A 56,937-nucleotide genomic window follows, 5' to 3' on the forward strand; every position below is an offset into this window, starting at 1 on the left:
GACGTTGGTGTTCATAGTGTTTCCCCCAAGAGAGGTGGCGCTGGGCATCGGCGTGGCGATGACGACCAGATGCTATCTGCGGCCGTTGGGGTGATGCGTTGAAAAAAATCCTAGATTTGATGCGCGGTTCACTGCAACCGGTAGCGCTGAACCGCGTCGCGGGTCAGGATGCCTGCATGTTCCCATCTCCCGAAGGAGCCGCCGCCGTGACCTCCCGTCCCTTCCTGCAGGTCAACGTCTTCAGTACCGACCCGCTGCTGGGCAATCCGTTGGCCGTGGTTCTGGATGCCGATGGCTTGACCGATGCACGCATGGCCGCCTTCGCGCGCTGGACCAACCTGAGCGAGACGACGTTTGTCTCCAAGCCGGACGACCCGCGGGCCGATTACCGGGTGCGGATCTTCACCACGCTGGGGGAATTGCCGTTCGCCGGGCATCCCACGCTGGGCAGCTGCCATGCGTGGCTGGCAAAGGGTGGCGTGCCGAAAGATGGGGAGATCGTGCAGCAGTGCGGGATTGGACTGGTGCGGATCCGCCACGATGCATCCGGGCTGGCGTTTGAAGCCCCGCCGTTGCAGCGCGACGGGCCGTTGGAGCCTGCGCTACGCGAACGGGTGAGAGCCGGGTTGGGGGTGGCCGTTGATGACCTGCTGGATGCGCAGTGGGTGGACAACGGGCCGCCGTGGCTTGCGTTGCGGTTACGCAGCCGCGCGGCCGTGTTGGCGTTACGGCCGGACTATGCGGCGTTGGATGGATTGATGGTGGGCGCGTTCGCCGCATGCGGCGAGGGCGACGCGGTGGATGCGGCATTTGAATCGCGCGCGTTCATTGCCGGGGAGGCCGCGCCAGAGGATCCGGTGACCGGGAGCCTCAATGCAGGCATCGCGCGGTGGTTGGTGCGCGAGGTTGGCGCGCCGGAGCGGTATGTGATCAGCCAAGGCACAGTGTTGGGCCGTGCCGGGCGCGTGCAGGTGGAACGGGTGGGGGATGCGTTGTGGATCGGGGGTGCGTGCGTGACGTGTATCGAGGGGTCGGTGAGGTTGTAGGCGGTCACTCGACCGCCACCACATTGTTGAGCTGGGTCACTTCGGCGCCGCCATCGGCCAGCATCACCCGCACCTTCAACCCGCTGCGGCTACCGGCCGGCAGCGGCAATGCCACCGTGGTGGTCTTCGGCACCAGGTCGGTGGGCGACGCCATCGCTGGAACCTGGATCCGTGCCAGCTCGCGCCCGCCCGCGTCTTCCAGCACCACCGTCCCCAACGGCGTGCCCACATGCCCCAGGCTGTGCACGGTCACATGCACCTGCCGTCCATCCACGCGCACATCACCGCGGCCTACCCCCAGATCCGGCCGCTGCTCCACCGGCGTGCCCGCCCGGATCAGCTCGAACTCCACCACCTGCGCCTGTCCCGGCGCGAACCGCAGCGGAATGGAGGCGCTGCGCTCCAGCGTCACCTCGCGCACATCGGCCCTGCCGTCGATCCGGTCATCCCCATCCCGGTCCACCCCACTGGTCATCCGCCAGGTCCCGGCGGTGACATTCCACGTGCTCATCTGCGCATCCACCGCGCGCTTGCCGGTGTTGTACGCAATCACCTTGAAGCGCTCGGTCGACGGCGCATGCACCAGCAGTGCGACCTGCTCGGCTGCATCGGGCTGGGCGAAACGCCAGCTTACCGTATGCCCTGGCCAGCTCTGGTTGCGCTTGAGCGCAATACCGCCCAGGCGTGCCCGCTGCAGGAACTCACTCGGTGCTTCCACCCGGTCCGACCACCAATGACCTTCGGTGTTCATGTACTCGCGCTGCGCCTTCGCCTGGATGCCATCGGCGTGCAGCGCTTCCAGGTATTTCTTGTCGCCGGTGGACTGCCACGCCATCAGGCTGGAGAACCCGGTGTTGCCTGCGTCAGCATCGGCCACCAGGGTCGGGTTCCAGGCGGCCGCTTTGCCCAGGACCTCGACGTAGTTCTCGCCCAGGTTGGCCAGCGCGCCTGGGCCGCCGCGCTCTACGCGGTAGTCCAGCGCCTTCAGGTATTTGTCGTCGCCGCTCCAGCGCCATGCCGCCCAGAACGTGTGCATCACATCGCCACCACCCGAGCCGTTGTTGAGCTCGCCGCCACGCACCTTGCCCGTGGCCCAGTTGATCTCGTTGGGCAGCGCCCAGCGACCCTTGTCGTCGGTGTAGGCGTGGGCCAGGTAGCTGTCGGCCAGCCCGGTGACCAGCTTGCGGCCGGTCGGGTCGGCGTTGTACTGGCCGATCAGGAACGCCGGGTGCAGCGCCGGGAACGAATACGGCTTCTGCCACTGCCAGTTCGGCTCGCGGTAGACCTTGTTGCCGCCGAACCAGTTGCTGGAGAACAGCAGGTGGCCCTGCGGGTTGGGCAGGATGATGCGCTCGTCGAACGCCTTCACCGTTTCCATCAGGCGCTCCACCGTGAGCGGGTCGCCCCAGTTGAGGTACAGCATGGCGCTGTTGGCGTTGATGCCTTCCTCGTAGGCGTGCAGCTCATCGGTTTCGATGGTGCTCAAGCCATTGGAGAACATGCCGTTGCGGTACACCGCATCGGACAGCGCGGTGAGCGAGCGGTTCAGTCGCTCCGGCTCCACGCCCATCAGGGCCAGCCCCGGCCACTGCTGGGTCAGGTCGGTGTCATCGGAAATGCCGCCGCCAAAGTCGCCGTAGGCGATCTGGCGGTTGTCGATCCACCAGTCCACGAAGCGGCGCACGTACTTCAGGTCTTCGGTCTGGCGGAACGCCCACAGCGGCACGCCCTTCGGCGCTTCGGGCTGGGTGAACGGCGGTTTGCCCTGGCTGTTGTAGCTGATGTAGTTCCAGTACAGCCGGCCCAGTTCGTGGTCGGGGTCGACCCGCAGCAGGTCGGTCAGGTCCGCGTACACGCGCGCATACAGGCGCTGGCGCTTGGAGGTGGTGTGCTCTTCGACCAGGAAGCCCCAGTTGTCGCGGGCCTGGTTGAAGCGGTCGGCCACGTGTTCTTTCTTCGCTTCCGCACGCGCCTTGTAGACCATGCGGATCTCCGCGCCATCCAGCGAGGCCGCGTTGAAGCCCGGCGCGCCCGAGGCGATGCTGATCCACAGGCTGTCGGCGGTGAGGATGCGGTCGCGCAGGTCCAGCCACAGCGTGCGCTTCTCGTTCGGCTTCACCGACACCGACACGTCGATCATGTCACGCGCCGGCCAGATCGGGTCCTTGATGCGGATGTTGAGCGGAATCAGCCCATCGCGCACGGCCGGCAGGTTCAGCGCTGGCAGGTCGATGGCCACACCGTCCAGCCCGTCGTACATGTTTTCCCAGCTGTGTGCCCAACTGCGGATCAGCGGCTGTGCTGCGGGGGCGTCGCCCACGCCCGAGGGCACCAGCACGTGCACGATCGGCAGCGGGTTGGCCGGCAGCGTCTCCGCGTTGCGGCGGCGTGAGCCCGCACCCTTGGGCAGCGCCATCACCGTGCTGCGCTCGGCGACCGGGTAGCGGCCATCGATGTACTCGCGCAGCGTAGTGATGTTGAGGTAATCGGGCAGCGCCTGGCTGTCCACCCGGTAGCGCTGCTTGACCGTGCCGTCGGGCTCGGCCGCATCGCTGACCTGGTAGGCCCAGATCTCCTGGATGGGGGTTTCCTGCGCGGTGTTGTGGAAATGCAGCACGCCGCCGGTCTGCGCCGGAATGTCGTCCACGCTGCGCACCACGCCCTGCGGGCGATGCAGCAGGGTCGTTGCAGCACCGTCGCCGTTGCTGTGGCTGAGCGAGCCGAACGCCGCACCGCGCACTTCGATGCGGTTGACGGTCGCGCCCGCCGGCAGGGTCAGGTCGAGCTGCTGCCCGCCTTCGACGTACGTGTTCCAGTCCGGCAGCTGGAAGTAATCATTGCGCCCGGGCAGGCGCGAACGGTTGTACACGCCGGGCCAGGTGGTCTCGGCGATACCGTCGGTCGCCTTCCACATCCACTGCTTGTGGTCTTTGGTGTCGGCGAACTCGATCTTGCGGAAGGTGGTGGTCGGGCTGGCCAACGCGGGCGGCGCGACGCTGTCCCAGCCGAAGCGGTGGTTCCAGGCGCGCATCGCGCCGGAATCGGCGACGGCGGTGGTCGGTGCCTTGTTCGCCGCCAAGGCGGCCATGCCGGCGGCGTCCAACAGCTGGTCGTACACCCGGATCTCGTCGATATCGCTGCCGCGCAGGAAGTTGTAGCGGCTCTGCACCTGGTACGGCGCCATCACGCGGCCGGCGAGGCCGAGCTGGTCCAGGGCGGCATCGTAGTCGGCGGTGGTCTCCTGCCGGGCGACCTCCTTGCCGTCCACATACAGTCGCACGCCGTGGTTCTCATCCCAGCCGAAGGCGATGTGCTGCCACTGCCGGGGTGACGGATTCTGGTCGAGCTTGAATGACACGCGGGTGCGCGCCAGGTTGGCATCGGTCACGAAGGCATCGAAGCCGTGGCCGTTCCAGTCGATGCGCAGCCAAGCCATGTCCCAGCTGCTGTGGTCGGCATAGCCGACCCGGAAGATCACGAACGGCGCTTCACCCACCGCGTAGCGGGGGCGCCAGTAAAAACCAAGGGTACCGCGTTGGGCCTGGATGTTGCCCGGGGCATTCCAGGACAGCACGCCATCGTCTTCCCACTGGATGGCCGAACCGTGTTCGCCATCGGGCACGCGTTTGACCTTGTCCTGGAAATTCGGAATGGCGTCGCCGTGTGCGGTGTCGGCGGTAAAGCCCCTGTCGGCCGACACATGGAAGAGCAGCTCTGGCGCCGTCTGCGCCGAAGCAGCACCGGCCATCATCATCAACGCCAGCGCGACGGCCCTTGGTAGCGACGTCCGTTGGCCGGCCCTCGCAATCCCATCATCAACACAAAGCAGCATGTGACCTTTCCTTTCCACAGCGAGACGCCACGGCCGCAATGCCAACGCAAGGCCGTCAGAAACTAGCAAAGGGGACGCGGTGCGGCATCTTGCGCCGCAACAGCGGCGTGGTTGCCCACGCCGCTGCTGGTTGCGATGGATCAGAACTTGTAGCGCGCGCCCAGCATGAACTGCCGGCCGGTTTCGGTGTACTGCAACGGCAGGCGACCGGTGGCCGGCGAGTACACCCACTCGTCGCTCGCTTCGTTGGTCAGGTTCATGCCTTCCAGGCTCAGCTCCAGCTTGTCGCTGATCGCGTAGCGGATCGAGGCGTCGATGAAGGTGGTGCCGGTCATGCCGTGGGTACCGTCCACGTTGAAGCCTGCTTCGGTGCCGGGCACCTGGGTCAGGTAATCGTCGCGGTTGGTGGCCGACACGCGGCCGGAGAACACCTTGCCTTCATAGAACAGCGTGGCGTTCCAGCTCGACTTGGACAGACCGGTGAGGTCGGCCTTCATCACCGGCTGGCCGCTGGAGTTGATGTACTGGATCTGCGATTCCACCCAGGTGTAGTTCAGCTGGATGCCCAGGTTGGACCAGTTGCCCGGCAGGAAGGTGAAAGGCTGGGTGTAGTTCGCTTCCAGGCCGTGCAGCTCGCCACCGGGGGTGTTGACCGGCTTGGTGTAGGTGAAATCATCGGCCGGCGAGGCACCGGTACCGATCAGCAGCTCGGCAGGCAGGCCGCTGGCGCTGTACGGCGCCACTTCACGGGTGGTCTGCACGAAGCTTTCGATGTCCTTGTAGAACAGGCCGATACCGGCCATGGCACCTTCGCTGAAGTACCACTCGAAGCCCAGGTCCACGTTGGTGGCGCGGATCGGGTCCAGGTTCGGGTTGCCGCTGGAGATCGTGCGCGCACCGCCGGCCACGGCCACCGTGGCACCCGGGGTCAGGCTGCCCAGGCCCGGGCGGCTCATCACCTTGGCCGCACCCAGGCGGATCAGGAAGTCCGGCGCCACTTCGGCCACCACGTTGAACGAGGGCAGGGTGTCGTCGTAGCTGCGGTCCACCGTGGTGGATACCGTGCCGGTGGCCAGCGTGGAAAGACCGGTGGAGCTCTGCTTGGTCTTTACATAGCGCACGCCGAAGTTGCCGGAGAACGGAATGCTGCCCAGGTCGGTGGAGAACTCGCCCATCAGGTAGCCGCCGCGGTCTTCCTCATCCACGCTGCGCACGTTGTTGGCGCGCGGCGCGACGGCGAAGATGCCGGAGTTGCTGTAGATGTCGAACTGGTCGGCAATGGCGTCCAGGTTCGGCACCACCCACTGGTCCGGCGTACCGGTGATGCCCTTCAGGCCGGCCTGCTGGGTCATGTCCACCGGCACGATCTTGGTGCCGTTGGGGAAGTTGGGCACGGCCAGTTCGCTGGCGCGGCGCAGTTCCACGGTGCTGAAGGTGTAGTTCTTGGCCAGGATGCCGCCCTTCAGGCGGAAACCGGGGCTGATGTTCCAGTTGAAATCGACCTGCCCGGTGTCGAAATCATTGTCCACGTACTGCGGACGCAGGCGGATTTCCGCCAGTTCCCAACCCGCCGGGTTGGTCGGGTCTATGCCGTAGTTCAGCTTCGGGAACCGGCTGTTGCCCCGGTAGTCGTAGCTGTAACCATCCACATCGTACTTGTCCATGATGATGGTGGTCTGGATCGGGTTCTCGTGCTTGGAGCGCGAGATGCCGACCTTGCCGGACAAGGTGAAGTCATCACCGAAACGGTGCTGGCCGTTCAAGGCGATCTGCTTGAACTCGGTGCTCCACTCGTCGTGACGGTTTTCGGTGCGGATGTCGACGTTGTCGAATTCACCGTACACCAGCGCGTTGTTTTCGATCACGCCGTCCTTGACGATCATGTTCGGCTTGCCGACCAGGCGCGGGGTGCCGCTGGTGCCGCGGCTGAAGGAAATGGCTTCGATGTAGTGCTCGTCGCGCTCGGCGTCGATCTTCGAGTACAGCGCATCCAGCGAGATTTCAGTGGCGTCGGTCGGCTTCCACTGCAGGGTGCCGGTCACTCCCAGGCGCTTCTGCTCGTGTTCCATCTGCACGTAGCGCGGGAAGCGCGGGTGGTAGACATTGGCCGAACGCGCGGCGGTGAACGGCGAAGACGCGCTGAAGTTGCCGTTGCTCGGGCCGTTGGCCCAGCGGCCGGTGTTGGAGCCTTCTTCCAGCGCCTGGCGCTCGGAATAGGCCACCGACAGCAGGCCGCCGAAGGTGCCGTCGGCCCAGGTGTTGGAGATCAGCGCGGCGACGCGCGGATCGGCCTTCTGCGCCATGGCGTTGTAGCTGGCCTGGCCGCTGGCGGCGAAGGTGTAGCCGTCATAGTCGAACGGGCGCGCGGTGCGCAGGTCGACCGTGGCGCCCAGCGAGCCTTCTTCCACGTCGGCCGACGCGGTCTTGCGCACGATCAGCTGCGAGAACAGGTCCGACGCGAACACGTTGAAGTCGAAGCCACGGCCGCGGTTGGTGCCGCCGCTCTGGTCGCCGGCGCCTACCGTGGTCAGCGCTTCCATGCCGTTGATGCGCACGCGGGTGAAATCCGGGCCCAGGCCGCGCACCGAGATGTTGCGGCCTTCGCCGGCCTCACGGGTGATGACCACGCCGGGCACGCGCTGCAGCGACTCGGCCAGGTTCAGGTCGGGGAACTTGCCGATATCCTCGGCCACGATGGCGTCGACCACGCCCGATTCGCTGCGCTTGATGTCCAGCGCCTTCTCGACGCTGGCACGGTAGCCGGTGACGGTGACGGTATCCAGGTCGGTGGCCGCGGTCGGGGCCGGATCCTGCGCCAGGGTGGTACCGCTCAGCGCCAGGCCGATGGACAGGGCGAGCAAGGTAACCGGTGTCTTTTTATGGATGTTTCGATATTGCATGTTTTCCCTCTCCCAAGGTGCTACATGAAACAGCTATCCGGCGACATGTCAGTGCAATGACACCGCTGGTCAGGGCGGACGTTAACAGTCCGTTGGGGATCGGGCATCTTGCACCGCAACAGACTTTCAATGTCCCGTAGACGCTTGCGGGACATAGGTTCCGACAAACCGGGCGGGTGGACGAAGGCCGCCGCACCGCTAGAATGACACCGCTAGCCATTACTGTCCGGGCCTTGACCCGCAGGTCATGCCCACCACGAAGGGATCCATCGCCATGAGTCGTGTTGTCTGTTTCGGGGAGTTGTTGCTGCGCATGAGCGCGCCGGGCCGTGAGCTGCTGCTGCAGACACCGCAGCTGGTCGTGCATGCCGGCGGGGCAGAGGCCAATGTGGGCGTGTCGCTGGCCCACTTCGGGCACGCCGTGCAGATGGTGAGCACGCTGCCGGCCAACCCGCTGGGCCAGTTCGTGGCCGGGGAACTGCGAAAGCATGGGGTGGACACCTCCACTGTGCAGGCCCGTCCCGGCCGCATGGGACTGTACTTCCTCACCACCGGGGCGGTGCAACGCGCCAGCGAGGTGGTCTACGACCGCGTGGATTCGGCATTCGCGCAGGGCACGGCGGCCGACTATGACTGGGATGCGCTGCTGCGCGACGCGCAGTGGCTGCACATGTCCGGGGTGAGCCCGGCGCTGAACCCGGCGATGGCCGAGGCCACCCTGGTGGCCGCGCGCGCGGCATGCGAGCGCGGGGTCAAGGTCTCCTTCGACGGCAACTTCCGCCCCTCGCTGTGGGCGCGCTGGGAAGGCGATGCACCGCGCATCCTGCGCGAGCTGTTCGGCTGCGCCACGGTGGCCTTCGCCGACTACCGCGACATCGGCGTGGTGCTGGGCGGGCAGTTCGAGCAGCCTGGGCTGGCCGACCGCGTGGATGCCGCCGCCGCGCAGGCGTTCGCCGCCTTTCCACGCCTGCAATGGATGGCATGCACGCAGCGCACGCCGGTCAGCGTGGATCACCACACGCTCGGCGCGATGCTGCTCGGCCGCGACGGCACCCGCGCGGTGGCGCCCACGCGTGAATTGATCGGCATCGTCGATCGCATCGGCGGCGGCGATGCATTCGCCGCCGGCATCCTGCATGGCATGATGCAGGGCTTCGAACCGGAGAAGATCGTGCGTTTCGGCCTGGCTGCGGCCAGCCTGAAGCATTCCATCCCCGGTGATTTCAACCCCGTCAGTGAAGCTGACGTACTGGCCCTGACGGGCGAGGAGCGATTCGATGTCCGGCGCTGATCCGCGCGTACGCGCAGTTCTGAAACTGGCCCCGGTGATTCCGGTGTATACCCCTGAAAGCGTCGACGAGGCGGTGCATGTCGCCCAGGCGCTGTTCAATGGCGGGCTGCCGGTGATCGAGGTGACCCTGCGTACCGCCATTGCGATGGACGCGATCCAGGCGATGGTGGAAGCCGTGCCCGATGCGGTGGTGGGTGCAGGTACCGTGCTGACCGCTACCCAGATGGAGCGGGTCAAGGCCGTAGGTGGCCGCTTTGCGGTGGCACCGGGTGCGACCGAACGGCTGTATGCCGCCGCGCGCGATACCGACCTGCCGTTCCTACCCGGCATCGCTACGTCTTCCGAGCTGATGCTGGGCCTGGAGCACGGGCTGGATACGTTCAAGTTCTTCCCGGCCGTGCAGGCCGGTGGCACGGCGATGCTGTCGGCCTGGAACGGCCCGTTCGGCGATGTGCGGTTCTGCCCGACCGGTGGAATCAGCGCGCAGACCGCGCGCGATTTCCTGCACCTGCCCAATGTGCTGTGCGTCGGTGGGTCGTGGTTGACCACGCGGGCGCTGCTGCAGGCGCGCGATTGGGCGGGGATTGAAGCCTTGGCGCGGGATTCTGCTGCGCTGGTGGGGTGAGGTTGCGGTCACGACCAACGGTCGTGACCTACCGGGGCGCGTGTCCGGGTCGGATGCGGGTCCATAATGGGCGCTATCCCGTTGCTGGTATGCGCCCATGTCTGCGTTGTCCACTGCCAAGTCCGTCGTACTCTCCGTGCTCTGCGTGGTGGTGGCGCTGTTCGTGCTCGGCATGGTGAGCGGTGCCGGGGGCTGGATCGCGCCCTGGCTGGGGTTGGGCGAGGGTCAGGTGCGGCTCGGGTGGGACCTGGGCTGGACGATCCTCGGTGGTATTGCCGCTACGGCATTCGCTGGGCGGTATGCGCCGATGTGGCCGTACGTGCATGGCGGGGTGGTGTGGGTGTTGATTGCCGCCGCGTCGGTGTTTGCCGCGTGGGATCTGGGCAGCGACTACCCGTTCTGGTTTGTGGTGACGTTGCTGGTGTCGTTGCCGGTGCAGGCGATTGGTATCTGGTTGGGGACGCGGTATCGGCCCAGGGAGGTCGCGGGCAGCCACGCAGGGCGTGGCTTCGCGCGGTAATCGGTCGCCCGATCACAGCGTCGGCAAGACCTGCTTGATCTGATCGATCCCTTCCCAGGGATCTTTCTTCAGCTTCTGCGCACGCTGCAGCGCCTTCGGCAGCGGGAATGCATCGGCGGCGGTGATACGCCCCAACTCTTCCCACCGCAGCGGCACTGCGACGCCGGCGGATGGCCGGGCACGCAGCGACCACGAACACACGCTGGTGGCGCCGCGCGCATTGCGCAGCCAATCGATGAAGATCACGCCGTTGCGCTTGGCCTTGCTCATCGTTGCCACGTAGCGATCCGGCGCGTGCTCGGCCATTGCCTGTGCGAACGACTCGCAGAAAGCCTTGGCTTGCGCCCAATCCGCTTTGGGCGTGAGCGGCACCACCACGTGCACGCCCTTGCCGCCGGACAGGCGCACAAAGCTCTCCAGTCCGATCTCCTGCAACCGGTCGCGCACATCGCGTGCTGCGGCCTTGATCGCCGCCCACGTCACGCCCTCACCGGGATCCAGGTCGAAAACCAGCCGATCTGGATGCTCGGGGTCGTCGACGCTGGCACCCCATGGGTGCAGCTCCAGGGTATTCATCTGGACCAGCTGCAGCAGGCCCTCGCTGTCTTCGATATAGAGGTAGTCCTCGCGGCCGCTCTTCTGCTCCAGCGGGATGGCTTCCACCGCGTCGCCCAGCCCGGTGCCGTGGTGCTTCTGGAAGAAGCACTGTTTGTCCACGCCATCGGGGCAGCGCAGCAGTGACAGCGGCCGGCGGGCGACCTCGGGCAGTATCCAGCGCGCCATCTGCCGGTAGTAGTCGGCGACGTCACCCTTGGTCAGTCTGGCCTTGGCGAAGACCACGCGTTCGGGGTGCGAGATGTTCACGCCGTCAGCTTCCTGATCGGGCGCTCTCGCTTTTGCGGGGGCCTTCGTCGCTTTTGCGGCCTTCGCAGGTACCGCATTGGCTGTCGCGCCCAGGTCCCTGGCCGTCTTGTCCTCGCGCAGGCGCTTGAAGCTGGCCTGGCGCAGCAGCCCTTCCTTGGCCCAGCCGCGGAAGGCGACTTCGGCCACCAGCGTGGGCTTGACCCAATGCACGCTGCTGGCCTTGAACGGCACGTGCGAGGGCAGTTCCACGGCAGCCTTGTCGGTATCCAATGCCTTCAGCTGGCGGTGCATGGCAGCCAGCCTGGCATCATCGAAGCCGGTACCCACGCGGCCCACGTAACGCAGACCGTCCTTGTCGGGCGCAGCCATCAGCAGTGAGCCGAACCCACTGCGTGAGCCCTTCGGGTCGGTGTAGCCCACGACCAGGAACTCATCGGTGTTCTCGTGCTTCACCTTCACCCAGCTGGGCGAGCGCGCATTGACGTAGGGCGCATCCACCCGCTTGCTGATGATTCCTTCGAAGCCCGCCTTGCCGCTGGCGTCGAACACCGCCGGACCGTGATCGTGCACGTGGTCGCTGTAAGCCAGCGTGCCGGGCGTATCACCCAGCAGTTCCTTCAGCAGTGTCTTGCGGGCCAGCAGCGGCGCGCGGCTGATATCCACGCCGGCCACACCGGGCATGTCGAACACCACGTAGCGTAACGGCTGTTTGGCGGTGCCGTCGATGACCTTCTGCAGCCCGGTGAAATCGCTGCGGCCCTGCCCATCCAGCACCACCAGCTCGCCATCCAGGCGCAGGTCGGTGACCGGCAGCGCCTGAATGGCCTGCACCACTTCCGGGAAGTCTTCGGTCCAGTTCAAGCCGTTGCGCGAGCGCAGCGCCACCACGCCATCGCGGACATCGGCCAGCAGGCGGTAGCCGTCCCATTTGATCTCGTGCAGCCAGGTTTCGCCGTCGGGTGCAGTGTCGCGATGATCGGTGAGCTGGGGTTTGAAGTCGTGGGGATAGGGCTTGTCGCGTGCATGTTGCAGTGACAGCGCGCGCTTGGCCCAGCGCGCGTCTGCATTGCGGCGTACGGCCGGCTTGATGGTCCCTGTCGTCCTGGAAGAGCGGCTTGAGCTTGTCTTTGCAGTCGTTGTGGACTTGATGGTCTTTGCGGTCTTCGTAGACGTTTGCTTCGGTGGCACCGCTTCCTCCAGCAGCGCATCCGCATCTACATCGCGCGCCTCGTCGTCATCGCGCTTTATCAGCAGCCACTGATGCTGCTTTCCCTTCATGTTGGTGCGCACCAGCTTCCAGCCGCCCTTGAGCCTGCGCCCATGCAGGACGAAGTCGAGCTTGCCTGCGGCGATCGCATCCAATGGATCGCCATCGCAGGCCCAGGTGCCGTGGTCATATACATCCACGTGGCCGGCGCCATAGTGGCCTTCGGGAATATCGCCCTCGAACGTGGCGTACGACAGCGGGTGGTCTTCCACCTCCACCGCCAGGCGCTTCTCGCCCACGCGCAGCGACGGCCCCTTCGGTACCGCCCAGCTCTTCAGCACGCCATCGGCTTCCAGCCGGAAATCGTAATGCCGGGAACTGGCATGGTGCAGCTGCACCACGAAGATCGGCCGGCGCGCGGCGGCGCCCCGGCGCTCGTCGTCGGGCTCGGGGGTTTCACCGAAGCGGCGCTTGCGCCGGTACTCCTGCAACGACATGGCCGCTTACCCGGCCTTGCGCGTCGGCGCGCGTTTGGCTGCTTTCTTCGTCGCCTTGGCGGTCTTGCTGGCGCTCCTGGTTGCCTTGGCCGCTTTCTTTGTCGGCGCCGCCTTCTTGGCAGGCGCAGCCTTCTTCACCACCTTCGACACGGCCGTCTTCTTGGCCGGGGTGCGCTTCTTCGCATCCAGGCTTTTCTGCAGCAGCGACATGAAGTCCACCACGTTGGTGGTGGCATCATGCGGCGCGGCCGGTTCGTCTTCCACCGTAGTGGTGCCACCCTTCTGCTTGATGCGCTTGGTCAGCACCGCCTGCAGGCGTTCGCGGAATTCATCGTGGTAGTCATCCGGCTTCCACTCGCCTGACATGGACTCGATGAGCTGTTCGGCCATCGCCGTTTCCTTGCTGCTGATCCGGTAGTCGGCCAGCGAGCCGGTGGGAAGCTTGTGTTCTTCCGGATCGACCAGCTCCTGCGGGTAACGCAGGATCAGCAGCACCAGCGCATGCTCGTGCGGCATCACCGCGCACAGGTATTCGCGGGTGCGCACCACCACGCGCGCAATGCCCACCTTGCCGGTGCTGCGCAGCGTTTCACGCAACAGCACATAGCCTTTCTCGGCCTTCTTTCCCGGCACCAGCAGGTAAGGCTTCTCGAAGTAGCGCGGGTCGATCTGGCTGGCATCGACGAAGCTCTCCACTTCCACGGTTTCGTGGCTTTCCGGCGCAGCCGATTTGATATCGGCTTCGTCAAGCACGACATAGCTGCCCTTGTCGTACTCAAAGGCCTTGACGATGTCCTTCCACGGTACTTCTTCGCCGGTATCGGCGTTGACCCGCTCGAAGCGGATCGGCTTGCGGTCGCGCGAATCGAGCATGCGGAAGCTGAGGTCGGTCTTGCGTTCGCCGGACATCAGCGACACCGGCACGTTCAACAGCCCGAATGACAGGGTTCCAGTCCAGATCGGTCGGGCCATGGCGGCATTACTCCAGTGCAAAGGGGCAGACGCCAGCTGTACCGCGCCGGCCGTGAAACGCCTGTGTCCGGACCGTGCAGGCCGGCTGCACGGCACGGATTACTGAAGTGCGGCGTGCACCGCCGCTGCCGGCATGTGGTCCAGCGCCAGCCACGCGTCTTCCACGATGGCACGCGCCTGCGTCCAACCCAGCCGCGATTGCCCGCGCATCTGCTCCCAGTGCTCTGCCAGCTCACCCTCGGTATCGTCGTCGCCCCCGCGTGGCCAGTCAGCGTGGTGCGTGGTCAGGGCAAAGGAATAGGCTGGGTAGAGGTCTTTCCAGCTGCGCCGACCCTGGCGGCGGCGGCGTTCGTAGTCATGCCGCATGTACTGCAGATAGTCCTGCGCGATGGCTTCCGGTTCTTCGGTCCGGGAACGGCGACCGTGCCGCGCGGATGGCGGCTGAAGACAGGCGTTGAACAGCGCGGGGGCGGCACGTCGGTCCAGGCGGGGCATGACACGTCTCCGGCGGAGGTGGGGGTTGGCAGGAATAGCCCCGGCGCCGTTATCCAGTCGTGACAGATCTGTCGAGAAAGCCGGTTCGCGCTTCACGTCGAGCACCCACCGCGCGTGCGTACAGTTCAGCCAAATCCCAGTTGAGGAGTAGTTTCCATGCCACGCGACCCCCTGCGCGACGCCACGGCCCCGGTTCCCGGTGAGCAGCGCGCCAAACATGACATCTGGGACGCCGAGGACCGTGGCGCCGGGATGTCACCGTCCCATTCCCCCGAGCATCTGCGCACCGGCGTCGACCCCGTGCACGGCTCCCGCGACCGCAAGGACCCGTCCGCCGCCCCGCACCCGGGCGGTGAAGAGCACGAGGACCATCGTGAGCAGCGCAAGGCGCACGAGAGCGACAACCAGGACGAGGCGTTGGAGGAGACGTTCCCCGCCAGTGATCCCACGTCGCCATTTGTGCCGGCGAAGATTCCCAAGTGAATGGGGGCAGTGCGCGGGCGATCATGCGCCGCGCTCGCCACGACCAACGGTCGTGACCTACCGGGTAGCGCACGACCGTTGGTCGTGCGCCCTCTGAATCACTGCCACGCCCACTGCACGCCCACGCTGTAGCGCCGGTCCGGACCAGGCTCGAAGAACCGCTGGTTGCCGTCGTTGACGATCACCGAGCCGATGTAGCGCTGGTCCAGCACGTTGTCCACCCGCGCGAAGACCCGCAGCGCGCCCTGCACGGTGGTCCACTTGCGGGCCGCTTCCAGGTTGAACAGGGCATATCCTGCGGCGTGGTCGGTGGCCAGGTCGTTCACCACCGTGTCGCTGGAGGCCACCACTTCTCCGGCCCACTGCCACGCGCCAGGCTGGTACTGCAGACGCCCGGACCACTGCTGCTCCGGCACGCCCGGCAGCCGGGAACCGGCCGCCACCACCGTGTTGGGGACGGCGCAGCCCGTGCCCGCGCACACCAGGTACGGCTCGCGCACCGTGGCTTCCACGTAGGTATAGGCCAGGCTGGCCTCCAGCGCTGCGGTGATCGGCATCTGCAGGCTGGCTTCCACGCCCTGCCGGCGGGTCCTGCCGATGTTGCGATAAGTGCTGCGCCCGTTGGTGTTGCTGGCCACGGCCAGCTCGTCATCGGTATCTGCGCGGAACACCGCCGCATCGAAGGCCGCGCCAGCGGCACCCCGCCACTTGCCGCCCAGCTCCAGGTTCCGGCTGCGCGCTGGAGACAGGTTCAGCGCCAACCCAGCCGCCCCATCCGACCGGTAGCCCAACTCGTTGAAGGTGGGCGTCTCGAACCCGCGCCCGGCCGAGGCATACACCCGCCACGCATCGCTGGCGTGGAAGACCACCCCAGCCACCGGCGTCGTGGCCGAGTAGTCGCGCGCGCCGCTGTCGTCCGGGTTGCGCGCGGTGATGTAGTGGTCGTTGGAACGGAAGCGCACCTCGCTGTGGCGCACCCCCAGCAGCAGCGACCAGCGCGGCGCCCACTGCCAGAACGCCTGCGCGAACTGGTCCACGTTGCGCACCCGGTCGCGCTGGTCGCGCCGCAGTGCGCCGCGCACCCCCAGCGTATCGCCGACGAAATTCTCGTAACCGCGCCGATCCTGCTGCTGTTGGTCGGCATTGGCGCCGATCACCACTTCCAGCGGCCGCCCCGCCCAGTCGCCCTGCCAGGCCCAGCGCAGGTCCAGCCCGCCGTAGCCGCCGTCAAGGTCGATCACCCCGCCGGCGTGCAGCGGGTTGGCTTGCGGCCCCGGCGGAATGGCCAGGAACTGCTCCACGCTGCGCTGCCCGGCATAGCCCATCGCGCGCCAGGTCTGGGCCCCCTCGGTGCGGGTGAACACCAGCCCGGCCTGCGCCTGGCGCACCGATTTGCGGGTGTTGTACTGCGTGGCCACCGCCGTGGCCTGGCGCGGGTCCTGCCGCACCTGATCGCGGGTGAGGCCCAGCGGGTCCTGCGCGTCGGGCGAATCGAAGAAATTCAGCACCAGGTCCAGCTGCCCGCCGCCCACCTCGGTGCCCAGCCGCGCGTTCACCGATTCGCGGCGCGCGGCGCTGTGCTCGCGCCAGCCATCAGTGCGGAAGTGGTTGGCTGCCACGTTGTAGCGCACCGGCCCCTGCTCGCCGCGCAGTTGCGCCCCGGCACTGAGCGTGCCGTCGCTGCCGCCGGCCACGCGCAGCCGCCAGGGATCGCCGGCCTGGCCATCGGCGCTCCACACCTGCACCACGCCGCCGGAGGAGTTGCCGTACAGCGCCGAGAACGGACCGCGCAGTACCTCCACGCGCTGGGCGGAAAGCAGGCTGGCGTGCGAGAGCTGCCCCTGCCCATCGGGCATCGTGGCCGGTACCCCGTCCACCAGCACCCGCACCCCGCGCACCCCGAACGTGGAACGTGCGCCGAAGCCGCGAATGGAAAGCTGGGTGTCCTGGGCCAGGTTCTGGCGGTCGCGGGCGACCACGCCGGGCACCCCGCTCAATGCGTCAGTGATCTGGGCCAGGTTGCCGTTGGATTCGTCATCCAGCCACACCGTGCTGAGCGAGGCGGGCAGATCCACATCGGCCACCTGCTGGCCCCGTGCGGCCTGCACCTGAACCGTGGGCAGCCGCTCGATAGGGGCAGGGGACGCCGGGGCGGCCTGGGCCTGGGCCAGGTGTGGCAGGGCGGTGGCCGATAGCAGCGCACAGCAGCGGGCCAGCGGGGTAAGACGGAACATGCGCAGAGGGGGTTCTCCGGAAAAAGGGCACCGCGCGACAGGGTACGGTGTCGTTCGTGACGGCAGCTGCCGCGCCCACGCCAAGGCTTTGTTACGATGGCCTGGTTTCGGCTGATTCTGCCGCAAACCTGATCGCGCCAACCTCCCCCATCCGTCATCCGAATGAGTACCGCCGTGTCCTTCTTTGCAAATGTGGAACTGGTCCCGGGCGACCCGATCCTGGGCCTGACCGAGGCGTACAACGCCGACAGCCGCCCCACCAAGGTCAATCTGGGCGTGGGCATCTATTACGACGAAAGCGGCCGCATTCCGCTGCTTCGCGCCGTAAAGCAGATCGAGCAGCAGCTGGCTGCCGAAGCCAAACCGCGCGGCTACCTGCCGATCGACGGCCTGCCTGCCTACACCCAGGCCACCCGCGAACTGGTCTTCGGCAAAGAGTCGCCGCTGCTGGCCGCCGGCCGCGTGGCCACCTCGCAGACCATCGGTGGCAGCGGTGCCCTGCGCGTGGGCGCGGACCTGCTGCACCGCCTGCTGCCGCACGCCACCATCGCCATCAGCAACCCCAGCTGGGAAAACCACCGCGCGGTGTTCGGCGCGGCCGGCTTCGAAGTGGTCGAATACGCCTACTTCGACCCGGCCACCCACGGCGTGGATTTCGCCGGCATGCTGGCTGACCTGGACAAGCTGCAGCCGGGCACCGTGGTGCTGCTGCACGCCTGCTGCCATAACCCCACCGGCGCCGACCTCACCGTGGCCCAGTGGAAGCAGGTGGCCGAGCTGCTGAAGGAACGCCAGCTGTTCCCGTTCATCGACATGGCCTACCAGGGCTTCGACAAGGGCATCGACGAAGATGGCGCCGCCGTGCGCATCATCGCCGAGGCCGGCATCGACAGCTTCGTGGTCGCCAACTCGTACTCCAAGTCGTTCTCGCTGTATGGCGAGCGCGTGGGCGCGTTGTCGGTGGTGGCCCCGGATGCGAACGCCGCCAAGGCCGTGCAGTCGCAGGTCAAGCGCATCATCCGCACCATCTACTCCAGCCCCTCCACCCACGGCGCGGCCCTGGTGGCCGGCGTGCTGACCAGCCCCGAGCTGCGCCAGCTGTGGGAGCAGGAGCTGACCGAGATGCGCGAGCGCATCCACGCCCTGCGCCACGGCCTGGTCGACAAGCTGGTGGCCGCCGGTGCACCGGAGTTCGCCTTCATCAACGACCAGGCCGGCATGTTCTCGTACTCGGGCCTGAGCCGTGCGCAGGTGGACCGCCTGCGCGACGAGTACGGCATCTACGCCGTCGGCACCGGCCGCATCTGCGTGGCCGCGCTGAACCAGGGCAACCTGGAATACGTGGCCAAGGCGGTGTCGACCGTCGCCAAGGGCTGAGCGGCTGCAACGATGAAATGAAGGACGGCCGCCACGTGCGGCCGTTTTTCTTTTCGTGCCTGCATGCTGAAACCGGTTACGTGTCCCGGTTGCCTCGTAATGCCCTGCCGAACGGGCCACAATACGGCCCCCGAAATGTCTTTGGCAGCCATTCCATGTCCCGTACGTCGCTTACCCGGTACCTGATTGAAGAGCAGCACGCAGGCCGCATCAACGCCGACCTGCGCCAGCTCATCGCAGTGGTTGGCCGCGCCTGCACCAACATCTCCATCGCGGTCAGCAAGGGCGCGCTGGGCGGCGTGCTCGGCGACGCCGGCACCGGCAACGTCCAGGGCGAGGCGCAGAAGAAGCTCGACGTGATCAGCAACGAGATCCTGCTCGAAGCCAATGCCTGGGGCGGCCACCTCGCCGCCTGCGCCTCCGAGGAAATGGACCACTGCCAGCCCGTGCCGGACACCTACCCGCGCGGCGACTTCCTGCTGCTGTTCGATCCCCTCGATGGCAGCTCCAACATCGACGTGAACGTCTCGGTCGGCACCATCTTCTCGGTGCTGCGCAGCCCGGCGGGCACCGAACAGCCCACCGACGAGAGCTTCCTGCAGCCGGGCACCGCCCAGATTGCGGCCGGCTACTGCATCTACGGCCCCAGCACGCAGATGGTGCTCACCACCGGCCACGGCACCCACTCCTTCACCCTGGACCGTGAAACCGGCGAGTTCGTGCTCACCCAGCGCGGTATGACGATTCCCGAAGACACCCAGGAATTTGCCATCAACATGTCCAACCAGCGCCATTGGGAAGCCCCGATGCAGGGCTACGTGCAGGACCTGCTGGCCGGCAAGGAAGGCGCGCGCGGCAAGAACTTCAACATGCGCTGGATCGCCAGCATGGTGGCCGACGTGCACCGCATCCTGACCCGCGGCGGCATCTTCATCTACCCCTGGGACAAGAAGGACCCCAGCAAGGCCGGCAAGCTGCGCCTGATGTACGAAGCCAACCCCATGGGCCTGCTGGTGGAACAGGCCGGCGGCGCCGCCACCACCGGCCGCGAGCGCATCCTGGACATCCAGCCCGACCACCTGCACCAGCGCGTGCCGGTATTCCTCGGCTCGCGCAACGAAGTGGCTGAAGCCACCCGTTACCACCGCCAGCACGACGCCCAGGGCTGACGGTCACATCACCCCGTTGCATATGGCAACGGGGTGACACCTGCACCAACACAGGTCAACATCGGGCTAAACCGCCCACGGATGACCCCATGCAGGCCGAAACCCCGCTCGACTTCATTGAAGTAATCCACAACGCCATCCCGGTTGAGACCTGTTCCGCAATTCAGGCGCAAATGCGCGCCAGCGCCCAGCTCCAACCCGGCGAAGTAGGCAGCGGCGTGTTCCCGGAACTCAAGCACAGCAAGGATCTGCGCATAAGTGGGCGCCCGGAGTGGCGCCAAGTCGAAATACAGCTGCAACAGGCAGTATTCAGCGGCGTTTTGAGTTATCTACGCCGTTATCCACAGGCGCTGATCTCGCCGCTCATGTTGCAGGTCCAAGACAACGATGGCACCGCGCGCCGCCTGAAAGCCGAAGATTTTCCCGGCATGGACGACAACGCGCTGTCCGGACTGGCCCGTACGTGCCTGCGTCCGGGCGCCATCAACCTGCAGTGGTATGCGGCAGGCGAGGGCGGTTACCCCTATTGGCACTGCGAGTTGTACCCGCGCGACCCGGGCGGGGAAACCCTGCACCGGCACCTGCTGTGGACCCTGTACCTCAACGACGAGTTCGAGGCCGGGGAGACCGAGTTCCTGTTCCAGGACCGGAAGGTGGCGCCGCGTACCGGGAGCCTGTTGATCGCGCCGACGGCCTTCACCCACACCCACCGGGGCAACCGCCCGCAGGGGGGGGACAAGTTCATTGCGACAAGCTGGATCCTGTTCCAGAGCGCGGAGAAGCTTTACGGGGGTGGGTGAGGCAAGGGCAGCCGACCTGGCACTTAACCTCCTGCGCCACTTCAGAGATGAATTCTCCTAGATTTGAGAGGAGTATCAATGCAGGAGAATTGACATGTTCCGATGGCCGCTGGCATGTACGGCTTTCGCAGCACTGCTGAATTGTGTGGGTTGCTCGGTGCAGGGAATCGACGCCGAACGAAGAGCTGGGTCTGAAACTGTCGCACTTGCCGAGCACAGCAACCCGGATTCGTTGGAGAGTCAGCACCGCATATCTGCTGATGGGTCCATTCTGCGACCATCGTCAGGTCCAGGTCTGGAATCGGAGGCGCTGGTGGACTTGCCCTACCTTCCAACCGAGTCAGCATTGGTCGAGAAGGACGGCATTTCGGCCAACCTGGCTGACGAAATTGTTGAGTCACAGGGTGCCTTCTCCGAGGCGCTTATTAAAATGGCCAGAGACGAAATTAAGAGCATGGAGGCTCAGGACCTGGCCAAGCACTACCGCGGTGCGATTGAGCGTGCTGTAGGAAAGAACGGTGCGGTGGAGAATCTCTCGTGCGGCCTCAGCGTTTGCGTAGGATCTGTACGTGCGGCATCCATAGCGGACCACGACGCTTGGCTGAGCCGCCTGCAAGAGGATCCTGGCGCCGACACCTTTGGCTTCATCGAGGCGATCGAGCGTACTGGTGATCAGTTCCAGAGCCGGTTCGTGTTCTCGACGGATCCCGCACTCAAGGCGATCGTGGTTCACTGACCTCGACTCCCGCGGCACCATCATCCGCGACGCGCTGACACACGGGCGTACCAGTTGACTGAGGTAGCCTCGTCCGTCAAATCTGCGTCTGAGTTGGTTGCGACAAGCTGGATCCTGTTCCAGAGGGCAGAGAAGCCGTACGCGGATGGGGGATATCTGTGGGCTGGTTCACACGGAAACACCATTCGAAATGCTGCAACGGGCTGCACACGTCAATCAGTAGGCTGTGCCTACTGAAATCGAAAATTCAACAGAAACAATCGTTTTGTGTTCCGCAGCCGACGTCTGCATGGTGGGTGCCGGAGCTCAAAAACTCCGCATAACCGAGAATAGTGGATGCCCCATGTCGGGAGGGTGGTTAATACAAGACCCTTCACGGGGGAATACGCCCGCCGTCTGGTTATGCACGGTTTTTGACCTCCCGACGCCCTCGCCTTAACCGGCGAGGGCCATTCCCCGTTGGAGGCACATCATGAAGAGCGACCCGGCCCAGCCGACTGAAGACCAACGCGTCCCGCGCGAGCGGTGGATGCAGTACGGCCAGATCAACAACGTACGTGCCGTGCCGCAGATCTCCGAGCGGGACCGCGACCACTTTGGCCCCGTCCCCTTTGTCATGCTGCGCGGCACCTGGCTGCGCAGGTTCGGCTTTGAAGCGGGTGTCCATATCAGGATCGAAGTAGTCCATGGCCAGATCACCGTCAGACCGCTGTGGAACGACGACCAGTTAAAAGGTCAGTCCGCGGCGGCAGACAAGCCCATTACGTGGCGCGCGCAAGTAAAGGACCGCTGAGGACCGAGGCTGGGCGGGCCCCAACGCAGCGCCATGTAGTGGCACCGCATCCGCCCATGTGCTTCCATTGCCAGGCACACATATCCGCGAGGAGTCCGCCATGCCCCTGGCCCGCATTGACCTCCGCAAAGGCAAGACCGCCGCCTACCGGCAGCAGGTTGGCCAGGTGGTGTACGACGCCATGCTCAGCATCGGGGTGCCCAAGGATGATCGCTTCCAGATCATCCAGGAGCACGAATCGGATGGCCTCATCTACGACCCCGGCTACCTGGGCATTGCGCGCACCGATGACTTCATCTGCATCCAGGTCACCTGGAACGAGGGCCGCACCCTGGAGCAGAAGAAAGCCTTCTACAGCGCCGTCGCCCATGGCCTTCACGAAGCAGTTGGCGTCCGCCTTGAGGATGTCTTCATCAACCTGGTGGAGGTGAAGCGCGAGAACTGGTCGTTCGGGAATGGACTGGCGCAGTACGCGATGTGAGCCCCCCGGGAAGAGTGTGAGTGCGTACGTGGCCGGGTCTCTTACGATTGGCCTCACTCGATTCGGCGAATACTCGCCGTCTTCTTTCCGGTTGAACGCTGACGCAAGGCTGTCCGATAGATCGTTATCGCCATCAATGCCCCGAAAGCCGCAACCCCAAAGCCGATGACATCTTCCGCTCCAAAGCTCTCGCCGTGAACCAGTTTCGCCGCGACCATAAGAGAATAATTCAGCGGCATGATGGACATGACTACGACTGCTGCCCAGCAGATGTACTTCATGATTCCGCTCCTACTTGAATCTTCATCATGTGCGCCAGATGGTTGGATTGCCAACATTGTTGCTCAACGAGATCTTAGGTAGGGTTCGGCCAGACCGAAAGAGGATCACCCATGCTGAAGGAAGTCGGCGGCGTCCCCATCCAACCCAGGCACCGCGCCACGTGCCACTGCGGCGCCGTGGAGCTGGAGCTTGATCTTCCCAACGGCATCGAGAGCCCACGCCGGTGTGACTGCTCGATCTGCCGGCGCAAAGGCGCGGTAGTGGCTTCGGTGCCTCTCTCAGGGCTTCGCGTGGTGAAGGGTGCAGAGCACCTCAAGCGCTACGAGTTCAACACCCACACGGCCAAGCACTACTTCTGCGGCATCTGTGGCATTTATACCCATCACCAACGCCGCTCGAACCCTCATCAGTACGGGTTCAACGTCGGGTGCCTGGAGGGCATCAATCCTTTCGCCATACCCAACGTTCCCGTGGAGGATGGAGTTCACCATCCGGCCGACAGTACAAGCTGACGGGTGGTGGGGCAGGCCGGCCCGCAACCTGCCTCCGTGATAATGTGATGGGTTGCACCCACCCGCCTGCCAACCCATGCCCACCACGCCCAAACCCCGCGTTGCCACCCAGGCCGGAACCGGCTTCCGCACGCTTTGGCCGCTGCTGGCGGTCATGTTGTTCTTCCTCGGCAGCGGGTTCCTGGCCGGCAAGAACATCCGCACCATCCGCGAGGGCAACGCCCTGGTCATCCGCTCCCAGGAGACGATGACTGCCTTGGGCGATGTGCTTTCTGCGGTGCAGGACGCCGAAACCGGCCAGCGCGGCTATCTGCTGACGGGCGATGACAGCTACCTGGAGCCGTATCGCACGGCCCTGGGTGTGGCCAGCACCCGGCTGGCGACAGTGGAGAAGTCCCTGGCCGATGACCCGGCCCAGGTGGACCGGCTGAAGCTGCTGGCACGGCGGGTCCAGGACAAGCTGGACGAACTGCATGAAACCATCGAGGTGCGACGCACCCAAGGGCTGGAGCCCACCTTGGCAGTGGTCGGCTCCAACCGTGGCAAGGCGGCAATGGATGACATCCGGGCGCGCCTGGCCGCCATGGGCGCCATCGAGCTGGACAAGCGCGCCAAGCGTCTGGAAGAAATGGAATCGGCCTACAACACGGCGCTGAGCTCCGGCACGGCCAGTGCGGTGCTGGGCATCGTGCTGACGATCTTCATCGCCATCCTGCTGCGCCGCCACACCCGCGCCCGCGAGCGCGATGCGTGGCTGCAGCGGGGCCGACTGGAGCTCACCACGGCCACCGGCGGCGACCTGGACAGCGCTTCGCTGGCGCGGGCCAGCCTGGGCTTCCTGGCCGGCTTCACCGGCGCACAGGCCGGCATGCTGTTCGTGCCGGAGGACAACGGCTTCCGGCAGATCGGTGCGGTGGGCACCGCCTCCGCCCCGGATGGCACCGACCAGCGGCGCGACAGCGGCAGCCTGCTCGGCCGCGCAGTGGACGAGAAGCGCGTGCTGGTGGTGTCGGACGTACCACCGGGCTACTTCACGGTCGGCTCCGGGCTGGGACAGGCGCAGCCGCGCCACCTCGTCATCGCTCCCAGCATCCACGAAGGTGAGGTGAGCGGGGTGATCGAGCTGGGCTTCTTCAGCGCGGTGCCGGCCGATGTGGTGGAACTGCTCCAGCTGGCCTCCGGCGACATGGCGGTGGCGCTGAGGTCGGCGGCGTACCGGGCCAGGCTCTCCGAGCTGCTGGCGCAGACCCAGCGGCAGACCGAAGCGCTGCAGGTGCAGAGCGAGGAACTGCGCGTCTCCAACGAGGAACTGGAGGAGCAGAGCCGGGCGCTGCGTGGCTCGCAGCACGAGCTGGAAGAGCAGCAGGCCGAGCTGGAGCAGACCAACAACCAGCTTTTCGACCAGTCGCAGCAGCTTGAAGAAGAGCGCGACAAGCTGGCGCGTGCCAACGCGGCCATCGTTGCCGAATCGCACAAGGTGCAGCGCGCGAGCCAGTACAAGTCCGAGTTCCTGGCCAACATGTCGCACGAGCTGCGCACGCCGCTCAACTCGGCGCTCATCCTTTCCAAGCTGCTGGGCGACAACCGCGACGGCAACCTGAGCGCGGAGCAGGTGAAGTTCGCGCGGACCATCCATTCTTCCGGTACCGACCTGCTCAACCTCATCAACGAGATTCTGGACCTGTCCAAGATCGAGGCAGGGCACATCGAGGTGCACGCCGAGCGCTTTGGCGTTGAGAAGCTGCTGACCGATGTCTCCGCGCTGCTGGGCCCGGTGGCCAGCGAGAAGGGCCTGACGCTGGATGTCTCGATGACCGCCGACTGCCCGGTGGTGATCGAATCCGATCGCCAACGCGTCGAGCAGATACTCAAGAACCTGCTTTCGAACGCACTGAAGTTCACCGAGGTAGGCGGCGTGACAGTGTCGGTGTCGTCGGCCGGCAACGGCAAGGTGGCGTTCGCGGTGACCGACAGCGGCATCGGCATTGCGCCCGAGCAGCAGGCGCGCATTTTCGATGCCTTCCAGCAAGCCGATGGTTCGATCAGCCGCCGCTATGGCGGCACCGGCCTGGGGCTGTCCATTTCCCAGGAGCTTGCACGCCTGCTTGGCGGCGACATCACCGTGGAAAGCGAGCCCGGCAAGGGCAGTTGTTTCCGGCTGGTGGTGGCAGCACGGCTGGCCAACGGGGGCCAGGTCGCAGCTCCCGCAGCAATCCCCGCGGCAGCATCCGTGCCCGCCCGCGCCGCATCCGCGCCCGCTGAGCCGGCCCTGGCACAGCGCCCGCGCCCGGCATCGCCTTCCGCACGCCAGGCAGGCGTCGCCGGTGCGGCGGCGGGCAGCGGTGACCGCGGCCTGATCCTGATCATCGAGGATGACATTGCCTTCGGCGAGATCGTCAGCGACCTGGCACGCGAGATGGGCTTCCGTGCCCGGGTCGCGCAGACTGCGGGCGAGGCGCTGGCCGCCGCACGCGCCGAGCTTCCGCACGCCATCGTGCTGGACGTTGGCCTGCCTGATCAGTCGGGCCTGTCGGTGCTGGACATCCTCAAGCACGACATCCGTACGCGGCACATTCCGATCCACGTGGTTTCGGCGACGGACCATTCGCGCAAGGCCCTGGCACTGGGCGCGGTGGGGTATCTGGGCAAGCCGGCCACCCGCGATGAGCTGGCCGGTGTGCTGCTCTCGCTGGAGCGCCGGCTGTCGCTGCGTCCGCGCCTGGTGCTGGTGGTGGAAGATGACGATGTGCAGCTGGACGCGGTGCGCCAGCTGCTGGCGCTGGCCGACGTGGAAACCATCGGCGCGCGCACGGCCTCGGAGTGCCTGCAGGCACTGGCCCAGAACACATTCGACTGCATGGTGCTGGACCTGAGCCTGCCTGATGCCTCCGGCTTCGAGCTGCTGGAGCTGCTCAGCGAGCAGAGCCCGCATGCGCTGCCGCCGATCATCGTCTACACCGGCCGGGTGTTGTCGCCCGCCGAAGAGGTGCGGCTGGGAAGGTACTCGAGTTCGATCATCATCAAGGGCGCGCGCTCACCCGAGCGCCTGCTCGATGAAGTGACGCTGTTCCTGCACAAGGTAGTGAGCGATCTGCCGGAATCGCAGCAGGGCATGATCCGTTCGGCGCAGCACCGCGACACGGCACTGGAAGGCCGCCGCGTGCTGGTCGTCGAGGATGACGTGCGCAACATCTACGCGCTGATGAATGTGCTGGAGCCGCACGGCTGCAAGGTCACGATCGCGCGCAACGGCCAGGAAGCCATCGATGCGCTGGCCACCGCAGTAGAAGGGCCGTCGCCCATTGAACTGGTGCTGATGGACATCATGATGCCGGTAAAGGATGGCCTGACCGCCACCCGTGAAATCCGCCAGGACGGCCGCTTCGGCAAGCTGCCGATCATCGCCCTCACCGCGAAGGCGATGCCGGATGACCAGCAGCAGTGCATCCAGGCCGGTGCAAACGATTACGTGGCCAAGCCACTGGACGTGGACAAGCTGGTGTCGCTGATCCGGGTGTGGCTGATGGCGTGAGCCCGCTGCACTTCCAACCGAAGCCGCGCCTGCTCCCGCTGCACCCATAGCTCGGCGCCGGCTTTGCCGTTGGCAAAGGCGGTGCAGCGGCGATGCCGCCGGCCTTCGGGCTCGCGATGCGCATCAAGCATGGCCACCCATTCCCTGCCACGCTCGGGTTGATAGATGTGGACCACCCACGTGTCGCCATGGGCGATCACCGTTTCGTCGTAAGCGGTGGCGGCGGGTTTTATCCATCGGAAGTCGGGCGGGAGCATGGGCGAGAGCATTACCGTTCCGCCTCTCAAACACTGCGACGTGATCGCGGCACTTCACCCGGACTACTTCCTCACCGTGCATTGCACCCGAAGGAAGCCTGTCGCAGTCAGAGCTTGCCAGCTGCCTTGTAACACCTGACACCCTGTTCGATCAGCTTCTGTAGCTCCTGCAGCAGGGCGGGATCCAGGACGTCAAAATTGAAACAGGATTTCCCCTGCATGTGCTTCTTCAGAGCAGGGCTGAGGCCCGCCAGCAGCTCGGGAAAGTCGTAGACCGGCATGAAGTGGAGGGCATGCCTATTGGCAGAGACTTTCACCGCTCCGAAGAACTGCGGCTTGCCCTTGCTGTCAGCGACGTTGCAGTTGGCGTAGAAGTGGGTGTCGGTATCGTGCACGACCGCCAGCGCATCCTTGTGGGCCAGCAGTAGATCGCGCAATGGGATGAACAACGCCGAGGGCGTCGCCGATTCCGAATTTTGCGCCTGGGAGGTGGGTCTGCCTGGAGTCTTCATGGGTAGCTCCGGAAGTTCTCGCCACCATACCGCCGGCGCGGGCACAACGGGTAGTGGCTACCTGGGCCCACCGTTTGAGGGTGACCGGGGACGGGGCTATGCTGGCCCGGCTATCACGATGGGAGCTGCGGGTGCGAAGTGGATTGATTCGGTGTGTCGTTCTGGCGCTCGCGTGCATCTCGGGTATCGCCCATGCGGCCGAACCGTATCGGCGCATCGCGCTGACCATCGACGATCTCCCGTGGCAGCGGCTGGGCGAACGTGCTGAGCCGGATCTCGCCGCCCAACACGCCAGGTTGCTTGGCGCCCTGAAGCAGGCCAACGTCCCGGTGGTGGGCTTCGTCAACGAAGCCAAGCTTGAGGTCGGCGGCCAGGTGCAACCCACGCGCGTGCAGATGCTGCGCGACTGGCGTGATGCCGGGTTCGAGCTGGGCAACCACACCTTCGGGCATGTCGACCTGCATGCGATCCCACTGGACGCCTACGAGCAGGACATCCTTCACGGTGAAGCCACCCTGCGCCCGCTGCTGGCCGAAACCGGGCAGGTGCCGCGCTGGTTCCGCCACCCGTACCTGCATGCAGGGCAGTCGCCTGAGGTGCGCGCTGAACTTGGCGCGTTCCTGAAACAGCACGGCTATGAGATCGCCCCGGTCACGATCGATAACAGCGAATGGATCTGGGCCTTTGCGTACGACCACGTGCGCGATAACGAGACCGATCCCGCCAAACGGGACGCGCTGATGCAGCAGCTGCGCCGTGGCTACGTGCCGTACATGCTCAACAAGCTCGACTACTACGAGCAACGGTCGGAGGAACTACTCGGGCGGCTGCCGGCACAGGTCTGGCTGATGCATGCCAACGCGCTCAATGCCGATACTCTGGGCGAGCTGGTGGCCGCCACCCGTCGGCGCGGCTACCGCTTCATCTCGCTGGAAGTAGCGCTGCAGGATCCTGCCTACCAGCGCGCCGACGGTTACAACGGCGGCAGTGGCATGAGCTGGATCCAGCGCTGGGCGATGGCCGAGAAGGTGCCGAAGGCGTTCTACGCGGGCGAACCCGCGGTGCCTGGCTGGGTGATGACGCTAGCCGGGCGCGATGGGGAGTAGTTGAGCCCGACAGATCGATCAGTTTTCCTGATAATCGCTTTCATCGTACGTGCCCGCAACCGTGCAGGTCAGCTGCGGCGCTCCGCCGTCGCTCAGCATGAGCTCACCCATCGTGGTCGTGCGCCCACCCGCTGTGCTGAGTTTTGCAGCCTTTCGCACCGCCGCCGCGTTGGTACCGAGCGTCGCGGTGTAGCTCTCGCCCAGTTCGCCGTCCGGGTCGATGAAGATGGACACTTCCTGCACCGGAAGACCGAACACCGTGAAAGGCATCGGTGGCTTGATGGCCTCAATGCCGCCGGATTCGTCACGGGGCAGGGCTTTCCAGGCGGCGGCGGTCGTATCGGGCTTGGCGCGGCATTCAACAGCTGCTTGGATCGCGGGTGCTACGGCCTGCCATTGCGTAGCGTCGATCGCCTGCGCTGCCGGGGCGGACAAGGCGCCAACAAGCAGCGTGATGAGGATCTTGGTGGTTGCGCCGCGCTGATGCGGCTTCCCTTGGGTAGTGGTCATGAGGCATTCCATTTGCGCTGTGGGGTTCTACTTCCAGAGCAAGTTTACTGCGCAACGCATCAGGCCGCCCAATGGCGGCCTGATGGTCTACAAGGTTACGATGCTCAGAAGAAGATCGCGTAGAGAATCAACAGCGGGATCGGCACGCCGAGTGCCCAGAGCAGCAGGGTCTTCATGGGAAGTCTCCTTGTTCGATTGGGAAGTTACGGGTCGCGGCGACGGCCGCCCCACGTGGCGCTGAGGCTGGCGAAGAAGGCACCGATCAGCAGCGTGATGAACAGCCACAGCGCCGCGTACGCCGTGGCCTTGCGCGCATCGTCGGCTACTTCCTTGGCCTTGTTCTTTGCGTCTTCCAGCGCCGCGCGCATGCGGGTCTGGGTCTCGGTGACACGCGCTTCTGCTTCCGCCTGGCTCATGCCGGTCTCGCGGGAGATCACCTGGGCCAGGTACTGCTTGTCTGCCGGGTTCAGGCCTTCGGACTGCAGGCTGGTGACGATGATGCGGTTCACCTCGGCACGTACTTCACGGCGGTCGCCGCTTGGGCGCGGGCCCTGCGGCGGCAGCGGGCGCGGCGGCACACCGTTGGCAGGGCCAACGCCCGGAACCATCGCCGACGGATCGACCGGCGCGGCAGGATCGGCCGGCGCCTGGCCGGGCATGGGTGCCGGCATGCTTCCACTGCGGAACAGCGAATCGACCCAGTAGTTCAGGTCGCCCTGGTCCGAACCTGCGACAGCGGTGCCGGCGCCTGCGGCGGCCACACCGGCGGTGGATGCTGCAGCACCTGCAGTTGCGCCGACCGCTTTGACGCCGGTGCCGAGCACGCCGCCAATGGCCGAGGTCAGCAGGCCGGCGGTGAGCAGAGTGGCGACGGCCCAGGACACGAAGCCGTGGGCGGTATCGCGGAAGTAGGTTTCATCGCCGTGCAGGCGGGTCCACTTGGTGCGCAGGCGGCCGGCCAGGTAGCCGCCGAGCCCGGAGGCGGCCAGCGCGGTAAAGGTCAGCCAGGCGATGCTGCCCCAGCCGAAAGTTTCCTTGGAGACGCCATCAAACGCCCACGGCGATACCGAGGACAGGCCGAGGCCAACGCCGAGGATCAGCAGGACCAGCGACAGCGCGGCGGCGGCGATGGCACCAGCAAGGATCGCGCCCCAGGACACCGCGCTTTCGGGTGCAGGTTCGATGACGGATGTTTCACTCACGACGGCGATGTCGGGCCCGAGGGCGCCTCGATCGGGGTAATCAACTCGGGTGTTCATGGATATCGCGCTCTTTTGGAATGCTGCAGCTGCAGCTGGCCATCAGAGGCTGCGCGAACGGTGGTGAAATCGGCGAGACATGAAGTTTCACGCGTTGTATGCGTGGCTGCTTTGCGCGTCAGCGGTGACGGCTTCTGCGTGCGTTTCTCCGTTTTCAGTTCATGCGCTACTGCATCAACCCACGTTATCGGCGGTCGTTTGGGAAGCGACCCTACCCGCCGTTGCTGCCTCGGGCTAGAACAGGGAGCCCTGCGGGGAGTCTTCGCGCGGCGGCAGCGGCCGCACGAACTTCGTGCAGTCGAGCTTTGGCCAATGGCTGTTCTGCGCATCGAAGCCAAGGCGCTTGCGAGCGAGCTTGAAGCGGCTGGAAAGCAAATCGGCGTAGACACCTTCGCCGCGCATGCGGGTGCCGAATTCGCTGTTGTAGTCCTTGCCGCCACGCAGCTGGTTGATGGTGCTCATCACGTGCGCGGCGCGGTCTGGGTGATGCGTATCGAGCCAGTCGCGGAACAGCGGGGCCACTTCCAACGGGAGGCGCAGCAGCACGTAACCGGCGGTGCTGGCGCCGGCGTCGCGCGATGCTTCGAGCACCGCTTCCAGTTCCGCATCGTTGATCCAGGGAATCACCGGGGCCACCATCACGCCCACCGGAATGCCGGCGTCGTGCAGGCGACGCATGGCACGCAGCCGCGCATGCGGGGCCGATGCGCGCGGCTCAAGGCGCGCCGACAGATGCGGGTCCAGCGAGGTCACCGAGAAGTGCACGCTGACCAGGTTCTTCTCCGCCAGCGGCGCAAGCAGATCGATATCGCGCTCCACCAATGCGTTCTTGGTAATGAGCGAGAACGGGTGCTGGGTGTCCAGCATCACTTCGATCAGCTGGCGGGTGAGCTTGAGCTTGCGTTCGATCGGCTGGTAGGCGTCGGTGTTGATGCCCAGGGCAATCGGTTGCGGGGTGTAGGCGGGCCGCGAGAGTTCCTTGCGCAGCAGCTGCGGGGCGTTGGTCTTGGCGAACAGCTTGGTTTCGAAGTCCAGGCCCGGCGACAGATTGAGGAAGGCGTGCGAGGGGCGCGCGAAGCAGTACGAGCAGCCGTGCTCGCAGCCTCGGTAGGGATTCACTGATTGGCTGAAACCCACGTCGGGCGATCTGTTGCGGCTGATGATGCTGCGCGCGGTTTCGGCGCGCACTTCGGTGCGCAGGCGCGGGGTGGCGAATTCTTCGCTGGTTTCCGGTTCCCAGCCGTCGTCCATGGCTTCGCTGACCGTGACTTCGAAACGGCCGGCGAGATGCGTGGTGGAACCACGGCCTTTGATTGCGATACCCATCTTCAGAGGCTACCGGCGAGACGTCTCAGGGGTTGAGACGTTGTGTGGAGCGCGGGGGTGGGTGGAGCGGTGCGCATGGATTAGTAGTATTGCTAACCACAGGACCGGAGGGAAGCGGAATCCGCAGCCCTGTTGGGTTTGGGCTGAATCGTTTGGGTTTGTTCCCCAGGGTTATCCACAGGGGATTCTTCAGCGCAGTTGGATGCCAGCGAAGAGCATCCGGGCAGGGCCCGGATCTACGTTTGCGTGGAATCCGTCAAATGAGGGCGAGGTAGCCCTTTACCGTTGCGTCCAGCCCGACGTACAGGGCTTCGCTGATCAGGGCGTGGCCGATCGAGACTTCGAGGACGTTCGGGACTGTTTGCAGGAAATCGCGGAGATTTTCCTGGGAAAGATCGTGGCCGGCGTTGACCCCTAGGCCGGCGGCCTGCGCGCGGCGGGCGGCGTCGGCGAACAAGGCCAGCATCACCGTGGCGTCGCCTGCAGCGTGCGCTTCGGCATAGGGGCCGGTGTAGAGCTCGATGCGGTCGGCGCCGATCGCGGCCGCCTGGGCCAGGTCAGGGTTGCCGGCGTCCACGAACAGGCTGACCCGGCAGCCGTAGCTTTTCAGCTCCGCGATCAGCGGGCGCAGCCGTTCGGCGTCGCGGCTGAAATCGAACCCGTGGTCGGAGGTGAGCTGGCCATCACTGTCGGGCACCAGGGTGGCCTGGGCCGGGCGGGTCTGCGCGCACAGCGGCAGCAGCCCCGGGTAACCCGGGCGCGGCGGGGCGAACGGGTTGCCTTCGATGTTGAACTCCACGCCGCGTGCGGTGGTCAGCGCGGAAAGAGCGAGCACGTCCTCGGCGTGGATGTGCCGGCGGTCGGGGCGCGGGTGTACGGTGACGCCGTGGGCACCGGCGTCCAAACAGGCGGTGGCCGCCTGCAGTACATCAGGGTCCTGGCCGCCGCGCGAATTGCGCAGGACGGCGATCTTGTTCACGTTGACGCTGAGGTGGGTCATAGGCTCGGGGGAAGGTCATTCGGGTCGCGGTCGGCCTCGCGCCGGGCCTGGGCCTGCTCACGCAGCCGGCGCAGCTCGGCGGGGTCGATCGCGTTGTAGATGTCGTGCTGGCTGCCGGCATCGCGTTGTCCATCGCCAAAGGCGGCGACGTAGCGCCCGCGTATCCACGCCAGCAGGAACAGCAGGGCACCGGCGAGCCACAGCATCATCAGGCCGGTGGACGGCGTCTTCATGGCAAAGGCAAAACAGCCCAGCGACAGCAGCAGGAACAGCCAATACATTGTCATTCTCCCCGTTGGCCTGCGCAGTGTAGCGCTGGGGTAGGGGCGGTTCCACGTGACCGTTACAACAGCGGCGAAGCCAGGCGCGCGAACGCCTCGGGCACCCGGTGCAGCCACAACGAGCGGCGCCGGTCGTCCCGGACCGGGCTGGCGGCGGCGAATTCTGCGGCCAGGATCTTCTCCAGCTCGGCCACGCAGGCTTCGTCGCTGATCATCATGGAAAGCTCGAAGTTGAGCCGGAAGCTGCGATGGTCAAAGTTTGCGCTGCCGGCAATGCACACGTCGTGGTCGGCGATGAAGGCCTTGGTGTGCAGCATGCGCGGCCCGTACTCGTAGATCTTGACGCCCGCCTGCAGCAGTTCGTCGAAGTACGAGCGTGCGGCCTGGGTGACGAACCAGGAGTCGCTCATCTTCGGCACCAGCAGGCGCACGTCCAGGCCGCCGAGTGCAGCAGAGGTGAGCGCCATGCGTGCGGCTTCACCGGGCACGAAGTAGGGCGTGACCAGCCACACGCGTTCGCGCGCTTCATGGATGGCGGCAACCTGCAGGCGATGGATGGTTTCCCATGACGAATCCGGGCCGGATACCAGCACCTGCGCGTTGATGCTGCCATCCTTGCGGCTGGGCATGTCGCTGGGCCACAGCTGGGCGATGTTGAAGCGCTCTTTGGGTTCACCGGTGGCGTAGATCCAGTCTTCGATGAAGACCAGCTGCAGGCTGCGCACCACATTGCCCTCCAGGCGCATGTGCAGGTCGCGGTAGGCATCGGGCCGGCGGCTTTCGTCTTCTTCGTCGGTGATGTTGATGCCACCGGTGAAGGCTACACGGCCGTCGATCACCACCAGCTTGCGGTGGGTGCGCATGTTCATCCAAGGACGCTTGAAGGGTTTGAGCAGCTGCCTGGGATGGAACCACGCCACTTCCGCGCCAGCGTCCCGCAGAGGTTTGAGGAAGGCCTTGCGGATGCCGGCAGACCCCACCGCATCCAGCAGCAGGCGCACGCGCACCCCGTCACGGGCTCGCTCGACCAGGGCATCGCGCAGCGCGGTGCCAGCGTGGTCGGGATTGAAGATGTAGTACTCCACGTGGAGGTGGTCACGTGCCTGGGAAACGGCCTTCAACAGCGCGGCATAGGTTTGTGCGCCGTCCACCAGCCACTCCACTTCGGTGGCCGAACTGGGCGCCAGGCCAGTGGTTGCCTGGGCGATCTTGGCCAGCTCCGTACAGTCCGCATCCGGCGGGCACACGCTGTTGTAGTGCTCCATGCCGGAGCGCGCGCGGCCACGCCTCAGGCGCTGTCGCTTCACCTTCTGTGGGCCCAGCAGGTAGTACACGAACAGGCCAAGGTAGGGCAGCGCAGCCAGCGAAAGAATCCAGCTGAGGGTAGCCACCGGTTCGCGCTTCTGCAGCATGATCCAGCCGATCAGCCACAACAGGTACAGCACGTAGGCGGCGATGAGCAGCGGACGCAGATGCGGGACGGCATCCAGCCAGTGGAGCCAGTCGGCAAGGGCGGGGTAGGTGGCGATCATGCGCGGATCATAGCCGGACAACGGCGTTCAGGGCATGGAATGAAAAAAAGCGCCCCTGTTACCAGGGGCGCTTTCCAGTCGCGTCATGACTTGGGTCTTGCGTATTACTGCTGCTGCTGGAACCCGATCTTCTTCATCTGCGCGTTCTTCGCGGCGGCCAGAACCTTGGCCATCACGTCGTACTCGGAGTCCGGGCTGGCGTCGATGCGCAGCTCGGGCTGGTTGGTCGGGTCACGCTGCACTTCCTGTTCCATACGCTGCTGGAGCTCAGCCGTTGCAACCGGGCTGTTGTTCCAGAACACCTGGTTGCTGGCGTCGATCCGCAGCTCGATCGGCGGCGGCGGTTCGACCAGCTGCGGCGGTGGGTTGAGCACGCGCTGCGGCAGGTCCACGGCGATCGGGTACGTCATGATCGGCGCGGTAACGATGAAGATGATCAACAGCACCAGCATCACGTCCACGAGGGGCGTAACGTTGATGTCGGCCATTGGGCCCTTGCCACCACCAGAACTGAATGCCATGGCTTACTGCCCCTTCTCTTTGGTGGCCACGAAGCCAACGTCGAGCATGCCCTGCTCCTGCGCGATCTTGGTCATCTCGTTGATGACGCGCATCTTGGTGGTGCGGTCACCACGCAGATTGAGCGGGGGCTGGGGGGTCTGCTGGGCGGCGGTCGCCAGGCGCGACTCGAGAGTCTGCTTGTCGATTTCTTCGTCGTTCCAGTAAATCGAGCCGTCTTCCTTCACCGCCAGGGTGATGGGGCCCTTGCGATCAGCCGCATCTTCCGGCTTCTGCACCAGGTTGGCCTCAGGCAGGTCGACTTTGACCTTATGGGACATCAGGGGCGCCGTGATGATGAAGATGATCAGCAGCACCAGCATCACGTCCACGAGGGGCGTAACGTTGATGTCGGCCATGGGGCCGCCGCTGTTACCACTACTGAAAGCCATAACGGGCTCCGTCTAGATCGTGTTGACTACGTTCTCGCTGGGTACAGCGCGTCGCAATTAGCGGACGCGCGAACCGGTGGCGAAGAAGTCGTGCAGGTCGTGAGCGAACGTATCGAACTTGCTGATCGTGGCGCTGTTGATCTTGCTGAAGAAGTTGAAGGCGAACACGGCCGGGATTGCCACGAACAGACCGATGGCGGTCATGATCAGGGCTTCACCCACCGGGCCGGCAACGGCGTCGATGGAGGCCGAACCGGTTGCACCGATCTTGATCAGCGCGCCGTAGATGCCCCACACGGTACCGAGCAGACCGACGAACGGAGCGGTTGCACCGACGGTGGCCAGCAGGGTCATGCCCGACTGCAGGTTGTTGCTTTCGCGGGTCACGGCCTGACGCAGGGCGCGGTCGACGAACTCCGAACGGCTCAGGTTTTCACCCAGGCCACCGGTGGCGCCGCCTTCGGCACGCTGGTGGTGGGCAGCAGCCTGGGCAGCGTCCAGTGCGATCTTGGAGAACGGCTCGGAGGCCGGCTGTTCTTCCATGGCGCGGATGGCGTCCTGTGCGTTCGGGGTATCCCAGAACAGGCTCACGACCTTGTCGGCAGCACCCTTCAGGCGAGCAGCACGGAAGATGTTGATGACGGTCCAGTACCAGGACATGGCCGACATGATCACCAGGGTCAGAAGCACGACCCAGGAGACGGCGAAGTCACCCGGCTTGGAGGTCATTTCGTGGATCAGATGCTCGAAGCCCATCTGCGAGAGGGCATTCGACGGGTTGCCCCCGGCAGCAGCGGCGATGAAGAGTTCCTGCAGCATGACGCTTACCTTTGTTGTGTGTGGTGATGAATGTTGTAGCTAGGTTCAAGTGACAGGTAGGTGGCCGGCGGCCACCCGGCCCATCAATTCAGCGCAAAGTTGACCGGGACGCGGACGCGACCTGCAGCTTTCTTCCCGCCCGATTCGGCTGCGTTGAAGCGCCATTTACGGGCGGCTTCCATCGCGGCACGGTCCAGATCGCGGTTACGGCTGGACTTTTCGACCGACACATTGGTGACGTTGCCGTTGGCATCGACATCAATGATCAGGATCACTTCACCCTGGATACCTGCGCGGAACGCGGCCGGCGGGTAACGCGGGGGATTCATGGCCTTGGACGAGATATCGACGCTGGCCTCGATGGAACTCGGCGGCTGCGGCGGGCTCGGCGGACTCGGCGGCGTGACGATGTCGTTCGGACGCGGTTCCGGCACGTCGATCACCGGGGCCTGCGGCGGCGGCGGCACCGGCGAGGGCTTGGGCGGCGACAGGTTCTTGACCGGCGGCGGCGGCGTTTCAGTCGGCGGCGGCGGCGGCGGCGGCGGTGGGGGCGGCGGCGGAGCGTCGACCAGGGTCACCATGATGTTGCGTTCCTTCTCCGCCACGGCCTTGGGGGCCACGGCAGGAATGAGGAGCAGCATCAAGGCGGCGAGATGCAATGCGATTACAAAGGCGATACCCACGATGCGCGGCCAGCTGAGGCCGGTGTCATCGCGTTGTTCGTACCTGTGAACGACTAGTTGTTCCGTCATGCGCCAAGAGCTCATTAGTGGGGCCGGGTACCTGGGGACAGATAGCCCATGATCAGCGGTGCATGACACCGCAGGAACCTCCAAGCTTATACCAATCCTGAGCGCCTGCGCATCACTCACGCAGGCGTTCAGGCGTTATTCCTACTTACTTCAGGTTGATGATTTTCTTGGCATCCGCCTGGTTCTTCACACCCTTCGCCAGCGCCTGCTGGGCGGCCGTCTTGGCCTCCGGAATGCGACCTTCCGAATGCAAGACACGTGCCAGGTTCAAGTAGGTTTCACCGTCCTTGGAAAGCGGGGCGGCCTTCTGCCACGCTTCGATCGCCTTGTCCGTCTGTGCGGGTTCGGAGTAGTAGTACGCCTGGGCCAGAGCGAGCTGCGCCTGGTAATCGTCCGGCTTCAGGATGCCCTTCTGCAGGCCGTCGTTGATCACGGCGATGACCTCGGCTTCCTTCTTGTCCGAGTTGGCATAGATCGAGTAGGCCTGCTTGTACTCGCGTTCCTCGGTCAACTGGCCGCCCTTGAAGAGCTTGTCCATGACCGCACCGGCCTTGTCCATCTGATCGGCCTGCAGGTACATGCTGGCCAGATTCATCTGGGCCTTCTTGTCAGCCGGATTCTTGGCTGCCAGGGCTTCGGCCTGCTTTACCGCTTCGCCGCTCTGGCCCGATTCGGACAGGGCCGCCATCAGCAGCTGGTTCCAGTTGTCCTTCGGCTCGGTGGCGCCTGCGATGGCCTGCTGAATCACCGGCACCGCTTCCGGGTAACGCTCCAGCTGGTACAGGGCCTGGCCCTTGATGATCAGCTCTTCCGGCTTGGTCGACTTGGTTTCAGCAAAGTACTTGTCCAGGGTGGCCAGGCCCTCGGCGAGCTGGTCGTCCTGGATCTGCAGCTGGCCCAGCATCAGCATCGACTGGAAGTGGCCGTTGTTGTCCAGGCCGTTGAATTCCAGCACCTGCTGCAGGTACTTCTTCGCAGAGGCGTTGTCGTCGGTGTTGTACGCGGCCTGCGATGCCAGCTGTGCGGCCAGCGACTTGTCGTACGCATTGGCGGCACTGTTGCCCAGGATTTCATTGGCCGCCGACAGCGTCTCGGGGAACTTCTGATCGTTGTAGCTGTCGATCATCTTCTGCAGCTGCTTGCCCAGCTTCGGCGACGCCTTGATGTCCGGCTCGGCACGGGTGGCCTGCGGGTACAGCGCTTCGGCCTTGGCCTGGTCCTTCTTGCCACCACGGCGATCGCTGCGATCGGTGGAGCGGGTCTGGGCGACGGCGTCAGTGACCACAACGCCACCGATGGCGGTTGCGATGAGGACGGAAAGCACGGCTTGCTTGTGGTTGCGGAAAATCATCTTTCACCTCGATCGAACCGCCGTGGCGGCATCAAAACGGACTGTCAGAAAAATCTGAGCCGCCAAACGTATCAGAAACCGATGGCGTGAGAAATCGTTTCCGATGCTGCAATACAGCATCCTTTGGTCGAATCACCCACACTTCGGGCGCCGTCCAGCGGCTTGGGCCTGCTGGAATACACCGGTGAGTGCGGGGGCGTCGCGTTGCAGCTCCCGGATCCGGTTGGCTGGATCGGGGTGGGTGGACAGCCACTGCGGGGAACGCCCACCGCTGGCGGCCATCATGTTCTGCCACAGGTTGACGGCCTGGGCCGGGTCGAAGCCCGCCTCGGCCATCAGCCGCTGACCGACCACGTCGGCTTCGCTTTCCTGGGTACGCGAACCGGGCAACAGGAAGGCTGCCTGCGCGCCGGCACCGCCGAGCTGGTTGACCGTGCTGGCCGCGCCCTCGCCGTACGCCGCGCCGGCCAGCGCGCCAAGCACGGCCAGGCCGGTCTGGGCGCCCATCTGGCGGGTGAGACGCTCTTCGTGGTGGCGCGAAATGACATGACCGATCTCATGCCCGATCACGGCGGCCAGCTGGTCCTGGTTCTTGGCCACGGTAAAGATGCCGGTGTTCACCCCGACCTTGCCACCGGGCAACGCGAAGGCATTCGGTTCGGCGTCGACGAACACGGCGGTCTCCCACCGTACGCCACGGTACTGCGGCGGCAGCTGGGCCACCAGCGCATTGACCACGCACTGCACGTAACCGTTCTGACGGCCGTCGCTGCTGATCTTCTGCTTCTTCTTGGTTTCGGCAAACGCCTGTGCGCCGAGCTGGTCCAGCTCGGCCTGCGAGACGCCGCCCACCATCTGCTTGCGCCCGGTGGGCGAGGTGGTGGTGGCACAGGCGCTGAGCGCCAAGGTGATGACAAGTCCGAGCAGCAAGGGTTTCAAGGCGGGGACTCCCGTGTTCATATCTGCAGTGTGGCGGGCGGAATGTAAGGTTTTGTCAAACCGGCAGGGTTAGTGCAACCCCAGGAACACCAGTGCGGCCAGGGCAATGGCATTGTTCAACGCATGCGCCACGATCGGTGCCCACAAGGTGCCGGTGCGCTGGTACAGCCACGCGAACGCAGCGCCCATGCCGCCGTACACCAGCCACAACTGGGCAATTTCCCAGGGGCCGTTGGCGCTGGTCCCAGGCACTTCGTGGACCAGCGCGAACGCCAGGCTGCTGAGCAGCATGCCCAGCCACGGGCGACCGGCCTGCCACAGGCGGCCGAACAGTACGCGGCGGAACAGCAGTTCTTCGTAGGCCGGGGCCAGCACGATGGCGAACAGGGCCAGGAACCATGGGAAGCGGGCCAACGCCTGTTCCATCAGGGCAAGGTTGGTGGGTACCGGTTCGATGCCGGCCTGACGCGCCAACCATGCGACGCCGTTGCTGCCGATGATCACGGCCACGGCAACCACCGCGGTCCAGCCCCATGTCGAGGGCCGCAGGGCAGCCTCGAACGAGGCGCGGCGTTCGGCCGCGTCGGCGCGGCGCCGGAGGAAATACAGGAATACGGCAGCGCCGCCAGTGGCGAACACGGCCATCAGAATCTGTGCGAGCGCGCCGGGTTGGCCCACCTGCTGGGCAAGCGCTTCGGCGGCCTGCGCGCCGGTGTCGCGGACCACGATCACGGCCCGGTAAAGACCCCAGAGCAGGCCGCTGGCCATGCTGAGCCCAAGCAGGGCGAGGGTGGCGATACCCAGATCGATCAGGAATCCCGCAACGGGCGAAGCGGGTTTCCGTTGGGGCGCCTTGGGCAGGGCGGGCGGCAGCGGAGGCGTGGTGGACGCCGGGACGGTGGCGGACATCGGGTTCCTGGCAGCAATAGGCGGTGGCCGGGCCGGTTGCAGGTCGCAACCGGCCGGCCCTGAGCCGATTGTGTCAGATATCCAGGTTGGCGACCCGCAGCGCGTTGTCTTCGATGAAATCGCGGCGCGGCTCCACCACGTCTCCCATCAGGGTGCTGAAGATCTGGTCGGCCGCCACGGCGTCCTCGATGCGCACCTGCAGCAGCCGGCGCGTGTCGGGGTTCACGGTGGTGTCCCACAACTGTTCCGGGTTCATTTCGCCCAGGCCCTTGAAGCGCTGGATCTGGCGGCCCTTCTTGGCCTCGTCCAGCAGCCAGTTGCGGGCATCGGCGAAACTGCCGATCTCCGACGACTTGGCGCCGCGTACGATCTTGGCCCCCTCGCGCACGAGGCCGTGCAGCAGCAGTGAGGACTGGTGCAGCGCACGCAGTTCGCCGGTCTCGAAGGCCGACAGCGGCAGCACCTGGATCAGCTGTTCGCCCATGTGGCGACGGGTGACCAGCAGCGCGGCCGGACGCTCTTCGGTGGGTTCCTGCAATTCCAGGCTGAAGCGCGGCGAACCCAGGCTGCCCTGGTTGAGGCGCTTGGCCAGTGCGGCCAGGCCTTCGTCGGCGCCGGCCCTGCGCAGGTGCTCCAGGTCCATCGGGGTGAAATCGACCAGGGCTTCAAGCACCTGGCGATCGTAGCGATGGGCATTGCGGCCGATCGCTTCCTGCGCCGAAGCGTAGGCCAGCAGCAGCTTTTCCAGCGCGACGCCTTCGATGGCCGGTTCGTTCTCGGCCGGAATCAACGAGGCATTTTCCACCGCATTGCTCGCCAGGTACGCATCCAGCGCAGGGTCGTCCTTCAGGTAGAGCTCCTGCTTTCCCTGCTTGATCTTGTACAGCGGCGGCAGGCCGATGTAGACATGGCCACGCTCGATCAGCTCCGGCATCTGTCGGTAGAAGAACGTCAGCAGCAGGGTGCGGATGTGCGCGCCGTCTACGTCGGCGTCGGTCATGATGATGATGCGGTGGTAGCGCAGCTTGTCCGGGTTGTACTCGTCGCGGCCGATGCCGGTGCCCAGCGCGGTGATCAGCGTCCCGACCTGGTCAGAGGCCAGCATGCGATCGAAGCGGGCACGTTCCACGTTGAGGATCTTGCCGCGCAGCGGCAGCACCGCCTGGTTCTTGCGGTTGCGCCCCTGCTTGGCCGAACCGCCCGCGGAGTCACCCTCGACGATGAACAGTTCGGACAAGGCCGGGTCTTTTTCCTGGCAGTCGGCGAGCTTGCCGGGCAGGCCGGCGATATCCAGCGCGCCCTTGCGGCGGGTCAGGTCGCGCGCCTTGCGCGCTGCTTCACGGGCACGGGCAGCGTCGACGATCTTGCCGGCGATGGCTTTGGCTTCGTTGGGGTTTTCCTGCAGGAATTCTTCCAGGCGCTGACCGAATGCGCTTTCCACGGCCGGGCGCACATCCGAGCTGACCAGCTTTTCCTTGGTCTGGCTGGAGAAGCTGGGGTCAGGCACCTTCACCGACAGCACGGCGATCATGCCTTCGCGCATGTCATCACCGGTCAGGTTGATCTTGGCCTGTTTGGCGATGCCGTTCTGCTCGATGTAGTTGTTGAGCACGCGGGTAAGCGCGCCGCGGAAGCCGGCAAGGTGGGTACCGCCGTCCTTCTGCGGGATGTTGTTGGTGAAGCAGTACATCGTTTCCTGGTAGGAATCGGTCCACTGCAGCGCCACCTCGACGGTGATGCCGTTGGATTCGCCGGTAACCGAAATGACGTTCGGGTGCAGGGGGGTCTTCAGCTGCGCCAGATGCTCCACGAAGCTGCGGATGCCGCCTTCGTAATGGAAATCGTCGCGGCGGCCATCGCCACGCTCATCGACCAGAACGATTTTGACGCCTGAGTTCAGGAACGAGAGTTCGCGCAGGCGGCGCGCCAGGATCTCGTAGTGGAACTCGACGTTATCGTGGAACGCGGTGACCGACGGCCAGAAGCGAAGGGTGGTACCGCGCTTGCTGCTGGCTTCCACCTGCGCCAGCGGGCTGACAGCTGCACCATCGGCGTATTCCTGGTGAAAGTGGAACCCGCTCTGGAAAATGTCCAGGGTGAGCTTCTGCGACAACGCGTTGACCACGCTGACGCCGACGCCGTGCAGGCCGCCGGAAACCTTGTAGCTGTTGTCGTCGAACTTGCCGCCGGCGTGCAGCACGGTCATGACCACTTCGGCAGCAGAGACTTCGCGGCCGAGCTTCTGGCTCATCTGCGCGTGCTTGCCGGTGGGGATGCCGCGGCCGTTGTCGGACACCGACACGGAGCCGTCGGCATGGATCGTCACCGCGACGTGATCAGCGTGGCCTGCCAGCGCTTCGTCGATGGAGTTGTCGACGACTTCGAACACCATGTGGTGCAGACCGGTGCCGTCATGGACGTCGCCGATGTACATGCCGGGCCGCTTGCGGACCGCCTCCAGGCCTTCCAGGGCGGTGATGCTGTTGGCGTCGTAATTGCCGGTAGGTGCCGGAGTGTTCTGTTCTTCAGTCATTGCGCTTGCCATAGGCTCCGCAGTTCGGGCCGCCGCAGGAAGCGGGGCGCCGATGGATAAGGGGTTGCAACAGCAATTATACCAGCCGGGCGCTTCCGCCCCTGCCGGCACTATGGCACAAGCTGGACCTGGCCATGTTCCACGTGGAACCGGGTGATATCGGTACGGTTATGCAACGCGGCGGGGGTCTCGGTTGCGGTGATGAAGATCTGCGCGGGCCCCGCGCGTAGTCGATCCAGTACCCGCGCCTGATGGGTGCGATCAAGCTCCGACGCGAGGTCATCCAGCGCGATCACCGGCCATTCGCCGCGCTGTTCGGCGTAATCCTCCGCCTGGGCCAACAGGCAGGTGAGGGCGGTGAGCTTGGCTTGGCCGCGTGACAGGGCGTCGCGGCCGGGAATCGTGGCGAATCCCACGCTCCAGTCGGCCCGGTGCGGACCCACCGAGGTGTAGCCGGCCAACCGATCCCGTTCGCGGGCCAGAAGCAGGGCGTCTGAGAGCGATAGCTCGTGTTTGCGCCAGCCCGGACTCAGGGTCAGCGACTGGATGCCCAGATTCGGGGCCAGATCCTGCGCCAGCCCGATGGTTCTGTCCTGGAGGCGGTCCAGATAATGCTGGCGACGGGTGGTGAGCGGCTCACCGGCTTCTGCCAGCTCGCGGTCCCACGCATCCAGCGCATTCGGGTGCCCGCCTTGCTTGAGCAATGCATTGCGCTGCTTCAGGGCCCGCGAATAGCGGCGCCACAGGGCAAGGAAGTCTGGTTCCACGTGGAACAAACCCCAATCCAGGAAGCGGCGGCGTGGTTCGCCGCCGCCGCTCACCAGCGCGTGGCTGCCCGGCTCAAAGGTCACCACCGCCAAGGCAGCGCAGAGGTTTCCCAGTTGGGCAACATCCTCTCCATCCAGCCGGCCCTTCCATTCCTGCCCGCTGTGGCGCAGTCCGGCCTTGCGACGGGTGGCGGATTCCGCACCTGACCGCTGTTCGTCCCATTCAACGAACACATCCAGCGCCTCCTGGCCTTGGCGTACCAGCCCATCGCGCACGCGACCGCGGAAACTGCGGCCATACGCCATCACATGCAGGGCCTCAAGCACGCTGGTCTTGCCCGCGCCATTGTCGCCCGTGATCAGGTTGATCCCCGGTTGCGGGGCCAGTTCCACGCTGTCGAAGCGGCGAACCTGGTGCAGGGATAGACGACGGATATACATGCGATCGGATCTGGGCCGCAGATGCGGCAGATGGGTTGGGGGAATCGATCAGCTTACTGCATCGGGGTGATTTCGCCGCACCTGTGAGACACCGTAAATTCTTTGAAATCTGCGAAAGCACCAGGGGTGCAGCCACGCAGATTTCAAGGAATTAGCGCGCTTTCGGAACGGGAGGCCACGCGGGCCGATGCGGTGACCCGCTCGATTCTTTGAAATCTGACGGGCGGGGCGGGGTAGGCGTTCTCAGATCTCGCGAGATTGACCGGTTGGATTTCCCGCTGTCCACAGGGGGTCTGTAAGACTTATGCACAATCTCTGTGCAATCTGTGGATAAAAAAGAGACCGTGGTTACCCCTGAAAGATATCCACAGGTTGAACCCCAGGCTCAGACCGGGTTTTACCGGGGGTTTCAGCACCTGATTCCTCTTTTAATTCAATGAGATAAGCTACTTTTCAACCAAATCTGCCGCTACCACCACCACCTAGCTTTAGATTTATATACAGTTTTTAAAAGCTTAGAGCTGGGAATCAGGCAGCAAACCAACGCATTCTGCGAACCCCGTAGAGCCGCGCCCTTCGTGGCTGCTCTTGCCGTGCAATCCGACCAATCCCTGCCACGAAGATGATCGGCTTGTGCAACCGCAGAGCCAAGAAGCAAGCTCACAAGCAGCCACACAGGGCGTGGCTCTACACGCGTGGTTCGTCGGAGGATCCACGTGGAACGCTTGCGCAAAAAGAAACCCGGCACTTGGCCGGGCTTCCTGGTAACCACGGTTCCACGTGGAACCAAGCCTCGGTCAGAGACGCAGCGGCATCACCACGTGACGCGACTTCTCGCTGCTGGCTTCGCGCACCAACGCCGATGAGTTGGAGTCGCGCAGCTGGATGACCACATGTTCATCGCGCAGCGCGGACAAAGCGTCCAGCAGGTAATTCACGTTGAAGCCAATGGCCAGATCGCTGACGGTGGTATCCGCTTCGATCTCTTCCTGCGCTTCTTCCTGCTCCGGGTTGTGCGCGCTGATCTTCAGGTTGCCCGGCGAGACCTCCACGCGAATACCGCGGTACTTCTCGTTGGACAGAATCGCAGCACGCTGCAGCGATGCACGCAGGGCTTCACGATCGACCTTCACTTCGCGATCAGCGCCGATCGGAATCACAGCCTCGTAATCCGGGAAACGGCCATCAATCAACTTGGAGGTGAAGGTCACATCGTCGCGCTTGACGCGCACGTGGCTGCGGCCGACTTCCAGCTCGATCTCGCGGTCACCGCTTTCCAGCAGTCGCTGCAGCTCGGTCACGCCTTTGCGCGGCACGATGATCTGGCGCTTGGCGCCACTGGCCTTTTCCAGGTCGGTTTCGCAGAGCGCCAGGCGGTGGCCGTCAGTGGCGACGGTGCGCAGCGCATCGCCGCGCAGGTCGAACAGCAGGCCGTTGAGGTAGTAGCGCACGTCCTGCTGGGCCATCGCGAACGCAGTGCGTTCGATCAGTTCCTTCAGAGTGGCTTCGCCAATAGCGACGCGTTCGGTCGCTTCCACCTCGTCCACCGACGGGAAGTCGTTGGCCGGGAGCGTTGCCAGGGTGAAGCGGCTGCGGCCGGCCTGCACGGTGATCTTGTCACCGGTCTGCGAGACGGTGATCCGGCTGCCGTCGGGCAGGGCGCGGATGATCTCGAACAGTTTGCGTGCCGGGATGGTGGTCTCGCCGTCCTGGGCATCATCCACCGCGATCCGCGACACCATCTCCACTTCCAGGTCGGTACCGGTCAGCGACAGCTGCCCGTTCTGGACCTGGACCAGGAAATTAGCCAGAACCGGCAAGGTCTGGCGGCGTTCGACCACGTTGACGACTTGTGCCAACGGCTTGAGAAAGGCTTCGCGCTGCAGTGTGAAACGCATGTGGTTCCGTGCCCCTATGCTTTAAAAAGATGTGGAATAAATCAAAAGCTTGGTGGTGATGGTAGAGCCAGAATTGCGGGAAAACACATCTAAGTATTTGTAAATTAAGGCTTTTAAGGCCTCGAAACCCTCTGCACTACTACCCCCCAAGGGGTGGGGAAGCCTGTGGATAAAAATTCCGCCAACTCAAACGTGTTTCTTATCCACAGCCTGTCCCTCGCTTACACCCGGATTTTGCACCGTTTTATGCGATGACGCCTATGCGGCGTGCATGCATCATTCGCTCAACTTCCGGATCAGCTTGTCCCAGTCTTCCCGCAACTTGCCGTCGGTTTCCATCAACGTCCGGATCTGACGGCACGCATGCAGCACCGTGGTGTGGTCACGACCCGCAAAGGCATCGCCGATTTCAGGCAGGCTGTGCTCGGTCAGTTCCTTGGTCAGGGCCATGGCGACCTGTCGCGGACGGGCAAGCGAACGGGTCCGACGCTTGGACAGCAGATCCTTGATCTGCAGCCCGTAGTAGTCGGCCACGGTTTTCTGGATGTTGGGAATGCTGATGGCCTGCTGCTGGGCACGCAGCAGGTCGCGCAGGGTTTCCTGGGCGAAGTCGGTGGTGATCGCACGGCCGGTGAAGTTGGCACGGGCGGTCAGCGTATTGAGCGCACCTTCGAGGTCGCGAACATTGGAGCGCATCTTCTTGGCAATCAGAAACGCCACATCGTCGGGAATCTCAGCACCGCGTTCGCGGGCCTTGGCCAACACGATCGCCGCGCGCGTCTCGAAGTCCGGTGGCTCGATGGCGACCGACAGGCCCCAGGCAAGCCGCGACTTCAGGCGCGCTTCCAGCCCTTCGACTTCGCGGGGGTACCGGTCACAGGTGAGGATGATCTGCTGCTTGCCGTCGAACAGGGCGTTGAACGTGTGGAAGAACTCTTCCTGGGTTCGATCCTTGCCGGCAAAGAACTGGATGTCATCGATCAGCAGCGCGTCCACCTGCTGGAACTGGCGCTTGAACTGATCCATGGTCTTTTCCTGCAACGCACGGATCATGGCGCTGAAGAACTGTTCCGAGCGCAGGTACAGCACCTTGGCGGCCGGGTTGGCCTGGCGCATGGCGTTGCCGGCGGCGAACATCAGGTGGGTCTTGCCCAGGCCCGTGCCGCCGTACAGCAACAGCGGGTTGTGCGCCCGGTCGCCCGGTTTCTGCGCCGCCTGGAATGCCGCGGCCAGGCCAAGCTGGTTGCTGCGGCCTTCCACGAAGTTGGTGAAGGTGTAGTGCGAATCCAGGTTGCCGGCGAACGGCACCAGCGGCTCGACCGGCGCAACGGGCGCAGCATGGCCCGGAATCGGCGCGATCTGCGCCTCCACGGGCCGCGGTCGCGAGCCGATTTCAAGAAAAACGTCGCCAAAACCGGCGAAGTGCGCCAGCAATTCCTTGATCCGGGCCAGGTACAGCTCGCGGACCTGGTCGACGATGAAGGCGTTCGGTGCATAAAGCACCAGGCTGTCCGCGCGCAGATCGGCCTGCAGCGGCTTCAACCAGGTGTGAACATCTTCGGGCGGGAACTCCGCCTCAAGGCGTTCGAGACAACGGGACCAGGCATCCATCGGCAATAATCGTCTGGGGCCAGCGGTTGGGGCGCAGAAACTCGCCGTGCCGCAGGCCGGAAGGGGAAAGAATGGATGGCGCAGACTACCACCGACGCGGGGTGCCGGGAATGCTTGTCCCGAAGTTATTCACAAAATGATCCACAGCTATTGCACAGGCCGGTGAAATCCCGTAGTGACACAGGCTTGACGCGCCCCGGGGTAGGTCTATAGAATTTCCGGTTCTTTCCGTCCCCTTCATATAGAGGCCCGCATGGCCACCAAGCGCACTTTCCAACCCAGCAACCTCAAGCGTAAGCGCGACCATGGCTTCCGTGCCCGTATGAAGACCGCTGACGGCCGCAAGATCCTGTCGCGTCGCCGCGCCAAGGGCCGTAAAGTCCTGAGCGCTTGATTGCAATGCCGCTTCCCGCGGCAGACGCAATCCTGACTGTGAGCAGTTCCGACCCGCGCAAGCGATTTCCTCGCTCTGCGCGGGTTCGTACGCGTGCCGAATATACAACGGTCTTCAACGGCGCCCGCCGTGTGTCCGAACCGCTGATGACCCTGCACTGGCTGAAGAGCGACACGCCGGCCAGGCTGGGTCTTGCCGTTTCGCGAAAAGTCGACCCCCGAGCCGTGGGTCGCAACCGTATCAAGCGTGTGCTGCGCGACGCCACACGTCACCTACGGCCGTGGATGGCTGCCGGCGATTACGTCGTCGTTGCCCGTAGTTCCGCTCGTACCGCAAGCAATTCCGAGATCCGCCAGGCCTTTGAGCGCCTGCTGCGCCGGCTGGGCGCATTGCCCATGCCGGGCGCGGACGGCACAATGCCGCCGCCCGGGGTTGCACCCCTTTCCCAGTCCGAGCCGGCACCTGTTGCCGGCCCCGTCGAGCCTGCACGCTGATGAACCAGACCCGCGTTTTCCTGATTGTTGCCTGGCTGATGGTAGCCATCCTGCTGTGGATGCAGTGGGGTAGCGACAAGGCCCAGCCGGCACCAAGCGCCCCGGTGGCCGCCCAGACCCAGGCACCGGTGCCGGGGGCAACGGGCTCCGTGCCCGCTGCCAGCGTGCCGCAGGCTCCGGGCAGCGCCCCGGCTACCCAGCCGACCGCGCAGGCCAAGGCCGGCGCGCCGCGCGTGACCGTCACCACCGACGTGCTGCGCCTGGTGCTTGATGGTGGCACCGTGCTGGATGCGGAGCTGCTCCAGTTCCCGCAGACCAAGGACGACGGCAGCCCGCCGGTCCGCCTGCTGACCGAAGACCCCGCCCACCCTTACCGCGCCGTGACCGGCTGGACCAGCCAGGACAAGAGCATGCCGGTGCCGGAAGCCAATGGCTTCACGCTGGTGGGCGATGCCAAGGACTTCGTACTGGCCAAGGGCCAGAATGAACTCCAGATCCCGTTCGTCTGGAATGGCCCGAACGGCGTGAGCATCCGCCGTACCTTCACCGTCAACCGCAATGAATACGCGGTCAAGGTCAAGGACGAAGTGATCAACGCCGGCACCACCCCGTGGAGCGGCTACGTGTACCGCACCCTGGACCGCACGCCGACGATCCTGTCGCGCAGCATGACCAACCCGGACTCGTTCAGCTTCAACGGCGCGACCTGGTTCGACAAGGACGGCAAGTACCAGCGCCGTGCCTTCAAGGATTATCTGGACGATGGCCCGCTGAACCAGCAGGTCACCGGTGGCTGGGTGGCGATGCTGCAGCACCACTTCTTCACTGCGTGGGTGCCGCAGAAAGACCAGGCCGCGAACTACTCGTTGTCCCAGCATGATGGCCGCGACCAGATCCAGGCCACCGGCCCGGCGTTCACCGTGGCCCCGGGCCAGCAGGTGAGCAGCGAGGCACGCCTGTGGGTGGGCCCGAAGCTGGTCAATCAGATCGCCAAGGAAGATGTGCCGGGCCTGGATCGCGTTGTCGATTACAGCCGCTTCTCGATCATGGCCGTGATCGGCCAGGGTCTGTTCTGGGTGTTGAACCAGGTCCACAAGGTCGTCAACAACTGGGGCTGGGCCATCGTCGGCCTGGTGGTGCTGCTGAAGCTGGTGCTGTATCCGTTGTCGGCAGTGCAGTACAAGAGCGGTGCCAAGATGCGCCGCTTCCAGCCGCGTATCCAGCAGTTGAAGGAACGCTATGGCGATGACCGCCAGAAGTTCCAGACCGCGATGATGGAGCTGTACAAGAAGGAAAAGATCAATCCGATGGGCGGCTGTCTGCCGATCCTCATCCAGATGCCGATCTTCTTCGCGCTGTACTGGGTGCTGGTGGAATCGGTGGAACTGCGCCAGGCCCCGTGGCTGGGCTGGATCCAGGACCTGACCGCACGCGATCCGTACTTCATCCTGCCGGTGATCAACGTGGCGGTGATGTGGGCCACCCAGAAGCTGACCCCGGCCCCGGGCATGGACCCGATGCAGGCCAAGATGATGCAGATGATGCCGCTGATCTTCGGCGTCATGATGGCCTTCATGCCGTCCGGCCTGGTCCTGTACTGGGTGGTCAACGGCGGCCTGGGCCTGCTGCAGCAGTGGTGGATGACCAAGCGCCACGGCGGCGAGCCGGTCCCGGCCACCGCCAAAAAATAACCGGTAGCAGACGACCATTGGTCGTCTGGCTGTCGAAGAGAAACCCGCCACCCGGCGGGTTTTTCTTTGCCAGCGATACAATCGCCGACAGCACACCCCCCGCACCACCCACCGAGCCCCCCATGCCCCGCGCGTCGTCGTTGTTCCGCCTGCCGTCCCTGCTGCTGCTGACCCTGGCCGTTGCCAGCTGCGGCAACAACGACCCCGCCGCCCCGGCATCGCCGACCCCGCCGCAACCCAGTGCGCAGGCCGCAGCCTCCGCCGACCCCGCGGCCGCGCCGCTGCTCACCGCGTTGCAGAAGCAACTGGACGGCCACCGCCGCATCATCGTGCTGCTGGCCGACGAAGCACAGCAGTCCGCGCGCGATCGCGACAGCTCCAGCCGTATCGGCCAGCAGTTGTTCCACGATGGGCTGGACCAGCGCCAGTCCATCGCGACCCAGTTCGATACGCTGCTGCGCGGGAGCAGCCCGCAGCGCTTTGCCACCCTGGGCATGGTGCTGGACTACATTGAATCCGCGCCGGAGCTGTACGACGCCGACCGCCTGGCATTCCGCGAAGTGCTGCGTGACCTGCACGCGCGCATCGGCACCGATTCCTCGCTCCCGGCGGTCAAGCTGCACCAGCGCGTGGGCGAGGACCTGGACGCGCTCGATGAGATCGAGCGCAACTACAACCAGGAAATCACCAACATCTTCAGCCGCTTCGACCGCACCCGCGCGATCACCCTCAAGCGCGAGAAGTGGGACGACTACCTGGCCCACCTGCACAAGCAGTACAGCCGCGAGGCGATCCTGCGCGATTACGGCGTGATCGAGCCTTATCCGATGTCGATGAAGGACAGCGACCGCGAGATCTTCGGCCGCGACCTGCCGCCCAGGACGGTGGTGCTCACCTTCGACGATGGCCCGCACAAGGCCTACACCGACGAAGTGGTGGCCATCCTCAAGCGTTACGACGTACCCGGCGTGTTCTTCGAAGTGGGCCGCAACCTGGGCGAAGTGCACGCCGATGGCAGCGTGAAACTGGGCCCGATGGCCGGCATCAGTCGCAACCTGATGGAACAGGGCTACGCGGTGGGCAACCACAGCCTGACCCACGCGCAACTGTCGCGCACCACCGGCGAGGCACTGCGCCAGCAGGTGCTTGCAACGGACACGCTGCTCAAGGACGTGGACAAGCGCCGCGCGCCGCTGTTCCGCTTCCCCTATGGTGCGCGCAACGCCGAAGGCCTGCAGCTGCTCAACGAAGCGGGCCTGAAGTCGATCATGTGGAACATCGATTCGATGGACTGGGCCGACCCGGTGCCCGAATCGATCGTGCAGCGCGTGCTGGGGCAGGTGCAGAAGGAGCAGCGCGGCATCATCCTGTTCCACGACATCCACGACCGCGCGGTGAAGGCACTGCCGCAGATCCTGGACCGCCTGATTGCCGAGGGCTACCAGTTCGCCGGCTGGAATGGCCGCGAGTTCACCGTCAGCCGGCCGCGCAGCGCTGCCGTCAGCGACGCCACCGTCACCACCGGCTATGAAAAGTCGTGGGCCATCGTGATCGGCATCGACGAGTACGCCAAGTGGCCGCGGCTGGAGTACGCCAGCCATGATGCGCAGGCCATCGCCGATACGTTGACGGGGCAGTTCAAGTTTCCGTCCGCGCAGGTGATCGTGCTGAAGGATGGACAGGCTACCCGCAACAACATCCTGGCCGCCTTCCACGACCGCTTGGCCGACAGCCGCACCGGCCGCAACGACCGCGTGTTCGTGTTCTACGCTGGCCATGGCGCGACGCGCCGGTTGGCGTCGGGCCGCGACCTGGGCTACATCATTCCGGTGGATTCGGACCCGAACGAGTTCGCCACCGATGCCATCGCGATGACCGACATCCAGAACATTGCCGAAAGCATGCAGGCCAAGCACGTGATGTTCGTCATGGACGCCTGCTATAGCGGCCTGGGCCTGACCCGGGGCGGTCCGTCATCGTCGGCATTCCTGCGCGAGAACGCCAAGCGCAGCGCGCGGCAGATGCTCACTGCCGGTGGCAGCGATCAGCAGGTGGCCGACAGCGGCCCCAATGGCCATTCGGTGTTCACCTGGGTGCTGCTGCAGGCGCTGGCAGGCAAGGGCGACCTCAACGGTGATGGCCTGATCACCGGCACCGAACTGGCGGCCTACGTCGCACCGGCGGTGTCGGCGGTATCGCGGCAGACCCCGGCGTTCGGCAGCCTGCCGGGTTCGGAGGGCGGCGAGTTCGTGTTCGAGGTGCCCGACAGCCAGGAATACCTCAATGCCGATACCAGCCAACTCTCGCCGGACGCGATCGCGCTCAACAACCGGGTGGATGCTGCGCAGGATGCCAAGCCGCCCGGCGAGGGACCGGTGACCGTGGCCGACCTGCAAGGCGGAAAGAGCACGCTGGTGGTGCCTGCGGCCGTGCCAACCTCCGACCGCCAGCGCGCGCAGCAGGCCAACGACCGTGGTCTGCAGCTTTATCGCGAGAAGCGCTACGACGCGGCCGCCGCCCAGTTCACCGAAGCACTGAAGCTGCGCCCGGATTTCGCCCAGGCGGCCAACAACCTCGGCTTCGTCTACTACCGCCAGCAGCGTTACGCTGAAGCGGCGCGCTGGCTGGAAAACACGCTGAAGATCGACCCGTCGCGTGCGGTGGCCCACCTCAACCTGGGCGATGCGTACTTCCACGCCGGCGACAAGACCAAGGCCAAGCAGGCCTACACCACCTACCTGGCGCTGCAGCCACAGGGCAGCGGCGCTGCCCAGGCCCGTGCGCAGCTGGAGAAGCTCTGAGCCATGAACGCCGCTACCGACACCATCGTTGCCATCGCCACCGCGCCCGGTGCCGGCGGCGTGGGCATGCTGCGGGTGTCCGGTCCGCAGGCGCTGCGCATCGCCGTGGATCTGGGCTGCCCGCAACTGCAGCCGCGGCACGCGCACTACGCGCGCTTCCGGGATGCCGCCGGCGAGGTGCTGGATGACGGCATCGCCCTTTACTTCCCGAATCCGCGCAGTTTCACCGGCGAAGACGTGGTGGAGCTGCAGGGCCACGGCAGCCCGGTGGTATTGCAGCAGCTGGTCGGTCGCTGCATCGCGCTGGGCGCGCGACAGGCGCGGCCCGGCGAGTTCAGCGAGCGCGCCTTCCTCAACGGCAAACTCGATCTGGCCCAGGCCGAAGCCATCGCCGACCTGATCGCGGCCAGCGACACCCGTGCCGCGCGCGCCGCGCGCCGTTCACTGGACGGCGTGTTCTCGCGCCGCGTGGACGAGGCCGGCGAGCAGCTGGTGCGGCTGCGCATCCATGTCGAAGCGGCGATCGACTTCGCCGACGAGCCGCTGGATACGCTGGGCGGTGAGCAGGTGCGGCTGGGCCTGGGCGAGGTGCTGCGCGCGCTGGTGACCCTGCGCGACGATGCCGAACGCGGCCGCCGCCTGCGCGATGGCCTGCACGCCGTGCTGGTCGGGCCGCCCAACGCAGGCAAGAGCTCGCTGCTCAACGCGCTGGCCGGCAGTGAGCGCGCCATCGTTACCGACATTGCCGGTACCACCCGCGACACCCTGCGCGAAACCATCCGCATTGATGGACTGGAGTTGACCCTGGTCGACACCGCGGGCCTGCGCGATGGCGGCGACGCCATCGAACGCGAAGGCATGCGCCGTGCGCGCGCGGAGATGCAGCGCACCGACCTGGCCATCATCGTGCTCGACGCGCGCGACCCGCAGGCCGGCCACGCCGCCGTGGCCGACGCCATCGCCGAGGTGCCGCTGCAGCTCTGGATCCACAACAAGAGCGACCTGCTGGAGGCGCTGCCGGCCGACATCGACGCCAACGTCGTGCACGTTTCGGCCGCCACCGGCCAGGGCCTGGACCGCCTGCACACCCGCCTTCGCGAGCTGGCCAGCGGCAGCGCCGGTGACAGCGTGGAGGGCGAGTTCTCGGCCCGCGCCCGCCACGTGGACGCGATCACCCTTGCCATCGGCCACGCCGAGCGCGCCGAAGCCGAGCTGGTGCATGAACACCTGGAGTTGGCCGCCGAAGAGCTGCGCCTGGCGCACGAAGCGCTGGGCGAGATCACCGGGCGGATGAGTGCGGATGACCTGCTGGGGCGGATCTTCTCGAGCTTCTGTATTGGGAAGTAAGGTCTTCTTCCGGCTGTAACACCGCACTGGCAGAATGCGCCACGTCTTATCCGGCCCCGCCGCATCGGCGGGGCGGCACCAACAGGGGTTTGCAGTGTCGAAGTCGTTGTGGGGTTGTGCGTTGCTGTTCTCACTGGCCGTGGCACCATCGGTGGCCATGAGCGCTGAATCTTCCCCACCCGCGCCGCGCAAGGCGGCGGTGTACGGCCATCGCGGCGCCAGCGCCCTGCTGCCCGAACACACCCTGGCCGCGTACGCGCAGGCCATTGCCGACGGCGCCGACTACATCGAGCCGGACCTGGTGATGACCAGGGACGGGGTGCTGGTGTCGAGGCACGAGAACGAGATCAGTGGCACCACCGACGTGGCCACCCACCCCGAGTTCGCCGACCGCAAGACAACCAAGACCATCGATGGCGAACGCGTCGAAGGCTGGTTCACCGAAGACTTCACCCTGGCCGAGCTGAAGACGCTGTACGCCCGAGAGCGCCTGCCGCAGCTGCGCAGCACCGCCTTCGATGGCCAGTTCCGCATTGCCACGCTGGACGAGATCATCACCTTCCTGGTGCAGCAGGCCGGTCGCGCCGGGCGCGGGATCGGGCTGGTGCCGGAGATCAAGCACGGCACCTACTTCAATGGCATTGGCCTGCCGATGGAAGACCTGCTGGTGAAGACGCTGCAGGCCAATCCGTACACCCGCGTGGCGCCGGTGACGATCCAGTCGTTCGAAGTAGGCAACCTGCGCTACCTGCGCACCAAGCTTGGGCGGGACAGCAACATCCGCCTGCTGCAGCTGCTGGGCGACCCCAAGCAGCAGCCGGGCGATGTGCTGGCCGCCAAGGGCAGCCAGCACTACGTGGACATGATCACCCCGGCCGGGCTGGACCAGATCGCCGGCTACGCCGATGGGATCGGGCCGAGCCTGCGCCTGGTGATTCCGCTGGATGCCAACGGTCGCCTCGGCCCTCCCACCTCACTGGTGCGCGATGCGCACGCGGTCGGGCTGATGGTGGTGCCGTATACGTTCCGCCCGGAGAATGCCTTCATGGCCGCCGAATTCCGCAAGGGCGAGCCCAATGCGCGCAATCCCGAAGGGTCGGTGGCGGAGATGCGCGCCTACCTGGCCACCGGCATCGATGCGTTCTTCACCGATGACCCGGCATTGGGCCGGCGTGCGGTGGACGAGAACAATTGATCAACGTTCGTCGGGCCGACGGAACGGCAACACGACGAAATCCTGCCCTTCGCGCGGCTGCCACAGCACCGGCACGCGGTGCGGGGAGGGTGGTTCGAGGTCGCTGTCGCGCTGGGCGTCCAGCGCGTCCTCGTCTTCCTCTTCCCAGCTGTAGCGCTTGCGCGGCGCCATCGGGTCGGACAGACGGAACAGCAGCGCGCTGATGATGCCGGCGAAGGCGCCACCCATGTGCGACTGCCAGGACACACCCGGCTCATGCGGGAGGATGGTGATCAGCATGCTGCCGTAGAACAGGAAGGCGATCAGGCCGGCGGCAATGGCCGGGCGGTCGCGGCGCAGCAGGCCCAGCACGAATACCAGGAACATCAGGCCGTGGGTGATGCCGCTGGCGCCCAGGTGGCGGCTGCCGATATCGCCCAGCAGCCATGCGCCCAGCCCGGAACCGATCCACAGCAGCGGGAAGGCCCGCAGGGTCGCCTTTGGATAGACGCTCCCTGCCAAAGTGCCAAGAATCAATAGAGCGAAGCTATTGGCGGCCAGATGCTGGACCGAGCCATGCAGCACCGGCGCACCGAGGATGCCGAGCAGGCCGTCGCTTTCCAGCGGGGCCACGGCCCAAGGGCGCCAATCGAAGTGGCCCTGCGCGGTGAACACCGCCACCAGTACCAGCACGAAGGCCAGGCTCAGGTTGAACGCCCGCACCACGCGGCCACGGTCGTTGCGGGGAGAGACCGGCGGCTCGCCGGCAGGCAGGGGCAGGTTGGCGTTCATACCCAAAGGGATTGCGTCGCGTCCGCCTGAACACAAGGGCAACGCGACGGGAGACAGAGGTGCCGCCGACGGGACAATCCCGCCGGCGGCGATCAGGGGTTACGCGTCGCCGGTCTTCGGCGGGTTCTTCAGGCTCAGCACCACGGTGGCGGCAATGATCACCGCGACCACGCCCAGCGAGATCGGGGTGGGGATCTTGAAGATGTCGATGAGCATCATCTTGGCGCCGATGAAGGCCAGCACCAGGGCCAGGCCGTACGGCAGCAGGTGGAAGCGGTCGGCCATGCCGGCCAGCAGGAAGAACATGGCGCGCAGGCCCAGCACCGCGAACACGTTGGAGGTGAGCACGATGAACGGGTCGGTGGTGATGGCGAAGATCGCCGGGATGCTGTCCACCGCGAAGATCACGTCGGTGACGGCAATCAGGATCAGCACCACGAACAGCGGGGTATACCAGCGCTTGCCATCGCGCATGACGCTCATGGCGTTGCCCGCGTACTCGGGCAGCAGGCGCAGGTGCCTGCGCATCCAGCGCAGGGCCGGGTTGGTCTCCAGGTCAGGCTCCTGGCCGGCCGAGAACCACATCTTCCAGCCGGTGAAGAGCAGGAACGCGCCGAACACGTAGAGCAGCCAATGGAACTTGGTGAGCAGCACGCTGCCGGCGAAGATCATGATCGTACGCAGCACGATCGCACCCAGGATGCCGATGATCAGCACCTTCTGGCGTTGTTCCTCAGGCACGGCGAAGTAGCCCATGATCATCAGGAACACGAAGATGTTGTCCACGGCGAGCGCCTTCTCGACCAGGTAACCGGTCAGGAACTCCAGGCCCACCTTGTTGGC

At 65.3% G+C, this 56,937-nt stretch carries 49 protein-coding genes (2 of these 49 running past the window's edge); 20 read left to right on the top strand and 29 right to left on the bottom strand.

What is annotated here, in order from left to right; all coding sequences use genetic code 11:
• A protein-coding gene (locus ACTJI4_RS16090) for a hypothetical protein (RefSeq protein WP_440869921.1) crosses the window boundary here: on the bottom strand, positions 1-15 show its 5' portion. It extends 348 nt beyond the left edge of the window; only the first 15 of its 363 coding nucleotides appear in the window; its start codon is at positions 13-15; its stop codon lies beyond the left edge, outside the window.
• A gap of 191 nt (positions 16-206) precedes the next feature.
• On the opposite strand from ACTJI4_RS16090, the gene ACTJI4_RS16095 reads away from it, so the two are divergent.
• Positions 207-1,046: a PhzF family phenazine biosynthesis protein gene (locus ACTJI4_RS16095; protein ID WP_440869922.1), complete on the top strand. Its 840-nt coding sequence runs from the start codon at positions 207-209 to the stop codon at positions 1,044-1,046.
• Between the two features lie 4 nt (positions 1,047-1,050).
• On the opposite strand, the gene ACTJI4_RS16100 is transcribed toward ACTJI4_RS16095, so the two are convergent.
• Both ACTJI4_RS16100 and ACTJI4_RS16105 read right to left on the bottom strand, forming a co-directional pair.
• On the bottom strand, positions 1,051-4,878 hold the full coding sequence (locus tag ACTJI4_RS16100; RefSeq protein WP_440869923.1) for a LamG-like jellyroll fold domain-containing protein: 3,828 nt from the start codon (positions 4,876-4,878) through the stop codon (positions 1,051-1,053).
• Positions 4,879-5,018: 140 nt separating this feature from the next.
• Complete coding sequence (locus ACTJI4_RS16105; protein ID WP_440869924.1) at positions 5,019-7,778, bottom strand: TonB-dependent receptor; 2,760 nt, start codon at positions 7,776-7,778, stop codon at positions 5,019-5,021.
• 274 nt (positions 7,779-8,052) lie between these two features.
• Here ACTJI4_RS16105 and ACTJI4_RS16110 point away from each other — a divergent pair, with 274 nt between their 5' ends.
• From ACTJI4_RS16110 to ACTJI4_RS16120, 3 genes are all read left to right on the top strand, one after another.
• Positions 8,053-9,069 (top strand): sugar kinase, encoded by a 1,017-nt coding sequence (locus ACTJI4_RS16110; RefSeq protein WP_440869925.1) that lies wholly within the window; start codon positions 8,053-8,055, stop codon positions 9,067-9,069.
• Positions 9,056-9,694, top strand: a complete 639-nt coding sequence (gene eda / locus ACTJI4_RS16115) for a bifunctional 4-hydroxy-2-oxoglutarate aldolase/2-dehydro-3-deoxy-phosphogluconate aldolase (RefSeq protein WP_440869926.1) — start codon at positions 9,056-9,058, stop codon at positions 9,692-9,694. Before ACTJI4_RS16110 ends, eda begins: the two co-directional genes overlap by 14 nt.
• A 97-nt stretch (positions 9,695-9,791) precedes the next feature.
• Positions 9,792-10,214, top strand: a complete 423-nt coding sequence (locus ACTJI4_RS16120) for a hypothetical protein (RefSeq protein WP_440869927.1) — start codon at positions 9,792-9,794, stop codon at positions 10,212-10,214.
• 12 nt (positions 10,215-10,226) lie between these two features.
• Here the strand turns inward: ACTJI4_RS16120 and ligD are convergent, their stop codons facing one another.
• The 3 genes from ligD to ACTJI4_RS16135 form a co-directional block, all read right to left on the bottom strand.
• A complete protein-coding gene (gene ligD / locus ACTJI4_RS16125) occupies positions 10,227-12,782 on the bottom strand; it encodes a DNA ligase D (protein ID WP_440869928.1) in 2,556 nt (851 codons plus the stop codon).
• 6 nt (positions 12,783-12,788) lie between these two features.
• Positions 12,789-13,754, bottom strand: a complete 966-nt coding sequence (gene ku, locus ACTJI4_RS16130) for a non-homologous end joining protein Ku (protein WP_440869929.1) — start codon at positions 13,752-13,754, stop codon at positions 12,789-12,791.
• 99 nt (positions 13,755-13,853) lie between these two features.
• A complete protein-coding gene (locus ACTJI4_RS16135) occupies positions 13,854-14,249 on the bottom strand; it encodes a hypothetical protein (RefSeq protein ID WP_392923117.1) in 396 nt (131 codons plus the stop codon).
• A 156-nt stretch (positions 14,250-14,405) separates the two neighbouring features.
• Here ACTJI4_RS16135 and ACTJI4_RS16140 point away from each other — a divergent pair, with 156 nt between their 5' ends.
• Positions 14,406-14,732 carry a hypothetical protein gene (locus ACTJI4_RS16140; RefSeq protein WP_440869930.1) on the top strand — a complete coding sequence of 109 codons (327 nt, stop codon included), beginning with the start codon at positions 14,406-14,408 and terminating at the stop codon, positions 14,730-14,732.
• 98 nt (positions 14,733-14,830) lie between these two features.
• Here ACTJI4_RS16140 and ACTJI4_RS16145 read toward each other — a convergent pair whose 3' ends face one another.
• Positions 14,831-16,966 carry a TonB-dependent receptor family protein gene (locus tag ACTJI4_RS16145; RefSeq protein ID WP_440869931.1) on the bottom strand — a complete coding sequence of 712 codons (2,136 nt, stop codon included), beginning with the start codon at positions 16,964-16,966 and terminating at the stop codon, positions 14,831-14,833.
• Positions 16,967-17,140: 174 nt separating this feature from the next.
• Between ACTJI4_RS16145 and ACTJI4_RS16150 the strand changes: the two genes are divergently transcribed.
• The 6 genes from ACTJI4_RS16150 (at position 17,141) to ACTJI4_RS16175 (ending at position 22,322) form a co-directional block, all read left to right on the top strand.
• Positions 17,141-18,343 carry an amino acid aminotransferase gene (locus ACTJI4_RS16150; protein WP_440869932.1) on the top strand — a complete coding sequence of 401 codons (1,203 nt, stop codon included), beginning with the start codon at positions 17,141-17,143 and terminating at the stop codon, positions 18,341-18,343.
• Between the two features lie 155 nt (positions 18,344-18,498).
• Positions 18,499-19,512 (top strand): class 1 fructose-bisphosphatase, encoded by a 1,014-nt coding sequence (locus ACTJI4_RS16155; RefSeq protein WP_440869933.1) that lies wholly within the window; start codon positions 18,499-18,501, stop codon positions 19,510-19,512.
• A gap of 89 nt (positions 19,513-19,601) precedes the next feature.
• The gene (locus ACTJI4_RS16160) at positions 19,602-20,312 is read left to right on the top strand and encodes a 2OG-Fe(II) oxygenase (RefSeq protein WP_440869934.1); all 711 of its coding nucleotides are present in this window, start codon (positions 19,602-19,604) and stop codon (positions 20,310-20,312) included.
• A gap of 94 nt (positions 20,313-20,406) precedes the next feature.
• The gene (locus ACTJI4_RS16165) at positions 20,407-21,048 is read left to right on the top strand and encodes a hypothetical protein (protein WP_440869935.1); all 642 of its coding nucleotides are present in this window, start codon (positions 20,407-20,409) and stop codon (positions 21,046-21,048) included.
• A gap of 472 nt (positions 21,049-21,520) precedes the next feature.
• Positions 21,521-21,841 carry a SymE family type I addiction module toxin gene (locus tag ACTJI4_RS16170; protein ID WP_440869936.1) on the top strand — a complete coding sequence of 107 codons (321 nt, stop codon included), beginning with the start codon at positions 21,521-21,523 and terminating at the stop codon, positions 21,839-21,841.
• Positions 21,842-21,941: 100 nt separating this feature from the next.
• Entirely contained in the window at positions 21,942-22,322 is a 381-nt protein-coding gene (locus tag ACTJI4_RS16175) for a tautomerase family protein (protein ID WP_392923094.1), read from the top strand.
• A 53-nt stretch (positions 22,323-22,375) separates the two neighbouring features.
• On the opposite strand, the gene ACTJI4_RS16180 is transcribed toward ACTJI4_RS16175, so the two are convergent.
• Positions 22,376-22,603: a hypothetical protein gene (locus ACTJI4_RS16180; protein ID WP_440869937.1), complete on the bottom strand. Its 228-nt coding sequence runs from the start codon at positions 22,601-22,603 to the stop codon at positions 22,376-22,378.
• Positions 22,604-22,714: 111 nt separating this feature from the next.
• On the opposite strand from ACTJI4_RS16180, the gene ACTJI4_RS16185 reads away from it, so the two are divergent.
• Together ACTJI4_RS16185 and ACTJI4_RS16190 are read left to right on the top strand one after the other, a co-directional pair.
• Positions 22,715-23,116, top strand: a complete 402-nt coding sequence (locus ACTJI4_RS16185) for a GFA family protein (protein WP_392923087.1) — start codon at positions 22,715-22,717, stop codon at positions 23,114-23,116.
• A 76-nt stretch (positions 23,117-23,192) separates the two neighbouring features.
• On the top strand, positions 23,193-26,648 hold the full coding sequence (locus ACTJI4_RS16190; RefSeq protein ID WP_440869938.1) for a response regulator: 3,456 nt from the start codon (positions 23,193-23,195) through the stop codon (positions 26,646-26,648).
• On the opposite strand, the gene ACTJI4_RS16195 is transcribed toward ACTJI4_RS16190, so the two are convergent.
• Entirely contained in the window at positions 26,582-26,917 is a 336-nt protein-coding gene (locus ACTJI4_RS16195; RefSeq protein WP_440869939.1) for a hypothetical protein, read from the bottom strand. The genes ACTJI4_RS16190 and ACTJI4_RS16195 overlap by 67 nt on opposite strands.
• Positions 26,918-27,012: 95 nt before the next feature.
• Positions 27,013-27,417: a hypothetical protein gene (locus ACTJI4_RS16200; protein ID WP_440869940.1), complete on the bottom strand. Its 405-nt coding sequence runs from the start codon at positions 27,415-27,417 to the stop codon at positions 27,013-27,015.
• 98 nt (positions 27,418-27,515) lie between these two features.
• Between ACTJI4_RS16200 and ACTJI4_RS16205 the strand changes: the two genes are divergently transcribed.
• Positions 27,516-28,523, top strand: coding sequence for a polysaccharide deacetylase family protein (locus ACTJI4_RS16205; RefSeq protein ID WP_440869941.1), 1,008 nt, complete (start codon positions 27,516-27,518; stop codon positions 28,521-28,523).
• A gap of 18 nt (positions 28,524-28,541) precedes the next feature.
• On the opposite strand, the gene ACTJI4_RS16210 is transcribed toward ACTJI4_RS16205, so the two are convergent.
• From ACTJI4_RS16210 to dnaA, 17 genes are all read right to left on the bottom strand, one after another.
• Positions 28,542-29,033 (bottom strand): hypothetical protein, encoded by a 492-nt coding sequence (locus ACTJI4_RS16210; protein WP_440869942.1) that lies wholly within the window; start codon positions 29,031-29,033, stop codon positions 28,542-28,544.
• A gap of 203 nt (positions 29,034-29,236) precedes the next feature.
• Positions 29,237-30,292 carry a hypothetical protein gene (locus ACTJI4_RS16215; RefSeq protein WP_440869943.1) on the bottom strand — a complete coding sequence of 352 codons (1,056 nt, stop codon included), beginning with the start codon at positions 30,290-30,292 and terminating at the stop codon, positions 29,237-29,239.
• Positions 30,293-30,526: 234 nt separating this feature from the next.
• The gene (locus ACTJI4_RS16220; RefSeq protein ID WP_440869944.1) at positions 30,527-31,618 is read right to left on the bottom strand and encodes a PA0069 family radical SAM protein; all 1,092 of its coding nucleotides are present in this window, start codon (positions 31,616-31,618) and stop codon (positions 30,527-30,529) included.
• Between the two features lie 256 nt (positions 31,619-31,874).
• Positions 31,875-32,618, bottom strand: coding sequence for a pyridoxine 5'-phosphate synthase (locus ACTJI4_RS16225; RefSeq protein WP_392923065.1), 744 nt, complete (start codon positions 32,616-32,618; stop codon positions 31,875-31,877).
• Positions 32,615-32,899: a hypothetical protein gene (locus ACTJI4_RS16230; protein ID WP_392923586.1), complete on the bottom strand. Its 285-nt coding sequence runs from the start codon at positions 32,897-32,899 to the stop codon at positions 32,615-32,617. Before ACTJI4_RS16230 ends, ACTJI4_RS16225 begins: the two co-directional genes overlap by 4 nt.
• A 62-nt stretch (positions 32,900-32,961) precedes the next feature.
• The gene (gene cls / locus ACTJI4_RS16235) at positions 32,962-34,431 is read right to left on the bottom strand and encodes a cardiolipin synthase (protein ID WP_440869945.1); all 1,470 of its coding nucleotides are present in this window, start codon (positions 34,429-34,431) and stop codon (positions 32,962-32,964) included.
• A 104-nt stretch (positions 34,432-34,535) separates the two neighbouring features.
• Complete coding sequence (locus ACTJI4_RS16240; protein ID WP_068848037.1) at positions 34,536-34,952, bottom strand: ExbD/TolR family protein; 417 nt, start codon at positions 34,950-34,952, stop codon at positions 34,536-34,538.
• Positions 34,953-34,955: 3 nt separating this feature from the next.
• Entirely contained in the window at positions 34,956-35,381 is a 426-nt protein-coding gene (locus ACTJI4_RS16245) for an ExbD/TolR family protein (protein ID WP_392923058.1), read from the bottom strand.
• 57 nt (positions 35,382-35,438) lie between these two features.
• A complete protein-coding gene (gene exbB, locus ACTJI4_RS16250; protein WP_392923055.1) occupies positions 35,439-36,200 on the bottom strand; it encodes a TonB-system energizer ExbB in 762 nt (253 codons plus the stop codon).
• A gap of 83 nt (positions 36,201-36,283) precedes the next feature.
• Positions 36,284-36,952, bottom strand: a complete 669-nt coding sequence (locus ACTJI4_RS16255; RefSeq protein WP_440869946.1) for an energy transducer TonB — start codon at positions 36,950-36,952, stop codon at positions 36,284-36,286.
• Between the two features lie 145 nt (positions 36,953-37,097).
• On the bottom strand, positions 37,098-38,303 hold the full coding sequence (locus tag ACTJI4_RS16260; protein WP_440869947.1) for a tetratricopeptide repeat protein: 1,206 nt from the start codon (positions 38,301-38,303) through the stop codon (positions 37,098-37,100).
• A 132-nt stretch (positions 38,304-38,435) separates the two neighbouring features.
• Positions 38,436-39,242: a M48 family metallopeptidase gene (locus ACTJI4_RS16265; RefSeq protein WP_392923049.1), complete on the bottom strand. Its 807-nt coding sequence runs from the start codon at positions 39,240-39,242 to the stop codon at positions 38,436-38,438.
• Between the two features lie 69 nt (positions 39,243-39,311).
• The gene (locus tag ACTJI4_RS16270) at positions 39,312-40,151 is read right to left on the bottom strand and encodes a CPBP family glutamic-type intramembrane protease (protein ID WP_440869948.1); all 840 of its coding nucleotides are present in this window, start codon (positions 40,149-40,151) and stop codon (positions 39,312-39,314) included.
• 73 nt (positions 40,152-40,224) lie between these two features.
• Positions 40,225-42,684, bottom strand: a complete 2,460-nt coding sequence (gyrB, locus tag ACTJI4_RS16275) for a DNA topoisomerase (ATP-hydrolyzing) subunit B (RefSeq protein WP_392923044.1) — start codon at positions 42,682-42,684, stop codon at positions 40,225-40,227.
• A gap of 110 nt (positions 42,685-42,794) precedes the next feature.
• Positions 42,795-43,892, bottom strand: coding sequence for a DNA replication/repair protein RecF (recF, locus tag ACTJI4_RS16280; protein ID WP_440869949.1), 1,098 nt, complete (start codon positions 43,890-43,892; stop codon positions 42,795-42,797).
• A gap of 797 nt (positions 43,893-44,689) precedes the next feature.
• On the bottom strand, positions 44,690-45,790 hold the full coding sequence (gene dnaN, locus ACTJI4_RS16285; RefSeq protein ID WP_068848019.1) for a DNA polymerase III subunit beta: 1,101 nt from the start codon (positions 45,788-45,790) through the stop codon (positions 44,690-44,692).
• Positions 45,791-46,066: 276 nt separating this feature from the next.
• Positions 46,067-47,401 (bottom strand): chromosomal replication initiator protein DnaA, encoded by a 1,335-nt coding sequence (gene dnaA, locus ACTJI4_RS16290; protein WP_392923038.1) that lies wholly within the window; start codon positions 47,399-47,401, stop codon positions 46,067-46,069.
• Positions 47,402-47,654: 253 nt separating this feature from the next.
• Between dnaA and rpmH the strand changes: the two genes are divergently transcribed.
• The 6 genes from rpmH to ACTJI4_RS16320 all read left to right on the top strand — a co-directional run bounded on the left by rpmH (position 47,655) and on the right by ACTJI4_RS16320 (position 55,323).
• The gene (gene rpmH / locus ACTJI4_RS16295) at positions 47,655-47,795 is read left to right on the top strand and encodes a 50S ribosomal protein L34 (protein ID WP_006404565.1); all 141 of its coding nucleotides are present in this window, start codon (positions 47,655-47,657) and stop codon (positions 47,793-47,795) included.
• 5 nt (positions 47,796-47,800) lie between these two features.
• Entirely contained in the window at positions 47,801-48,289 is a 489-nt protein-coding gene (rnpA, locus tag ACTJI4_RS16300) for a ribonuclease P protein component (RefSeq protein WP_392923035.1), read from the top strand.
• Positions 48,289-49,980 carry a membrane protein insertase YidC gene (gene yidC, locus ACTJI4_RS16305; protein WP_440869950.1) on the top strand — a complete coding sequence of 564 codons (1,692 nt, stop codon included), beginning with the start codon at positions 48,289-48,291 and terminating at the stop codon, positions 49,978-49,980. Before rnpA ends, yidC begins: the two co-directional genes overlap by 1 nt.
• A 122-nt stretch (positions 49,981-50,102) precedes the next feature.
• Entirely contained in the window at positions 50,103-52,781 is a 2,679-nt protein-coding gene (locus tag ACTJI4_RS16310) for a polysaccharide deacetylase family protein (RefSeq protein WP_440869951.1), read from the top strand.
• Between the two features lie 3 nt (positions 52,782-52,784).
• The gene (mnmE, locus tag ACTJI4_RS16315; protein WP_392923028.1) at positions 52,785-54,128 is read left to right on the top strand and encodes a tRNA uridine-5-carboxymethylaminomethyl(34) synthesis GTPase MnmE; all 1,344 of its coding nucleotides are present in this window, start codon (positions 52,785-52,787) and stop codon (positions 54,126-54,128) included.
• A gap of 157 nt (positions 54,129-54,285) precedes the next feature.
• A complete protein-coding gene (locus ACTJI4_RS16320; RefSeq protein WP_440869952.1) occupies positions 54,286-55,323 on the top strand; it encodes a glycerophosphodiester phosphodiesterase in 1,038 nt (345 codons plus the stop codon).
• Here the strand turns inward: ACTJI4_RS16320 and ACTJI4_RS16325 are convergent, their stop codons facing one another.
• Positions 55,324-56,094, bottom strand: coding sequence for a rhomboid family intramembrane serine protease (locus tag ACTJI4_RS16325; protein ID WP_392923024.1), 771 nt, complete (start codon positions 56,092-56,094; stop codon positions 55,324-55,326). It lies immediately after the preceding gene.
• Positions 56,095-56,193: 99 nt separating this feature from the next.
• Positions 56,194-56,937, bottom strand: partial view of a TerC family protein gene (locus ACTJI4_RS16330; protein WP_392923021.1) — the 3' portion only. The gene runs 213 nt beyond the window's last position; 744 of the gene's 957 nt are visible here — the last part of the coding sequence; its start codon lies beyond the right edge, outside the window; the stop codon is at positions 56,194-56,196.

Source organism: Stenotrophomonas sp. 22385, assembly GCF_052045085.1.
GTDB lineage: Bacteria > Pseudomonadota > Gammaproteobacteria > Xanthomonadales > Xanthomonadaceae > Stenotrophomonas.

What these genes read in the sequence shown, in the direction of transcription:
- ACTJI4_RS16100 (WP_440869923.1), bottom strand. Translation starts at nt 4,878, where the DNA reads ATGCTGCTTTGTGTTGATGATGGGATTGCGAGGGCCGGCCAACGGACG.
- ACTJI4_RS16105 (WP_440869924.1), bottom strand. Translation starts at nt 7,778, where the DNA reads ATGCAATATCGAAACATCCATAAAAAGACACCGGTTACCTTGCTCGCC.
- ACTJI4_RS16110 (WP_440869925.1), top strand. Translation starts at nt 8,053, where the DNA reads ATGAGTCGTGTTGTCTGTTTCGGGGAGTTGTTGCTGCGCATGAGCGCG.
- eda (WP_440869926.1), top strand. Translation starts at nt 9,056, where the DNA reads ATGTCCGGCGCTGATCCGCGCGTACGCGCAGTTCTGAAACTGGCCCCG.
- ACTJI4_RS16120 (WP_440869927.1), top strand. Translation starts at nt 9,792, where the DNA reads ATGTCTGCGTTGTCCACTGCCAAGTCCGTCGTACTCTCCGTGCTCTGC.
- ligD (WP_440869928.1), bottom strand. Translation starts at nt 12,782, where the DNA reads ATGTCGTTGCAGGAGTACCGGCGCAAGCGCCGCTTCGGTGAAACCCCC.
- ku (WP_440869929.1), bottom strand. Translation starts at nt 13,754, where the DNA reads ATGGCCCGACCGATCTGGACTGGAACCCTGTCATTCGGGCTGTTGAAC.
- ACTJI4_RS16135 (WP_392923117.1), bottom strand. Translation starts at nt 14,249, where the DNA reads ATGCCCCGCCTGGACCGACGTGCCGCCCCCGCGCTGTTCAACGCCTGT.
- ACTJI4_RS16140 (WP_440869930.1), top strand. Translation starts at nt 14,406, where the DNA reads ATGCCACGCGACCCCCTGCGCGACGCCACGGCCCCGGTTCCCGGTGAG.
- ACTJI4_RS16145 (WP_440869931.1), bottom strand. Translation starts at nt 16,966, where the DNA reads ATGTTCCGTCTTACCCCGCTGGCCCGCTGCTGTGCGCTGCTATCGGCC.
- ACTJI4_RS16155 (WP_440869933.1), top strand. Translation starts at nt 18,499, where the DNA reads ATGTCCCGTACGTCGCTTACCCGGTACCTGATTGAAGAGCAGCACGCA.
- ACTJI4_RS16160 (WP_440869934.1), top strand. Translation starts at nt 19,602, where the DNA reads ATGCAGGCCGAAACCCCGCTCGACTTCATTGAAGTAATCCACAACGCC.
- ACTJI4_RS16165 (WP_440869935.1), top strand. Translation starts at nt 20,407, where the DNA reads ATGTTCCGATGGCCGCTGGCATGTACGGCTTTCGCAGCACTGCTGAAT.
- ACTJI4_RS16170 (WP_440869936.1), top strand. Translation starts at nt 21,521, where the DNA reads ATGAAGAGCGACCCGGCCCAGCCGACTGAAGACCAACGCGTCCCGCGC.
- ACTJI4_RS16175 (WP_392923094.1), top strand. Translation starts at nt 21,942, where the DNA reads ATGCCCCTGGCCCGCATTGACCTCCGCAAAGGCAAGACCGCCGCCTAC.
- ACTJI4_RS16180 (WP_440869937.1), bottom strand. Translation starts at nt 22,603, where the DNA reads ATGAAGTACATCTGCTGGGCAGCAGTCGTAGTCATGTCCATCATGCCG.
- ACTJI4_RS16185 (WP_392923087.1), top strand. Translation starts at nt 22,715, where the DNA reads ATGCTGAAGGAAGTCGGCGGCGTCCCCATCCAACCCAGGCACCGCGCC.
- ACTJI4_RS16190 (WP_440869938.1), top strand. Translation starts at nt 23,193, where the DNA reads ATGCCCACCACGCCCAAACCCCGCGTTGCCACCCAGGCCGGAACCGGC.
- ACTJI4_RS16195 (WP_440869939.1), bottom strand. Translation starts at nt 26,917, where the DNA reads ATGCTCTCGCCCATGCTCCCGCCCGACTTCCGATGGATAAAACCCGCC.
- ACTJI4_RS16200 (WP_440869940.1), bottom strand. Translation starts at nt 27,417, where the DNA reads ATGAAGACTCCAGGCAGACCCACCTCCCAGGCGCAAAATTCGGAATCG.
- ACTJI4_RS16205 (WP_440869941.1), top strand. Translation starts at nt 27,516, where the DNA reads ATGCTGGCCCGGCTATCACGATGGGAGCTGCGGGTGCGAAGTGGATTG.
- ACTJI4_RS16210 (WP_440869942.1), bottom strand. Translation starts at nt 29,033, where the DNA reads ATGACCACTACCCAAGGGAAGCCGCATCAGCGCGGCGCAACCACCAAG.
- ACTJI4_RS16215 (WP_440869943.1), bottom strand. Translation starts at nt 30,292, where the DNA reads ATGAACACCCGAGTTGATTACCCCGATCGAGGCGCCCTCGGGCCCGAC.
- ACTJI4_RS16220 (WP_440869944.1), bottom strand. Translation starts at nt 31,618, where the DNA reads ATGGGTATCGCAATCAAAGGCCGTGGTTCCACCACGCATCTCGCCGGC.
- ACTJI4_RS16225 (WP_392923065.1), bottom strand. Translation starts at nt 32,618, where the DNA reads ATGACCCACCTCAGCGTCAACGTGAACAAGATCGCCGTCCTGCGCAAT.
- ACTJI4_RS16230 (WP_392923586.1), bottom strand. Translation starts at nt 32,899, where the DNA reads ATGTATTGGCTGTTCCTGCTGCTGTCGCTGGGCTGTTTTGCCTTTGCC.
- cls (WP_440869945.1), bottom strand. Translation starts at nt 34,431, where the DNA reads ATGATCGCCACCTACCCCGCCCTTGCCGACTGGCTCCACTGGCTGGAT.
- ACTJI4_RS16240 (WP_068848037.1), bottom strand. Translation starts at nt 34,952, where the DNA reads ATGGCATTCAGTTCTGGTGGTGGCAAGGGCCCAATGGCCGACATCAAC.
- ACTJI4_RS16245 (WP_392923058.1), bottom strand. Translation starts at nt 35,381, where the DNA reads ATGGCTTTCAGTAGTGGTAACAGCGGCGGCCCCATGGCCGACATCAAC.
- exbB (WP_392923055.1), bottom strand. Translation starts at nt 36,200, where the DNA reads ATGCTGCAGGAACTCTTCATCGCCGCTGCTGCCGGGGGCAACCCGTCG.
- ACTJI4_RS16255 (WP_440869946.1), bottom strand. Translation starts at nt 36,952, where the DNA reads ATGACGGAACAACTAGTCGTTCACAGGTACGAACAACGCGATGACACC.
- ACTJI4_RS16260 (WP_440869947.1), bottom strand. Translation starts at nt 38,303, where the DNA reads ATGATTTTCCGCAACCACAAGCAAGCCGTGCTTTCCGTCCTCATCGCA.
- ACTJI4_RS16270 (WP_440869948.1), bottom strand. Translation starts at nt 40,151, where the DNA reads ATGTCCGCCACCGTCCCGGCGTCCACCACGCCTCCGCTGCCGCCCGCC.
- gyrB (WP_392923044.1), bottom strand. Translation starts at nt 42,684, where the DNA reads ATGACTGAAGAACAGAACACTCCGGCACCTACCGGCAATTACGACGCC.
- recF (WP_440869949.1), bottom strand. Translation starts at nt 43,892, where the DNA reads ATGTATATCCGTCGTCTATCCCTGCACCAGGTTCGCCGCTTCGACAGC.
- dnaN (WP_068848019.1), bottom strand. Translation starts at nt 45,790, where the DNA reads ATGCGTTTCACACTGCAGCGCGAAGCCTTTCTCAAGCCGTTGGCACAA.
- dnaA (WP_392923038.1), bottom strand. Translation starts at nt 47,401, where the DNA reads ATGGATGCCTGGTCCCGTTGTCTCGAACGCCTTGAGGCGGAGTTCCCG.
- rpmH (WP_006404565.1), top strand. Translation starts at nt 47,655, where the DNA reads ATGGCCACCAAGCGCACTTTCCAACCCAGCAACCTCAAGCGTAAGCGC.
- rnpA (WP_392923035.1), top strand. Translation starts at nt 47,801, where the DNA reads ATGCCGCTTCCCGCGGCAGACGCAATCCTGACTGTGAGCAGTTCCGAC.
- yidC (WP_440869950.1), top strand. Translation starts at nt 48,289, where the DNA reads ATGAACCAGACCCGCGTTTTCCTGATTGTTGCCTGGCTGATGGTAGCC.
- ACTJI4_RS16310 (WP_440869951.1), top strand. Translation starts at nt 50,103, where the DNA reads ATGCCCCGCGCGTCGTCGTTGTTCCGCCTGCCGTCCCTGCTGCTGCTG.
- mnmE (WP_392923028.1), top strand. Translation starts at nt 52,785, where the DNA reads ATGAACGCCGCTACCGACACCATCGTTGCCATCGCCACCGCGCCCGGT.
- ACTJI4_RS16320 (WP_440869952.1), top strand. Translation starts at nt 54,286, where the DNA reads ATGAGCGCTGAATCTTCCCCACCCGCGCCGCGCAAGGCGGCGGTGTAC.
- ACTJI4_RS16325 (WP_392923024.1), bottom strand. Translation starts at nt 56,094, where the DNA reads ATGAACGCCAACCTGCCCCTGCCTGCCGGCGAGCCGCCGGTCTCTCCC.